The following is a 56,400-nucleotide window of genomic DNA, read 5'->3' as shown; positions in this document are numbered from 1 at the left end:
ATCACCGGAACGACAGGCGAGACTGGTATAACAGGAGAAACCGGTATAACGGGTACGACAGGAGAAACGGGTACAACAGGTACAACTGGCACAACGGGAATCACCGGAGCGACGGGACGTACGGGAACCACTGGTACAACTGGCACGACGGGAATCACCGGCACGACAGGAACAACGGGTGAAACAGGTACCACGGGTACAACAGGAGAAACCGGTATCACCGGAACGACAGGCGATACAGGAACAACAGGTGAAACAGGTATAACGGGTACGACTGGTGAGACGGGAACAACAGGTGAAACAGGTACGACAGGTACAACTGGAACTACTGGAACGACGGGAATCACCGGAGCAACAGGACGTACAGGAACTACTGGAACGACGGGAACAACGGGACGTACGGGAACCACTGGTACAACTGGCACGACGGGAATCACCGGCACGACAGGAACAACGGGTGAGACTGGGGCAACGGGTCCATGTTGCACTGGTGCGACCGGAGCAACAGGCGCAACGGGTACTACTGGCGAAACTGGAACGACGGGTACGACCGGAACAACCGGCATAACTGGTGCGACTGGTGCTGCAGGTATAAATGCCGTTTCTGGATCATTATTTATTTATAATACATCAATGCAAACTGTCTCGAACGGCGGATATGTTACATTCGATACGGCAGCTATTATTACCAATCCACCTTTTGCGTTTGCGACGGGAACAGATAGTATTACCATAAATGAATCGGGACGTTATTTGGTGCAATATTCTGTGAGTGTAGGTGCTACCAGTCAAGTTTGTGATTGTGGTATACCTAATGCATGGTATATGGAGTACGCTGGTACTGCAATTCCAGGAAGTGCATATGTTGATGGGACTCCACTTATCGGGTCGTATACCTCTTATATGATTAATGCATCATTTATGTTTGATGTTGAATCTTCAGGCAGTGCATTAAAATTAAAGGATTTAGGCGGCGGGCACACACTGAATGCGGCTGTTGCAGGCAGCATTTCGTATGCCAACGCTTCGTTGATTATAACAAAAATTGGTTGATCTAATTTTTTTCAAACTACAGAGTGCTTTCAATGAGTGCTCTGTAGTTTGAAAAACTATTGTTATCAAGAGTCTGTCTAAAAAATAAATCTTACTGCTGACGATGGTCTGGTGTCATTACCTAGAAGATTGCGCTGGTATTTTATATATCACGTTAAAATATTATGCATATTTTTTTGTGGTGTAACGTTGGTTGGTAATTTTATTATAATTAATAGTAAAGTTCCTAATAAACACAGCAATGCGCTATAGCCAAAGCCAGCTTGGGGTGAAACATAGGTCCATACATAACCAACAGTAATATTAGAGGTAAGACTGCCAATGCTCGTAGCAATGGCCAATGTGCCATATCCGGTACCTCGTTTGTCGGCAGGCAGTAAATCAGCGGCAATGCTTCGCTCTGTTGCATCAGTGGCTGCCATGGAAACTCCTGCCAATAAAAATAGTGCAGCAATGAATATCATATTGGTTGTGTTTAACATGAAGCCCAGTGATGTGAGTGCTGTTAGTCCATAGCCACTAATGAGAACCGTTTTTTTACTAACATGGTCTGCAAGATAACCAATCGGATACGCACACGCGGCATAGATTACATTGTGTAGTGTGTAAAAAATGATTGCTAAAGTGCCGGCAGCCACAAGGCCTTGTGTTGGGGTTAACAATTGCGTGATGCGCATGATGAGTAGTGAGTGTGTAAAATTTCCTAAGCCAAAAATAAGTACGGCAATTAAAAATTGTTTAAACTGTGTTGGGAGTGTTTGGATGCTGCTTATAATTGGCATCTGCAACGAGTGTAAATGTGGCGATTCTTCTACGAATACTATTACTGTTATCACGGCAAGAATGCCGGGGATGAGTGCGATGAGAAATATACAACGTAATGCAACAAGATTAATGAAAACTAATGCGAGTAATGGCCCCAAGATTGCACCAACAGTATCCATGGCACGATGAAAGCCAAACATTCTTCCATAAAATTGTGGTGGTGTTGATTCTACTAAAAGTGCATCGCGGGATGGTTCTCGGATGCCTTTACCAAAGCGTCCAACGAGCCGACCGACAAGCACATGATACCATTGTGTTGCGACTACAAATACGGCAACACCCATTGATGTTAAAGAATAGCCAATGACGGAAAATGGTTTTCGTTTGCCGAGCTTGTCGCTATACCATCCGGAAAAAATTTTTATGAAACTGATTGAAGCTTCTGATAGGCCTTCAATGAGGCCGAGTGTTGCGGCGGATCCGCCAATGGATAATAAAAATGTGGGTAATATTGCGGTCGCCATTTCAGAGCATAAGTCTGCCAGAAGGCTGACAACGCCGAGTGCCATAATATTACGGTTAAGCCATTTGGGTATAAACATAAGCATCCTCTATAATAGTTTGGTTATTATAGAGGATGCTATCATTCTTGTATGGCTAAAACAAACAGTTAAAGCAAGTTAAGGTACTATTACCAATCGTAGGTCATACCAAAGTGTACTTCGCTTGCGCTTTCACTTCTTCGAGGATCGAGTCTGTTCTTGCGTGGATCAAGCTTGAAGCCCCAATCAACTTTAATTGGCATAGGGTTGAGCATGCGAATACCAAAGCCAACCGCGTGACGGTAGCTGAAGTTATTATCATTTACTGGTACATCTATGCAGCAGGCGTACGGATTATCCCAACCTGAACCACCATCGTAGAAGAATACACCCTTCATGTTAAAATCGGGAGTAATAGGGAAGACTAATTCTGCGTTAATGAACATAGCTTTTTTGGCGCCGATAGAATCGCCGGCAAGTTTAGGGCCTATTTGTCCGAATAACCAACCACGGATACTAGCAGGTCCACCTATATTATATAATTCACCATACGGCACTATGTGATTAGAAAATGGTGTTACAAATCCAAAATGTGCATGAAGCTTGAAGACTAAAAGATATTCACCAATGAGTGGTGTGAGCCAGGTACCATCTAAGTCGAATTTATAGAATCCTATGGCACTATCTTTTACCGAGAAAGCGAATCGATTACTTATGCGCCATTTATGACCGCGGCTTGGATGCATTGGATGGTTACGGGTATCTTGCTCAAGGTTGTTAGCAAACCACAGATAGGTGCCAGGTGAAAATTCTTTGTTAAGAATTGTTTGGAAGGCACGTGCTTCTGGAGAGCCAAAAGGTAATGTTGTATGTAGTTCGATAGGAGTATTATTCTCCCTCATCTTTCTAATTTCTTCTTTGCTCAATGATTGGTTTTGATAACGCACATTGTCGACACCAAGACTGAATAACACTTGTGTGTCGTCCATAAATCTGTTGCGCATATAGACACCAGATGTTACTGCGCCACCGGTGAGTCTTTCGTGGATTGGTGAAGCGTTTCTAAAGTCATCATACGTAGGACGTTTGTGATAGATATCCATGGCGCCAGAGATTGGTTTGTCAAAAAGCCATGGTTGTGCAAGATGGAAGTTAAAACTTTGTTGTTCTTTGGCTAAGTTGGTTTCAAGATTCAACAGAATGCCTTTACCAAATAAGTTGGTGTCTGCCAATTCTGCTCCGACTGACATGCCTGAAGTTGGATTGCTTAAATCTGCTCCTGCGCCGCCAAAACCAAGCTTGAAGTGGAAGCGTCCGGTTTTTGTTTCCTTAAGTATTAAATCAAGATCTGCTTGATCGTCGCCTACGCGGATGAGTTTCCAGTTAACGCCATCTCGTTGATCAAAATAACCGAGTGCTTCGACGCGACTTTTTGAGGCATCCATATGCGATTGTGTGAGCAATGCGCCTTCTTCGAGCAACAATCTTCGACGGACAATAGGGTCTCTTGTTTTTTTATTACCCTTAATGGTGATCTTATTTAAAAATACTTTATTACCCAGTTCGGTGTAGAAGGCTAGATTGACCGTTTTTGTTTCTTCATCTGGTTGAATTGATGGATCGATGTGTGTAAAGACATATCCTTGGTTACCCCAAATTAATTCAAGACGCTTCATTGCTTCAACAATTGCTTCTCGTGAATAATGATCGCCTGGACGGATAGGAATTTGCGAAAGCAAATATGCTTCAGGAATCACCTGGTCTTCAGGGGTAGGAATTTTAATTTCATTGATGGTGTATAGATCGCCTTCTTGAATTTCAAAGGTGAGGATGATGTTGCTGTTGACGGGATTCATATCAATATCAATATCAGCAACTTTTGCTTGGAGGTATCCATGATTTTGATAATGCTGTTCAATCATCTGTTTATCAGCTTCTAATCGTTCGGGATGATATGATCCGGCTTTATCCATAAAGCTCAGAACCCAGTCTTCGCGTGTATATAAAATGCCACGCAATTCTTTGCTGGAGATGTTCTTGTTGCCTTTGAAATGTATTTGTTTAACGAGTGATTTGCTATGTTCTGTGATTTTGAATATTGCGGTTGCTTGGTCGCCAGTGATGTCTAAATCAGTGTCGATATCAATACGGTGGTAGCCTTTATCAAGATACAATTTTTTGATGTCTTGGGCATATTTTTTCAACTCGCCTTTATCAATTGCCGGTACATCGGTGAAATTTATTTTTTCTTTAATTTCTTTTTCGGACAGTTGTTTGTTGCCTTCAAAGATAACGTTTTTTAATAATTTTTTTTCTTCAACGACGATATACAGATTTAATGAATCGTCACCGATATTCTCGCCATAGACACTGATGTTTTTGAATCGTTTAAGGCCATCATAAATATTTTTGATGAGAGTGCTTTTTTTACGCGGATCGAATTGTTCCCCTACTTTAAAAGGCACATGGCTAATGATTGCTTCAGCGGTTACGTATTTATTATCAAGAACCGTTATAGCATTTATTTTGCGAGAACCAGTGTCTGATCGTTGAGACTCTAGTTTTGTAGGATCTTCTGTTGACGTTGAATAAATAACAAACGTCGTACACAAAATGCTTGATAAAAGGGCGGTTAAAACATATTTTTTGTATCTTTTATTGCGTAGAGAATTCATTGATAAGCTCCTGGCATGTGTTGCCGTGGCGTTTAAAGGCACTGTTTACTTCATGGATCAATAAGATACTCTTTTTTTTTAAATTGACTAGAGAGCATTGGTTATTTGTTGTAAGATATCAAACAAACAACTACGCATGATTATTATTTTATTCTCTGGAGAGCAATGTTAAAAATTACTAATACATTAACGGGCAAAAAAGAGCTTTTTACACCACTAGAAGGCAATAACGTACGCTTATACGTTTGTGGCATTACGCCGTATGATTATGCGCATGTTGGCCATGGGCGCGTGTACGTTATTTTTGATGTACTGTATCGGTTGTTAAATTTTTTGAATTATAACGTGAAATATTGCAGAAATTTTACCGATATCGATGATAAATTACTCAGTAAAGCGGTTAAAGAGACAGGCAATGAGCAGGATTATAAAGATGTAGCTCAACGTTATATTACTACATTTACGCACGACATGGCACAGTTGAATTGCACTGTCCCAACTTATGAACCTCGTGTAACAGATTCGATTCCGGCTATTATAAAATTTATCAAGGGGCTTGTGGATAATGGTACTGCATACGTGGTTGATGGAGATGTTTATTTTCATATTCCAGCATTTCCAGCGTATGGCATGCTCTCAAAACAAAAATTAGATGAATTAGTAGTTGGTGCACGTGTAGAGGCTAATGATAAAAAGAAAAACCCTCTTGATTTTGCTTTATGGAAAAGTGAAGAAGAGGGTCAATTTTGGCAAAGTCCATGGGGTTGGGGCCGTCCAGGTTGGCACATTGAATGTTCGGCTCTTGCGGCACATTACTTAGGCAAGCACATAGACATTCATGCCGGCGGCATGGATTTGATTTTTACTCATCATGAAAATGAAATAGCACAGTCAGAAGGATTGTTCGGTGCACCATTTGCACGGTATTGGATGCATAATGCATTTGTGCGTATTAATAAAGAAAAGATGTCAAAGTCGTTGGGTAATTTTTTTACCTTACGTGATGTGTTTACTAAGTTTGATCCCATGGTGGTTCGTTTTTATTATTTAAATCATTATTATCGATCACCCCTTGATTTTTCTTTTGATGATATTGAGGCGGTACAAAAAAGTTATCAAAAATTATGCCGTGTATTGCAAGAGTATACTGCGCAAGATGTTGATGCGGCAACAGTTCATGAATCAGTGATTGTCAAAAAAATGCTTGTATTTTTGTGTGACGATTTGAACACTCCCGGCATGCTTGGTGTAGTGTTTGAGAACTTGGGCGAGTTACAACGCACAGCGCACGAAGCATGCAGTGTAAAAGCATTCTTACAAAATGTGTTGGGATTAAGTCTACAACCCTTACCGGTTGAAGAAGCTATTGTTACACCTGAAATTAAACAGCTTTTGGCAGAAAGAGAAACAGCCCGTGTCGCAAAAGATTGGACACGAGCTGATGTAATTCGAGATCAATTAAAAGCACTAGGCTTTGAAGTGCAAGATAAGAAGAAGTGATCGATTACGCGAGTAATGTTTCGATTTTTTCTTGTAACTCTTCTTTGCTCATGTAGCCAGTTTCTTTGCCCTTAACGACATTGTTCTTAATGAAGATGAAAGTTGGTACTGAGGTGACGCCATACTTAATTGAAATTTCTCGGGCTTCATCAACATTGAGTTTGGCAAATTTATAGGTATTGCCTAATTCATTTTCCAATTCTTCAACAACGGGCATCATTTGTTGGCATGGTCCGCACCAGGTGGCATACACGTCAAGAATGACTGGCTTGGTTGATTGAGCAATTTCTTTTTCGAAATTTTCTGGGGTAATAGCAATTGCCATTGTGGCTCCTTTACAATAATTTTTTTAAAATTTTGACTGTTTTTAACAAGTTATTAACTATAGCAGCAACGTAGTAAAAAATCTATTGGCTTTGCTCCGTTCAAAAGTAGTAACTCATTAAGCCTTTGTTATTTTTTCTGAGTGTCCATATTGTTTGTTAGAAGCTTTTTTTTCGGCAGGAGTTTTGCTTTGTTTTGCTTTGTTTTTTTTGTCATTTTCGTTCTCTTCTTTAGAGTATCCGGTAATTTCTAATCTTTTGAATGCAGGCATTTTTATTTCTAATTCTTTAGGACCTGCAGGTGTCTTTTCTGCGCAATAGAGTGTTTTGGTATTTTCTACTAAGTACGAGTCAGTTTTGCCGGCGTTGTCAGTGACTATTATTTTGATGTACCTTCTTGCGATTTTTCCAGGCTTTGTTTGGTAGTTCCATATCCTATTTGGTTCTGGTGCTTCTATTGTTTTTGTTTCAGCAAGGTCAATTTTAAAGACAGCGAATTTTTTTTCGGGATTTTCTGAAAGCATGTATTCTATCATGCCCTTCTTAGAAGGTTCGGGGTTTAAAGTGCTTGCTTGCTCGTTTGGCATTTCAAATACAGGAATTTGTTTAATGAGTCTGTTAAAACTAAGTTGTTCTACTTGATAGATGTTGCCTTCCTGTGTTGTTAATATGCCTTCAAAATTAATTTGATTTCGATTGCGTCCGCCAGTGGATGTTTCTTGCGCCCCAGCTCCAAATATTTGAGTTGGTAGCAACAATAAAAGATATGTTGCCATTATGTTCATTTTTTTCATGAATGCTCCTTTTTATACATGATATAGATATGAATACTGATTAAAGTATATATGCAATAAGCAGTAGTTATGCAAGCATTAAATGTGAGAGGCGTTTGAGCATAAATAAAAAAAGTTGAACAAATGTTGATCTGTTTATATGCTGTCCACATAGTTTACATTAAAAAAAATAAGGAGAGCATATGTATAATGAGAGCTATAGCGCACAAGAGAGCTTATCAAGCTTCATGTATAAGGTGTATGGTTGGATGACTGTTGGACTTGCGGTGACTGCCGGACTTGCTTTTTATCTTGCAAGGACGCCAGGTTATTTAGAGCAATTGATGCTCCACCCCTATCTTTTAATTGGTCTTTTTATTGCGCAGCTTGCTTTAGTCATTGGCTTAAGTGCTTTTGTTTTACGTATGAATTTTGCAACCGCTCTTGGTTGCTTCTTGCTTTACGCGGCGTCAGTTGCGTTAACACTTGCTCCTATTTTTGTTATTTATAGTTTAGGTTCTATCTATCTTACCTTCTTAATTACTGCTGGCATGTTTGGCATTATGTCCATTTATGGCTTTTTTACCAGAGCCGATCTGACTGCCATGGGCAATGTATTATTGATGATGCTTTTACGTTATTAACGGCGTATGACACACAAAAAATTAAACTTATGGCACATCAACTTGGTGATAATGAAGAAGTTAAAAGTAAGATTGCTATTCTTGGCGCGCTGATTTTGTATCTTGATTTTATTAATCTATTCTTGTTGTTATTGCGTTTTACTGGCCGCAGACAAGACTAATTGAACGAAGTAAAAAGTAAGTATTTGAAAAAAAGGAATTATGATGAATAAAAAAGTTCTATTACTCGCGTTTATTGTGTCTTGCGCAGGATTTTCGGTTAATACCGTTGATGCTTATCGTCCAAAAAAATTAACGAAAATTAAGAAAAAAATTGTAGATCTTAATTATGCCATGGATATCGAAGGAGACGTTAACGAACCCCTTGATATAGCAACAACAGAAGAAGATGGAACGGTTACTGAAACAGTAACGCGTGGCGATGATGCCATCGTAATAACTAATGAACAAGAGCCGTTTGATACGAAAGCAAAAAAGAAAGCAACAAGAGAGCTTGTTGAAAAAGGTATTGAGTTCTTGAAAAACAATGAACCAAGTGTAGCGTTCAGTCAATTTACGCATACCAGAGATTTTGTGAAGGGCGAGCTCTACTTATTTGTTTTTGATGACAAGGGTGTTTGCTTGGCGCATGGCCAACAAGGCGACCTTGTATGGAAAAATCTTTACGATCTGCGCGATGTTTTTGGTACGACTGTTGTAAAAGATTTTATTGATAAGGCAAAGAATGGCGGTGGTGAAATTGTCTATCAATGGCGCAATGGCACAAAAGTTTCTTATGTGCAAGAGCTCAAGAAAGATGGAAAGACGTACGTTGTCGGTTCTGGTTATTATCCACATTCCAAAGAAGATGCTACGGTCAATTTTGTAAAAGGTGCTGTTGCATTATTCAATGATTACAAAGCAAAAAAACTTCCAAAGGAAGAAGCATTCAGTACCTTTAGCTATAAATTAGGTAGATTTATTTCAGGTGACTTATACCTCTACGCGCTTGATTTTAAAGGTATTGTTGTGGCGCAAGGCGATCGCCCAGAATTAATTGGCGGTAGCAGTTGGGACTATAAAGACTCTGATGGTAAGTTGATCAACCAAGAAATTATTAAAAGATTACAAGAGACGCCGAATGAAGGCGTTTGGATTACGTATCAATCAAAGCGTGCGACCAAAAAAGCATATGCCGAACGTGTTGTTGATGCCAAAGGAAACAACTATTTTATAGCCTGTGGTTTTTATCCAGATGGCACTCGTGATCAAGCAATTGATTTAGTGAAAAAAGGTTACACTCGAATGAAGACTGCAGGATTGAGTGTAGCGGCCGATGACTTTAATTCACGCGCGAATGATGACTACCGTTACGGCGATTTGTACCTCGTGGTATATGATTTACAAGGGACACTTTTGGCAGATGGATCGGGTTTTGTTAAAGCTAATCATTATGATTATAAAGATGACGATGGCAGATATTATGTACGTGAGTTGATTGAAAAAGCAAAAAAAGGTGGCGGTTGGGTTGATTATAAAACCAAGAATTCATTTGAATCAACGTATGTAGAAATGGTTGATATGGGTACTGGTAAATATGTTATTGGTTGCGGAGTATTTCCTACCTTTAAATTTGAAACAATGTCTCTTTTAGTAAAAAGTGCTGCGAGTCTGCTGCAGAGTAATACAGAAGAAATAGCATTTGCAGAATTTACGCAAGCTAATGGCAAATTTATTCGTGGTGATTTGAACGTATTTGTTTTCGATACCACGGGCCTTTGTTATGCCTACGGCGATACGTATGATTACATTTGGCAAAACCTTAAAGATGCAAAAGATGATGATGGAAAATCATACATTCAACAATTTATAGATACGATACAGCAAGGTGCAAGCACGGTGAAGTATAAAGCAAATGGTGCAACAAAAGTCGCTTATATAGATTCAGTAAAAAAGGGTGAAAAGACCTATATTGTTGGCTCTAGCTACTATAAATAATGTTGCATATATCATAATACGTGTTGCTGATCGGAGTAGGTGAGGCATGAAAGCGGGAGTTTTTTTATACAGGTTGTTTTTGATTGGTATCGTTGTTTCACCTGTATGTAGTGAGGCGTATCAAGCAACAGCATCTTTGTTGAGTAATGTTGATGCCGTAGTGCCTTCTCAGTCATCTTTGCAACAATCAGATATTGATGCTATGGATAAGCAAATTAAGGAAGCAGAAACTGAACTCGTAGAATTAAAAAGACTCTTGGAAACGCTCAAGCCTGGTGCTACAGCTGATTCTGTGGCACCAAGAATGCAACGTATTATTCATCTGAATAGAGGGTTGGCCGATAGCTATAACAAGAAATTAGCATTCTATCGTGAACAAGGTATTCAAGGCACCCCTGAGCTCAACCAAGCTCTAAAAGGCCAAAAAATGGCAGAGCGTGGTGTTCTTTATTACACAAAAAAATTGAAAAAGATTGAGCCTGTTTTGAGTGCTGCCTATCCTGCGCCCGGTGGTCATGGATTGGTCAGTACTCCGGAGCTTGCTGCTGCTAAAGCTCGCCAGGCTATAACGGCAGGTCATGGTGCTCCAGCGAGTGCTTCAGATGATCTTTATAAAACCGAAGCGTTTAAAAGTGCTCATGGTTGGCATGCAACACCACCTCCTCCGCCGGCTGCGCCGGCTGATCATGGTGCGGCAGCGAGCCATGGTGCTCCGCCTGCAGTTAAAGATTCTGTTTTTGAGAGTGAAGCTTTTAAAAGTGCTCATGGTTGGCATGCGTCTGGTGCAGAAAGAACAATCTTTCAATTTACGCCTTTTGGCTATATTCAAACAGAGGCTTCTTACGTCACCAGACAAATAGCGATATTACAAGAATTCCAACCATTTATAGTACCCGTTCAACCAGGTTATGATTCTAATAACCGTGACGTTAATGATCGGTCTCAATTTTTGACGTTTTTACATGCTCACATGGGTTCTCTGATTACGGGACCCAAAGTATTGGATGCGTCATTGACGGGCGATATTTCTTTTGAATTTTATTCTCCATTTCAAAGTAATTATGTTCAAGCAACTGACCCGGGTATCGGTATAAAAACCGCGGGTTTTCTTCTTGTTCACGCTACGATGTATTTAGAGTGGCAAAAAACCATTTTATTGCTTGGGCAAACATGGCATCCAGACCAAGATCCTGAGGTTTCTGTTGCTCGTGATCGCGTTACTATTCTAGGAGCTGTTGCTGATCCAAACAACCGATTGTTTCAAATCCGGGTTACGCAAAAAGTGATACCAGAATTCAAATTAATTATGGCTGTTTTAACCAATATAGATAACAAAGCACGGCAGAATTCTGGAATTTCTCCTGAACAATTTCAGAATCCCACATGGTATAATTTCCATTTTCAAGGTCGTGCACAATTTAAAAAACATATATTTGCTCTTGCTGCTGATATTCAAACAGAACAGCCTCGCCTTTTTGAAGATAACGATTTGAGACTTGATATTGATAAGCTTCTTCCAATAATTCTCGATACCCCGTCGTATGTTCCTCCGATAAGGTCACAAAACACGCAAGTAAGATCGTCAGATAGTCAGGCAAAATCTCACAATGAATCGACAAGGTCCCCAAGTCCAGGTATAACATTTTATTCTAATCGTTTTGGAGCAACCAAGCGAGGAGTTACCAGTTTTTCCATCATGGCATTTGCAAAAGTTGAGTTTGAACGTCTCATAACCAAAGCTAAACTTATTGTAGGTTCAAGTTTATCACATCCACTAGGAGGCTTTGGCATTGTTGATCCTTGCACAAGCGAGGTGGCCAAAATATTGGGTGATCAACCACAAAGACCACTAACTAAAAACATTCTAAGATTTTATGATCCAGCAAGGTTGGTGTCATTGTCCGCAGATTTTTCAACGAATCAAAAATTATCCCCAGGAGTGTATATAGGATTTGTTAAAAATCTTGGCTTTAAGAATAAATTGTGGCCATATGTGGATGATATTACGGTACATGATCCAACTAACCCAAAAGCCTCTGTTAGTATCAAATCGCTCCGTGAGATTGTCATTTTTAAATATGCATCAGATATAGATTATACGGTGACTGTATCACCGCGTATTAAATGGCTTGTTGCTCCAATGACGTTTAGTGCAGAAGTAGAATGTACACAAACATCATTTGGTAATGTGTTTACTAATGAATATGGTGCAGTAAACCATGGGCAGCCAATTAACTCTATTCGATTTATTTTATCGGCGTATTTTAACTTCTAATCTATTTTTAAAGGATGAGTAATGGATGAAAAATATTCTTTAGAAAAATTTGTGCCGCTTATCAAAATGTATGCGGCGGTAATAGTACTGACTATTGCAAAGCAGTTCTTATTTGTTGGACATGATCATCTTGTTACGCATACTCATGATTGGATGAATGACTTTATGGGTATCATGTTTCTCATGGCAGGAACGTTTAAAGTAATGGATCTATGTTGTTTTGCTGATGCATTCGAAAAATATGATCTTGTTGCTCGGCTTTGTAGACCATACGCTTTGGGGTACCCCTTTATTGAATTAGGGCTTGGCGTTGCCTATATGTTTCGTTGGCAGCTTTTGCTGGTCAATTGGACGGTATTAGCCTTAATGCTTGTCAGTTCAGCTGGCGTTGCACATGCATTGTGGAATAAGGTAGATGCCAAATGTGGTTGTATGGGAATAATGGCTGAAATGCCGGTGACGTTTGTAACGTTATTAGAAGATCTTTTAATGGCAGCAATGGCAGTAATGATGCTGTACATGTAACAACATCATTACTGTTTTAGATTTTATTACAATCCATTTTTTTTTCTTATTTGCCTGATCTGTTTCGTTGTTGTTGGTTAGAATATTTTCTCATTGGTTGTGTATGGGGTGCTTTTCCTGAAATCTTTGATTGCAGGGCAGCACTCTTTTTTTGCGTAATATGGGTGGCTGGATACAATTTAACTTCTATTTTTTGCTCAGGCAGTTGGTTAGGGTGGGCTAAAATTATTGCCGCGATTACTAATTCTGCTGCTGCTGGATTCATATAATTCCCTTTTTTATGGTGTGATATGATCAAAAAAACAATATAATTCTTTTTTCTATTCATGTTCAGTGGAAGATATCACATTTTTTTCAGGAGCAATAGGGAAAAGAAAGAAAGTTGTTTTTTTAGATAAGATCAGGGAAAAAATAAGTTTTTAATGGATAAGGTTAAAATCTTTAAAGAAGTTGGCCGCGCCAACCGGAGCTCTGTAAGAGCGAAGGTATTTGAAGCTGATTTTTTAATAATTTTTTAAACATGAATTTCAGTAGCAGTTTGATAGTTCTTTGATTGTGCGTATTTCGAATAAGCCCAGCCTACGTTAAAACTTCGGCGGACAACCTACGCTAGTTCTAGCAATGTTTTTTTATGATTAATGTGAAGTCATCAGAGAAACTGGCCGCGCCAACCGTAGCTCGTAAGAGCGAAGGAAATATGCATAAGACCAATCAAAAAATAAGCCCGTCGTCGCCTTACGGCTATTTCCGTTTTCGCTTTCAGCTGCCTCGGACTATGTCGGGCAGTCTTTTACCCATCTCACATGGCTCGATGGGGCCCGTTTTCGCAATAAAACATTTTAAGTTGATTTTTCTTCTGAAAGTAATGGCGTTAGCCAGACGAAGCCCTGCGTAGGTTATATGAGGCGCTTCTTTAGAAATTCTTTGCCAGATCCGCTTTTCAGGTAAATTTCAAAATTGATAGCTTTCATTTTTTCTTTAAAAGCAAAAAATGAAATGAATTCCCATGGTATATATTTAGAAGTATGAGGAACGCGAGAATCATTATGCACCAATAACCTGTTTCTTAGATCAGAGGTGTAGCCAATATATATTTGCTCAGGAAAAGCGAGAGAGCGAAGCACATAAACATAAAACATAGATCATTTAGCAGTTCGGTAGACTTTTGAATTCTGTGAGTTTCGAATAAGCCCAGCCTACGTTAAAACTTCGGCGGGCAACCTTCGCTTTTGCGATAGATATTAATTTAGTAAAGAAACCTTAAGTACTGGCCGCGCCAACCGTAGCTCTGTAAGAGCGAAGGTATTTGAAGCTGATTTTTTTAAAATTCTTTAAACATAGATTGTTTAGCAGTTCGTAAATCTTGAATCTTTGTGTATTTCGAATAAGCCCAGCCTACGTTAAAACTTCGGCGGGCAACCTTCGCTTTTGCGATAGATATTAATCTAGTAAAGAATCCTTAAGTACTGGCCGCGCCAACCGGAGCTCGTAAGAGCGAAGGTTGGAGGAGAGGGAGGGATTCGAACCCTCGATTCCTTTCGGAATAACGGTTTTCAAGACCGCCGCAATCGACCACTCTGCCACCTCTCCAAAACTGAAATGTACATAAATTCTACTCGTTTTGGTGTAATAACGCAACTTTTAGAAATAATGCTTTTTTTTTGATTATCAATAGATCGTCCCAATCGATTTTTCAATGCCAATTTAATTCAAATTGAAAAAAACTATTGATTTCTATGATTTCTTTGTGTTAGTATGATTTTAAGATGCTGAAGTAAGCATTAAATACCAAGTACGAATGGTTCGTGCTGTGGTGAAGAGTAAAAACCATAACGAAGGAGAATCGTATGAAGAAATTATTATTATCAGTAGTTGCGTTGGTGGCAGTTGTTTCAGCTGTTCAACTTGATGCACGATGCGGTGGCTGTGAAGCACCTTGTACAAAACCAGGTAAATTGACGGTTGTACCAGAAGTAAGAACCTGCGAATGCCCAGTTTGTCCTAAATTGGTACCAGCTGAGTTTAAGCAAGCTTACTTAGCGCCATGCACCGAGAAAAAAGTTGTTAAAGTGAAGAAATCTTGCCGTAGTGGAAACTGTGGTACAACAAGATCTAGAACTTCAAGATCTTCATCAAGAAAAGCGACAACTGCAAACGTTCAAGCTTCAACTGATGTAGACGCTGAGTAATTAAGTTCTCTATTCTTAGAGATAAAAAAAGGCACCAATTTTGGTGCCTTTTTTGTTTGTAGAGCGTAATTGATTTACCGTAGTGTTACTGTACAATTTCACCATCTTTGATGAGTTGTGCATTCTTTTTGCCAACGTAGAACGCAGCGCCAAGCCAAATGCCAATAATACCAAGACTAATGAATGTTCCGTAGACCATAAGTTCTGATAAGTTGTGTTTGAAGAAGCTGTTGATGCTTCCGCCACCAGCTTTTGAAAAACGACCACCAAACATATCAATCCAACCCTTAGATTTGAATTTCGCATCTTTGCTGGTTGGAATGTACATCATTTCTTTCAACGGATTGTTGAGTGCATAGCCAAGAGATTTGACGATCATGAATGCAACAAAGGTAGCCCATAAAAGACTAATACTTGTTGGACCACTGTAAAAGAACATGAGCAATGAGCTAATGGTTAATGCAAAAATCACTGGATAAATTGCCAATGAAATACGTACACCAAAACGTTTGATGATGTAGCTGGTACCAAGAAGAGCAATGAAGAATGATAGAGCATTAGAGCTAACACCAAAAACACCTTCAAAGCGGCTAAAAGCTGCTTCGGAAGCAAATTCTGGCAAGCGTGTAGCTTGTGAATGCATTTGATAGTCGATAATTTGTGAGCATACTTCATAGAAGGTTGAGATGATTAAAATCCCGAGCAAATATGGGCGAGATGCTAATAGCGTAAGACCAGCGGTAAACCCTTCAATGAAGCCTTCTTTTTTCTTTTCAGTTGCGGCAGCTGCTTTGTTACCAACAAGCTCGTCTGCTGGTGTTGTACGCATAAAGTACCAAATCATAGCGACAATGATAAACATAAACGCTGCTGATAAGGAAATAAATGGCCACATAGCGCCAACAGATTCAGTGAAAAGTAAGAGTGCAGATCCACCAATAGCACCGATTTGCATAAAGGTTACAATCAGAGGGAAACCTCTTTTTGCGCCATCGGTGGTACTAATACTGTTGGTGAAGGACCAGAATAACGCAACGACCAAAGATCCAAAGCTTTCAACGGCAAAGTAATTTACCCAGCCTACAGTAGCGAGCAAGTTTTTGCCTAATGCATGAACGCCATAAACTTCTTTAACGAAGATTACGCTTGCAATAGATGCAAAAAGAATTCCGTAGAAAGAGCAAATAATATAAAACAATTGATGTTTTTTAAAGAGATCGATCAGTTTGGAGTACACCAATACGGTGATTAAAACAATGAAGGGGGACCAGAATTTTGCTAATGGTTGGAATAAAGCACCTTGGTGATCTTGCCAGCCAAGTTCTACTGGAAATGCAATTTTAAAGAATATGGTATTTTTTAAAAGTCTGAGCAACCAGTAGGTGCCAATAACAAAAAAGCCGGTGATAGATAAGAGGCCAAATTTACGAATTTCTTCTTTATGTAAATCGGGGAAAAAGTATTTAATAGTAGCGGACATCATAATAATAATGCTTTCGGTAAAAGTGATGAAAAATATGATTCAAATAACTAATTTACGATATAAGGCATTGCTTCACTGGTGTTCCTTTATGAGAGAGATCTGGTGTTAATGACTTCTTCTTTGTTTGCTGAAACATAAAACGCTTGCCTGCTATCTTTACTAGATATCATATGCGCGAGTTTGTTATCAATAAAATGCGCGGCAACATAATCTTGCAGTGCAATTCCTGGCATGATTATACCAGAATTTACTTTTTCTATATAGGTTGGCCGACGTTCTGGTTCTGAATCATAATGCGGGCAACAGCTGCCTTCTAAAAATCCAAGACCTGGTATAATGCCAAGTGGCCATACCGAGTCGGTCACCGCTTGCTCAAACCAGCAAATGGCGCCGGCACTGACGCCAGCAAGTATCGTGCCTTGTTCATAGGCTTGGCGCAATACATTATCGACGCCCCACGCCCGCCACAAGGCCAACATGCTTTTGGTGTTGCCACCACCAACATAAATAATATCTTGGTCGAGTAGATGCTGTTCCCAACCATTTTTTACGCGGCCAAAAAGCGAAAGTGTTGAGGGTTTGGCGCCAAGTGAACCAAAGGTGTCATAGAAACGGATAATATATTCTTTGGATTCTGAACTTGCTTGAGGTAAAAAGCAAATTTTTGGGTTCGCTTTTTTTGTCTGTGCAATGATGTATTGTTCTAGTTTAGGACTGTCTTTTGATAGACCATTGCCACCGATGGCAATTATTTGTTTTTTTGTACTCATATATCTATATCCTAACAGTTTATGCTGCTATAGCAAGGTTTTAGTCTTACTTATTCATACGATTTTTAATCAATTCTTCAATAATACTAGGGTCTGCCAACGTAGATGTATCGCCTAGATTTTCATACTCATTGGCTGCAATTTTTCTCAAATATCGTCTCATTATTTTACCCGAACGAGTTTTAGGCAATCCAGGTGCCCATTGTATAATATCCGGCGAGGCAATAGGTCCGATTATTTTTCTGACCGTTGCAATTAACTCTTTGCGTAGTTCTTCAGATGGTTCAACGCTTGTCTTGAGGGTGACGTAGGCATAAATCCCTTGTCCTTTAATGATGTGGGGATATCCGACTACCGCTGCTTCTGCAACCTTGGTGTTGCTCACGAGTGCACTCTCAATTTCTGCGGTACCGAGCCTGTGTCCCGCCACATTAATAACGTCGTCTACGCGTCCGGTAATCCAATAATAGCCATCTTTATCGCGACGACAGCCATCACCGGTAAAGTATTTGTTAGGGTAGGTTGAAAAATAAGTTTGAACAAATCGCGCGTGGTCTTTATACATAGTGCGCATTTGTCCAGGCCAAGAACTTTCAATACACAAATTGCCCTCACAAGCACCAAATAAGACATTTCCTTGGAGATCCACAATTTCTGGTTTAACGCCAAAAAATGGCAAGCCTGCAGAACCGGGTTTTAAACTCATGGCGCCAGGCAGTGGCGTAATCATAATGCCACCTGTTTCAGTTTGCCACCACGTGTCGACAATAGGACATCGTCCTTGGCCAACAACCCGATGGTACCAAAGCCAGGCCTCGGGATTAATTGGTTCTCCAACAGTGCCTAATAAACGCAGCGACGCTCGAGAGGTTGATGTTACTGGCTCGTCACCTTCACGCATCAGCGCTCGAAGGGCCGTCGGAGCTGTGTAAAAAATAGTCACCTTATGTTTGTCGATTACCTGCCAAAAACGGGATGGCGTTGGATAGGTCGGGGTGCCTTCAAAAATGAGGGTTGTTGCACCATTGGTCAATGGTCCGTATACAATATAGCTATGTCCGGTAATCCAACCGACATCGGCGGTGCACCAATAAATATCACCATCGTGATAGTCAAAAACGAACTGGTGTGTTAATGAAGCATAGACTAAGTAGCCGCCCGTGGTATGCAAGACTCCTTTTGGTTTATTGGTCGATCCTGAGGTGTAGAGAATAAAGAGTGGATCTTCGGCGTCCATTTCCTCAGGTTGGCAGTGGGTTGATGCTTGCAAGGCAGCTTCGTGATAATCCACATCGCGTCCTTCGGTACACGGCAGTTCTTTGCCTGTATGTCGCACAACAAAAACTTTCTTGACGTTGGGGCATTGTCGTAGAGCTTCATCGCTATTGGCTTTGAGTGGGATCAATTTTCCGCCACGTACACCTTCATCCGCAGTAATGAGAAACTCACTATCGCAATCTAAAATTCGTTCGGCCAATGACTGAGCAGAAAATCCACCAAACACAACAGAATGAATGGCGCCAATTCTTGTGCATGCCAACATAGCATACACCGCTTGCGGAATCATAGGCATATAGATGGTGACGCGGTTGCCTTTTTTTACGCCATTTGATTTAAGAACATTGGCAAAACGACACACGTGGTCATACAGTTGTTGATAAGTGATTTCCTCATGCGGTGAGCTTTGATTATCTGATTCCCAAATAAGCGCTACTTGATTGGCGCGTGTGGGTAAATGGCGGTCGATGCAATTTGCACTGACGTTGAGCTTGCCGCCTTCAAACCATCGTATTTGAACATCATCTTTAAAAGAACTGTTTTTTACGGTGGTCCAGGGTTTCATCCAGGAGATACGAGTGGCTTGCTCGGCCCAAAACGTTTCTGGATTTTCGATCGACTGCTGGTACATTTCTCGATATAAATCTTGGTCGCACCATGATTTTTTTTTAAAGTTAGAGAGAACGGGAAATTGGTTAAGCATCGCATCAATCTCCTTATTTTTGGTTATATTTTTTGACTCATTTATTATGCGTAATTTATTTATGAGTGATTAACTATAGTATGAGTTTCTATATTGAGCAAAAAGATTATGTATCGACGCCATTATCTATATGCTGATTATTGCGTGTCATTTCTACATTCTATTTCTTAAGGAATTGTCCATTATTGCCACCAATGGTAATAATTTGTTTCATGTAAACTCCTGATTTGTTAGGATATACCATGGTCATAGCAAGCTATGGCGGAATATTCAATGTTTCTTTGGGGAATGAAAGGGCAATGCAATGCGCGTAACTCGTTTTTTGTGGCAATCAATTTATCCATTCAGATTCTATTTGATTGGGCCTATCTTAGTAATGACTTTATATGCGATTGATGGATCGCTCAGGCCTTATCTAATAAAGCTTATGACCAATATAACAGCTACGTCTTCAGGTGCTGCTGCCGTAGCGCAGTTATGGCCGATAGCTTTTTTCTTTATCGGGTTGCAATTTTTGGTTCCCATAGCGTGGAGATTTCATGATTGGTGTGCTTTGAAGTACGAGCCGGCTTTAAAAAATCATATTGCCAAATCAATGCTCGACCATATTACACAGTATGATTATCGTTTTTTTCAGAGTCATTTTGCGGGTGGTCTTGCTGCAAAAATTAGTGATTTAGCAAGCTATACACCAAAAATTATTTCAACAATTATCACGAGCTACTTTACCAATATGCTTGCCTTAATTGTTGCCATGTACATGTTATGGCAGGTGCATATTTGGTTTGCTATCGCTATTTTTGTTTGGTCAATTTTCATTGTGGGAATGTCGATTGGCACAATAAATCGATTTGGCTACTTGGCTAATAATAGTGCTGAAGCAGTAGTAAAAATTGTTGGGCATATTGTAGATGTGATTGGCAATATATTAACAGTAAAATTATTTGCGGCTAAAAAACGTGAATTAAAGGCTTTGGATGTTGTGCAAGGTGAGTATCTTGAAGCAGCAACGACGCGCCGATGGTTTTTGCTAAAATTTTATTCTGTCCAAGGGATTAGTTTTGCCTTATATCAAACGATTTGCTTGCTGCTTCTTATTCGTTTGTATGGTCAGGGAAGTGTAACGCCCGGTGACTTTGCTTTAATTTTGTCTATTAATATGTGGATTATTGATAGTTTGTGGCATATGTCAGAAAACGTACGCACGGTTAACGAACAATGGGGCGCAGTAGACCAGGCACTCAAAACTTTTTATGTACCGCTTGAAATTCAGGATAAACCCAATGCTACATCTTTAGGGGTGAGCAAAGGTGAAATTGTTTTTGATGCCGTGCAATTTCATTATAAAGATGCTGAAGTTTTGTTTCAGGATAAATCGATTACCATACGCCCGGGACAAAAAGTTGGTCTTGTGGGTTATTCTGGCAGCGGCAAATCAACATTCATTAATCTTATTTTGAGGTTGTTTGATGTGACTTCTGGTCGAATTCTTATCGATGGACAAGATATTAAAGATGTGACGCAAGAGTCTTTGCATTTGAATATTGGCATGATTCCGCAAGAGCCGGGTTTGTTCCACCGAACACTCATGGAAAACATTCGTTACGGAAAAGCCGATGCGACTGACGAGCAAGTAATCGAAGCTGCAAAAAAAGCTCATGTGCATGAATTTGCTATTCAGCAGCCATTAGGGTACAACGCACCAGTTGGTGAACGTGGTGCCAAAATTTCTGGTGGACAGCGCCAACGTATTGCTATTGCGCGAGCCATACTCAAAAATGCGCCAATCTTAATGTTGGATGAAGCAACATCCCAGCTTGATTCAATTACCGAACGCAAGATTCAGGAATCATTGTGGAATCTTATGCAAGGAAAAACTACTATTGTGGTTGCTCATCGTCTTTCAACGTTATTGCACATGGATCGTATTTTAGTATTCGATCAAGGGGCAATCGTTGGAGATGCCTCGCATAAAGAATTGCTTGCGCAGGGCGGAATGTACAAAAAATTGTGGGATGCGCAGTTAGATGGCTTTCTGCCTCAAGATTAAGAATGAAATAGTATCCAGGTCGATTTTTTTTGTTATACTGTTTCCTTTATTATTTATGGGACACTCTATTCAACAAAGGATCTGCTATGAAAAAATATGTTATTACATTCTTTTCTTTCTCATTAATGTTATTCGCTCTTGTGACATTTGCGGCGCCTCAAGATATTCATTGTTCATGCACCGTGAATCAAAAAGAGTTTGCTGAATTTATTTCGCAAGAAAAACTTGATGCAAGAGTTCAAGATCTTGGTCGCGCTATTAGAATTGACTATGCTGATAGAAGCCCCATTTTTATTGGTGTGTTGAATGGATCGTTTATGTTTTTTGCTGATCTTGTGCGTGCGGCTGGCGTTGATTGCGAAATCGATTTCATTCAAATTTCTAGTTATGGCGATCACACAAAATCATCGGGAACTGTGCGCATGTCAAAAGATGTGAGCCGCTCAATTGCAGTGCGCGATATTATTATTGTGGAAGATATTATTGACTCTGGTTTATCGATGGATTTTATCATTAAGCATATCACTGCTTTAAATCCAGCATCTATTAAAATTGCTACGTTACTCTATAAAAAAGATGCCATTAAAATTCATGTGCCGGTGGATTATATTGGCTTTGAAATTGCTTCTGACTTTGTGGTCGGCTACGGCTTAGACTATGCCCAAAAAGGCCGCCATCTTGGGGCTATTTATAAAGCGTTATAGAGTTATGAGGAAGGACCTCTTTGGTGGCGTTGGCGCAATATGTCTCGTGACGGTTGGTTCTAAAGCACCCAATGGCCAGAGGTTGCACTAAATCAATTTTTCTATTGAAGTGTGTGATTCGAATAGTTTATTGTATTGGAAAAGTTTAATAACCATACTATTAATGTGAGAACCAATGCTTAAACTAGATCAGTTGCGTAACTTTCTTTCCAAAACTGCTGTGGAAGATGTAATTATTTTTATAGTGGTTTTGATTATTCTTACACTCATTACAAGAGTAATTAGAGGTTTTTCTGCTTTATTAACAAGAAAATTTCCTACCAAAAGAATGGCTATTTTATTGTGGGTGCCATTTCTTAATTTTATGATTTATTGTCTGGGATTTTTCATAACGATTGTTATTGTGTTTGAACCAACCCAAGAAGTGTATTTAGGCTTTTTAATAAGCATGGGAGTTGCTATTGGCTTGGGTGCCAAGGAGCTCTTTCAATCTTTGATTGCTGGATTGGTTTTGCTCATAGATAAACCATTTCAAGTTGGAGATCGTATCGCCTTTCAAGATACGTATGGCGATATCATGAGTATAGGATTAGTATCAGTAAAATTGTTAACTCTCAATGAAGATGTTGTTACGATTCCTAATTATCGCTTTTTAAATGACGTTGTGAGTTCAAGCAGCGCAGGAGAGCTTGGGATGATGGCTACTGTTGATATTTATGTTCGTCCAGAATCAGACTTGTTTAAAGTGAAAGAAATACTTGAAAATATTGCCAGAGAAAGTGTTTATGTTAACACTGAACAAAAGATTTTTGTTGTAGCAAAAGAGGTTCTAGGTATTGCGGGTATTGTTTCTATTGCAATGAAAACAAAATGTATTATTAAAGATTCAAAAACTGAACGGATTTTCCAAACTAAGTTTCTTATCGATGTTAATCATGAGCTTAAGAAAGCAAATATTAAATAGATTGTGCAATTAAAATATTGCATATTGGGCTTATGTTAACTTTTCGATATCAATATCCAAAATTGGGCACTGTTGCCAATTGGCTTCATCAAAGTGCCACCATTCAAAGCGCATAGACAAAAAACCATGTTTAATCATGATGCCTTGAAGGAGCTGGCGGTTCTTAATGGCTTGCCTTGGTAGCTTCATATAATTCGTATGAGCTCTTTCACTAAAATCATCAAATCCAGTGGGCATAAGTAATTCTTTGCCTTTCTTGGTGACTAACGTAACATCAACGGCGCAACCTCTGTTGTGCCGAGATCCTTTGGCTGGATTTTCGACATAGCGACTATCATGTATTAAATTCCACATGATTCTTTGTGCCGAAAGTGGGCGATAGCCATCCCATATTTTTAGACCAAGTCCTTTTTTTTCAAGTTCTTTTTGAACGGCATCAAGTTTGTGTGCAACCGATGTGCGTAAAAAACAGCGAGCGCTGGTGTAAATTTTCTTCTTGGTAAAATTATTTTCGCTAGCATAGCGCATATCAAGCACAATATTTTTATTAATTGTAGAGATGTCCACCAGATCATGTGGATTGCGTGCTTGAATATTTGAACACAGTATTGCTAGGCCAATGATGCGATAATGTTTTATTGAGTTTTTCATCATGATAATTTTTTTAATGGCCAGCCAATGCAGTAGAGGATTCTTCCCAAACTATTGGTTGTTTTGCAATAGTGCTATCTTTCATGAGCGTGAGGCGTACATTAACATCAGCTCCAGGGTATTGTTTGTGGTTTGCACCGAATGCGCAAAATCCGGTCAGTAGAGTTTTTCTGCTTGCCGTTGGAGACATATTGGGACCACTGCCATGAAAAACACGGGGATGCATGAAGAGTAAATCTCCTGGATGAGCATCTATCCAAACGATATCCTCTTCTAATCCTTGATCTTCTGGATAATTATTCTTATCAATCCACAATCCACCATTTTCTTGTGTCATGTGATCAAGGGCGATAATGCAGATGGCATAGCTGCCATTACCTAAAATATCGGTCCAATGAGGATCAAATGTTTTGCGGAATTGAATGTCGCGATGCCTTGGAAAAGCAATACCATCACCTGGCATTTTAGGATGAAGTTGACAGATGATGTGTTCTAAATCTGTAGTATTTAATAATTCAAAATAGGTGCGAATCATTTTTTCAGACCGCATAGTGTCGAGTACTGCCGGCTGCATGCCGCCTACGCCATTTATGCGAGCAATTGATAGTGATTCAGGGGACTTTCGTTTAAAGATAATGCGTGATCCATCAATGTGAACTGTTTGTTCACGTTCGGACAAAGATTGATCGTTAGATTGTTGGATTTCCTTGATGGTCCGCTCAATGGTTGCTTCAACATGATGTCGTAATTGATCAACTTCCTCTTTGGTGAAACATTGCCTTTTTACAATGTACCCTTGTAGGTGAAAAAGATTAATTTCTTGATTGGTTAAAAAGCCTTGTGTTTCTCCAGCTTCTAGCGCTGAAACAGAAACAAGAAAAAACATCAGAATTGTTGAAGGAATTGTTTTTAGTTTCATTGTCTATCTCCTTAGATATGATTGTATCTTATTTCTTGAAGATAGAATATCTAAGGATAAATTTCTAGAGTTGTGTAAAAGCGAAGATTTATAGGAGACGTTTTTTTAAAAATTCTTTGCCGGATCCGCTTTTTAGATAAATTTCAAAATTGATAGCTTTCATCTTCTCTTTAAAAGCAAAAAATGAGATAAATTCCCATGGTGTATATTTTGAAGTATGAGGAACTTGAGAATTATTATGCATCAATAATCTGTTGCTAAGATTAGATGTATAGCCAATATATATCTGTTCAGGGCAGGCAAGAGAGCGGAGTACATAAACATAAAACATAGATTATTTAGCAGTTTGGTAGTTCTTTGATTGTGCGTATTTCGAATAAGCCCAGCCTACGTTAAAACTTCGGCGGGCAACCTTCGCTTTTGCGATAGATATTAATCTAGTAAAGAAACCTTAAGTACTGGCCGCGCCAACCGGAGCTTTGTAAAAGCGTAGGTTGGTGCGCCTAAAAGGAGTTGAACCTTTAACCTTCAGATCCGTAGTCTGACGCTCTATCCAGTTGAGCTATAGGCGCAAATTTCTATTTTTGATTTGCTAAGTAATATGTCAAGTTAGAATGGGCTAAGATATTTTTTAAAATATGACTTCATCATTTGAAATGAATGGCCTGCCATACGAAGCTCCTTAAAGAGCGAAGTATGGAGAGAGAGGGATTTGAACCCTCGCGTCCGGAATTACCCAGACTCTTGCTTAGCAGGCAAGCGCTATAGACCACTCAGCCATCTCTCCAAAAAACTGTATTTCAAACACCTTAGTTACTCAAAAGGATAAAATATTTGATATTTTATGCAAGTAATGCAGTATAATTTTTTATTATTGTTGCATGCGAGGGGGCTATTTTACAATGATTCTTTGGTATCAATAGCATCATTGGATCATTGTTGTGGTGATAAAATATGGAAAATTATGTCATTGATTATAGAAATTAAGGTTATGCCCAGTTCTGGTCGATTATCATGGGTTTTAGACAAAACAGGCCGTTTGAAGTGTTTTCTTAAAAGTCCTGCCGAGCAAGGAAAAGCTAATAAAGAGCTGGTAAAGTTTACTGCCAAGACGCTTGGCATTGCCCAAGATCGGGTAACAATTATGAGCGGCGAGATTAGTCGGAACAAACGTCTTAAGATTGATCTTGATGTTACCCTCGACCAACTGATAGGGTTGTTGGGAATTGAGCGACAAAAGAGTATGTTTGATGAGTAAGCAATTAACCCCCCACACGGCCTTTAAGTCGTGGTTTTCTGGGGATAAAAAAAGGAGCTGAAGTATGCCTTATTTTACCTGGCAGGGTATCGATATTATTGGTCAGATACACAAAGGCAAACTTTTTGCTCGATCAAAGGAAGAATTGGACACCCTGCTGTTTAAGCAGGAGATTGCTTTGCTTTCCTGCTCGCCTGTCAAACAATGGTCTTTATTTTCACGTTCGGTTAAGGTTTCTCTTAAAATTCAGCTTTTCAAGCAACTTTCAGAATTATTAAGCGCTGGGGTATTATTGCCCGATGCCTTGCTCATTATATCATCACAAACTGAGCATGCGCGCTTTCAGGAAGTTATTGATAGCATTACGCAAAAGGTGCATGAGGGTAGTTCGTTGAGTCAGTCTTTGAGTTGTTATCCACGGGTGTTTGACCAAGTCATGGTGCAAATGGTCCACGTTGGAGAGGAGTCAGGCCGTTTGGTGGCTGCGCTCACCATGTTGAGCGACTATTTGCAGATGGGGCATGATTTTAGAAGGCGTTTGAGATCTGCAGCTATGGTTCCTATGTTTACTTTCAGCTTTTTTTGTTTTGTGGCGTTGTTGATTATTATGGTAATCATGCCGCGGTTTATTGGCATGTTTCAATCGGTCAAGCAAGAATTACCCTATGTGACACAGGTGATGATTAGTATGAGCTCGTTTTTGCGCAGTCGATATATGATGCTTTTGGTAGGCGCTGGATTTTTGGTTGGCTTTGTCATGCGTTTATACGCTCAAACGGCACGAGGCTCTTGGCAGTGGGATCGTTTTTTATTAACCGTGCCATGGGTAGGTTTTTTGATTAAGCAGAGCTCGTTGGCCTATTTTTTGCATGCGTTGGCAATGCTATTGAATGGTGGCATGCAGTTGGTGCCCGCCTTGGCGCTTGCACAACAAACAATAAGTAATAAGGTTATCCATTATTATATCGGCATTATTGAACGCGAAGTTGAAGCTGGTAGTTCGTTAAGCCAAGCAATGTTGCATGATCCGGCACAATTATTTGGACCGGATAGCATAGCGATTGTTCGTGTTGGCGAAGAATCGGGTCGTTTGAGCACGTTGCTCTCTCGCGCTGCGGTTGCGTATCAAGATCGCGTTAAACGTTCATTGAAGATTATTACGGCTATGATTAACCCATTATTAATGATTGTTCTTGGGTTGCTCATTACCTTTTTGATATTTTCTGTGTACTTGCCGGTGTTTCATCTATCGGATATTTTATAATTTATTGATATTTTCTGTAATTCTAGTACCTTATTATCAGCAAATTGATATGCCGGAGTGGCGAAATTGGTAGACGCACGGGATTCAAAATCCCGCGGTGTTCGCACTGTGTCGGTTCGAGTCCGACCTCCGGCACCAGTCTTCGCTAGGTTCTTCTCGCTTCCCTCGTAGAGCTAGCTACTTCTGGCTCCGCCAGTTTTTTGAAGGAAGAAGTTCATTAAAAAAGGCGACTGCGTCCGACGAAGCCAAAGGCGAAGACGGAAGACTGCCCGAAATAGCCGTAGGCGACGACGGGCTTATTTTTTTGATATTAGCTTTATTCATTTATCAAGGCCAACCAAACCTGAAGCGAGATTTAAAAAAAGGATCTATCTCAATGTTTGATGCTCAATGTCTTTTTTGTAAAATCATAGCCAAACTAATCCCAGCAAAAATCATTCTAGAAAATAATGATGTCATGGTCATTCAGGATATAGCTCCAAAGGCACCAGTTCATTATCTTATCCTCCCCAAAATTCATGTTAAAGATGTTAAATCCCTTGATGAAAATAATAGTGCCGTTGTTGTGCCTATGATGCTCATGGCACAAGAACTTTCGAGTCATTTGTCAGGTTCTGGCGCTTTCCGTTTAATTATTAATAATGGCGCCGATGCAGGACAAAGTGTGTTCCATATGCATTTTCATTTTTTATCCGGCAAAAAAATGCTTGATTTCTAGAACTAAACACCATCACCTTTTTATTGATCTTGTTCCTCGATTTGTATTATTCTACTCTTGGTAGTTGAGTACGTATTTATTGTATGTTGTCCCTATTTCTTTAGTGGCTCGCATACAATTTTTTTTTAGAAAAAAGGGGAATACATGAACATGAAGCATGGTATAGTTATTACTGTTGTACTAGCATTGTTTAATGGTTGCAACGGCATGGATAAAGGCAGTGAAGAAAGCAACTTAGCGGCTAATATTAAAACCGAGATTGAAAAAGTTACTATGTACACGGCTCATGCGCACTCTATTGCACGTGAAATTTCAAAAAATTTAAATGATTTTTTAGCATTGGACAGTAATTCTGAAGAAGTTTTTAAAGAAAAAGTTGGTTCACTTACAGATGCTGCTAAAGCGGTACGGGACGCTCGAGCGTTGACTCGAGCGATTTCTGACGCAGCTGAGGATTATTCAAACAAATTTGCAGGGCAAACAAGTCAAGACTTGAGCGAACTTATTCAAAAAATTGGACAAGAGGTCGATACAGCAGGTGACGTGGTTGATACTCTCCAGCAGGAAATAGATACGATTGCCGATGTGGTATCGCTTCCTGATCTTACTGAAAAAAATTAAGATATCTTTGTTTTGTGGGGGCTTCAACCTTTATGTGTAGCCCCTGTATACTTTGGGTTAGGTTGTGTGGACAAAGATTCTGATTGTAGTGATCTCATTCTACAGTAGCTCAATAGTCGTGACATCATGTGGTGGCCAGGAGGCCTCATCGGCCTATCTATTTTGGTAAAGATCTCTTTATTCATTCTAAATGTATTATTTGGCGTGTTGGCTGTTAAGGGTGCTTTGTTTGCCAGGCATTATCTGAAACCTGTCATAATCTCTTTTTATATAGTAATTACAATAGAAATTATGCATCGTTTTTAATTGACATAATCAGCGTATTGGATATATTAGAAGATATTTATTAATTTTTGTAATCGAGGTTATGAGGTTACTTTTTCTTTACATTTTTGAGGTTATTTCTATGAGGCGTTTATTCAACATATTTTTTGTATTGTTCTGTTTTGCCACCGTTTCTTTATTTGGCGATGTCTATAGAGTACAGGCCAGAAGTTCTTGGGGTAGCACCCTCTATTTCGATTTTGATTCATACGATATACGTAATAATTCTGGTTACAAAAAATATTTTATTAAGCATGCCGTTAAGTATATTAACGATGAAAATCTTAATTCAGATGGCTTGCGCACCTTAGTTGGGCATTATTCTGAGGCTCTATCTCCTATCGTGCAGGGCGTGGTTGACCACATCACCACTGCTACTATTTCTGAAAACGTAATTAATAACGTATACGATTGTTTACATTGCTCGTTGACTGACGAACATCGAAAAGCAATTAAAGAAGCAGCAAAAAAGAGATGGACGCCATTAGTTACGGATGTTGCACAAGTACTAACGACCGATACCGATTTTCCTAAAATTGATTGTTTGCTTGAGTATGATTTGAACAATCATCAAAATACCCAGACTGAGCATCACTTTTGTCATAATATGGCACGCATTTTCACCTTGATCCGCAAATATAGTGAAAAACATATGGATCCATATGTTAAATTTATGCTTGGTAATGCGTTTAAAAAAGAGATTGAAGAGTGCCATAAGGGTAATTATGTTTTTTGGCATGGCAGACAATGGTCGTGGGACTTCAAGTCAGATATGTATAAAAGGCTCTATAATCTGACGGTTACTGGCAATAAACGTATTGGCAGAGATTATGTTCCTTTGCGCTTTGGTGACAGTGAAGGTGATGGTTTTTGCTTGAATTATGCCTTGTTTGGTAATGCTAACGACGAAACATCGGGAACGTTGTCATATGTACTGCGCAACCATGATTATAGTTGGGGAAAAGCAAACTACTATACCCCTGAATGGATGTTCGCTCGGTTAAATATTGCGCAAAGACTTTATGCAAAATATGCTGCTGAATTTGAGCGTTTAGAACAATTACATAAAGAAGCCAACAGTAATGGTTATGGAAGCCTCTTGCTTATTTCTGTGTCTAAAGATGATATTCATCATATTTATCCGGCATGGCGTGGCAGTATGGGGCGTAGTAAAAAAGATATAAGAGTTGATGGATTTTATACCTATGATGTTCCAGCTATTGTTAATGCATTGCGTACCAAACCTACATCGATTCAAGATAATGAGTCTGATTTGATAGAGTTTGGCATGTGCTTGACCAATGATTATGCACTTGATCATCAAAAGGGACCGCGCATATTTAGTTTTAATGCGGCCGATCAAAATAAAATGAACCAATATTGCCAAGCGTGTGATGCTTTATTTGCTCGTATTGCTCGCGATATAAGAATGGGAAGATAAGTTTATTAGTGAGGTTATAAAAAATTCTATAATGAGAGGTTATAGATTTTATTGGTGAGGTTAAAATCGAGGTTATTTTTACTCATGTGAGTGGAGGTTTTATTATGTGTTCTATTACTCAATCTTTGTCATGTTTGTGGTCAAAAATTAGACAAAAAATGAGCACCATGCGTAATGCGTTGGTAGTCGGGATTATTCTCGCTACTGTTCTGCGGGGTACTCTTAATGCCGATCTTTCTCGTCAAACGGTAGAAAGAATTCTGTCATGCCTCCATGATCAGTCTCGTACCACAACACAAACTATCTCCCATTATCGCGATAATATTGAAAAAGTTATTGCTATGTTGCAGGAGCATGATAAAGCTCAATTGCCAGAAATCAAGACATTGTTGGTAGATTTACATAACAAGGAAGTTGAAGAAACGGCTCAAGGCAATTACGTTTTCTATCATGGTAGAAAGTGGGCCTGGGATTTCTTGGCTGATATGTATAAACACCTACATAATCTTTGTGCGCAAGCAAATAATAACATGAGAGATTATGTACCATTACGTTTTGATGGAACTCAGGGTGGAGCGTTCTGTATGAATTATGCCATATTTGGTAATTCAACTAAATATTCTGATGGCTACGGTTCTTCAAGTATTTCTTATTTATTGAGAAATCACGATTACAGCTACGGGGCTTATGATCAATTTACCATGCAATCAATGTTTGCACGGTTTAATCTTCAGAGTTTATACTTACGCTATAGCCAAGAGCTTGAAGCGCTTAAACAGCTTCATGCATCAATAAATCCCCATGAGTTTGGTAGCTTATTAATGCTTGTGGTAGCAGAGAAAGATTTAGGTCATATATATCCTGCGCAACGCATGACAAAAGGCATGCAAGCCTTGCCGGTTCAGATTAATGGTTCTGCGGTTACTGATATGAAAAAGATTGTAACAACCTTGAAAAATAATCCGGCATTACTCGATGAAGGTAAAGCGGACAATATTCAAGTTGCTATGCATGTAACTTATGACTATCTACTTGATATAAAAAATGGTCCTCGTATGTATGCGTTTAATGCCATAGTTCCTGAGCAGTGGCAACGTTATACAAAGACTCGCGATAGATTGTTTGCCAGAATTCGTGCCGACTTAGCTCGAGCGTAAGGGTGAGGCGCATGATGTATAACAAAGTTAATCATATGATTTTAAAGACACTATTGCTTGTTTCATGTGCTAGCGGTTTGTATGCCATGCATCCGGCATCCATGTGGCAGAAGTTGGCCCAAGGTCAATCGATGTCTCGCTATGAGTTGATCGAAAGCTTCATTAACGATTGTCGTATGTATGCCAACGAAAATAAGGCCATCCCGCGTCACGAAACGAATAATAAAACGGTACGTGTGGCAACCTATAACGTGCATGCATGGAAAGATTCTCATAACAACAAGAATTTTGATGGTATGATGCGGGTTATTCAGGATATTAATGCTGATATTCTTGTGCTACAAGAAGTGTCTGTTTTTAATCAGTCCATCATGCAAAAAGCCTTTGAAAATCTGGGTTATATCTGTAATGAATCATTGTTTGCTCAAGCAGCGAATCACTATGGGTGTCCTTTTGGTAATATGATTGTTTCAAAATATCCCTTAGTGCAAGAGCCGGTCAAAAAAACCTTTGAGGCAGACAAAAAACTTATTGGTGAGCGCCGTTGCTATGTTAAGACCGAAATCGATCTTCCGCACCAAAAAAAGGTGACCATCTATGGCACTCATCTTGATGTGTATGATGAAACTGAAAAGTTACGAACCAAAGAAATTCAAGAGCTTGTCGACACCATTGCTCAACAAAGCGGGCCGTGCATTATTGCTGCTGATTGTAATGCGGTACGCGCGTGCGACTATCAGTATACGGTTGGGAATAACAAATGTGTCTGGGATTTACTCAACGATATGAATAAAAAAAGACTGAGAATTGATACTCCGGTTCAGGCATTAAAGGCCCTGGAAAGCAACTATTTTAAGGATTGCTTTACCAAAAACAATCAACAAGGTCCAAAATGTACCGTATGGAGCGGTACGGTAGTAGACTTTATGTGGCTTAATAAGCAATGGAACTTGCCAATTGCTGGGTGCTACACCTATTACAGTGCAGCAAGTGACCATATGCCAGTCATTATGGATTTCAACATTGTCTGATTTCAACGAGCATTTCCTTCTTTCTATTTTTTTGTACTAAATAAATCTCTATTCGGCCAATGTTTTTTGACAAAAATCAAAAAAATATTACAATATGTAATTTGATTTGATAGAGTGAAAGGGAATGGTTAGTTAAAAAAAAGGGGAAGGTTATGAAGAAATTACTAATGTCAGGATTTTTGTTTTGTTGTTTATTCGTGCATAGTCAATATAGCGCAATGCAGGTGTGGGATTTTTTAAAGACCAAAGCGCAAGCTCAACAAGCAGTAGAGCCTGTTAAAAAAACAGTACAGGCTGTCGTAAAAAAACAAACCGTTAATACTGCTATAGATGTGGGTACTGCAATGACTCATCGGCATGGTGGCATGAAAAGCGATTTTCATGCAGCGCTTGACCAGTTAAAAGCAAGCAAAGATTTTAGCGAAATTATGATACAGCGTATTGTTGAGCTGCTCGATGCAGAACTTATGTTGGTGCATTGCCTTTTGAATGGACATATGGGTGAGATGGTTGATGATGCCTTGGTAGCAAGAAATGATATGTTAAGCAGAAGTACTCCATCAATGATGTATATGTACGATAAAATTCTTAATTTAGTGACCTACAATGAACAGGTAAATGGAGAGTTGTACAGAAATCGTACCAGAAACAATAGAGTACACGCACATTCGTTAAACTGGCGCGATAAAAGAGAATTCTTGATGACCATGTACGAGAAATTGGAACATTATAGTGGCATGATGCGTGCAATGCAGTGTGATATTTCAATTGGCGATGCGGCACCAATCAAAAAGCGTTTTGGTCATCATGCTCGCCATGATCGATCTGTAAGTTTTTCTCCTTTAATCAGATAAAAACGATAATGATATGCTTTTAACGGGCCACCAGAATTTGGTGGCCTTTTTTGTTGCAATCAAAAAAATTGTTTGTTATGGTCTCTTTTTAGAAGCACTACTTGAGTGTATAAAAAAAGAGAAGAGTTTTCTTAACATATCAGAGTTGTAATGAATAGAAGAAGCACTATCGTTATCAGTTCATTCATATTATTATTCAATTATCAATCACATGGAGTTGTAGTTGGCTCAGAAACAGCTGTTTCAATTCAGCCAGCGTATACCTTTCCTTCCGCTGATTTCGATAATACCATGTTGGGATTTGCTTGGTTTAAAAATGGTTTTACTCTCGAAGATTCTCTGACAACATGTACCTTTGATGCAGTTTATCCTGTATCTGGCGATGTTAATTTAAATGGCGGTACGCTGTTTTTAAATCAAGATTTATTGTTCAGGAATATTACAACTCTCTCAGGGCTAGGCACGATCATTGGGAATAATCATCTTATTGATTTCTGTTCGAGCATAACTGGTTTTCCAACTAACACACAAACCATGTGTGATGCTATTATTTTTATCAATGGTGATATTACTGTTGATAGTGCTATTACCTTCCAAGGAAACTGTCGATTATTTGGTGATGGGCATTCTATCAAATTGGGTGAATCGGGGGCTTTGGTTGTTGATAGTGGATCGACATTAGAAATAAGTAATGCTTTTGTGAGCGATGTTAGTGGGAACAATGTTCGTTGTTTTGATGATTCTGCAAGCATTATTCTTGATGATGTTATATTTGATCAGCATGCAAGTTTTACGTTTGAGAGTGGATCGTTAAAATTTGTAAATTCAGTAACCATGTTGGGTACGGGTACCTTTTTTTATGAAAGTTCTCAAACGAGTACGATTGAAGAAGATTCTCGGTTGATCATATCAGAAGGTATGCACTTTTGGCTTGGCAGAAAAGAGCTGAATGGCGTTGAACCTTTGGCTTTTTCAGAGCATAATTCTGCATTAAAGCTTGAGAGCTGTAGCTTGATTGTAACCTCAAGTGGTCTCAATTTCACCAAAGGGCAGCTCGAGATAGGGCATGATGTTGTTTTAGATATTCATTCTAGTACAACAACCTATGGACTTACTTTGGGTAGTGGAGCAGCTGACGATGATTTTACTTTTAAATTTTCTTCTGCGGCAACAGTTTTATTTAAGTCTGGATGTATTATTTATGCAAATAGCAGGCCAGATTTATTAGTGTCAGATTCGCCAACGGTACATTTGATTAGATCGCAAGCATCACGCATGTATATGGCCAGGAGTGTAGTCATTCCATCTATGGTAGTTCAGCTTTTGACAGCATTAACACCATCTATCGAAGTGGCAAGCCCTTATACGGTAAGTTATGATAATGTTGTCGTTATGTTTCCAGGAGGTCAATTTACCATCGTTTGTGACCGTTATGACCAAACGACATTTTATTTAGATGGTGATGGCGATAATATTTTTTTAACTAAAGGTACATTCCCCTTAAAATTAGTTGTTTCGGGTCTCAATAATTATGTTCTTGGTAATGGTAATTTGGCTGGTTTGGTTACGTTGCAAGATAGTTCTACAAATCTTTCTATGAATATGGTAGGACTTATCTTAAGTTCTGTGGCTATGAATGGTGGGAAAATTACCCTAGCCGGTAATTTGTCGCTTGGTAATAGTGTTTTGTTGACAGGAACGGGGACAGTAGATTTAACTTCTTATGAACTTACGCTTGGCTCCCGTGATATGACGTGGACCAGCACTATTGCTTGGCAGGGCACAAATGGGGCGATAGATTTGCATGGTAAGCTTTCATTGATGAGCACGTGGACCATTAATGGTGATGTCTCTGTTCATGGCAATGGCAATATTTTAGAATTTGGCAGTACGGGACAAATAGTTGTTGCCGATGGCGCACATCTTACCTTTAAGGATATTTGGCTTACTACGATGTCTTCGTCAAATCTTGTCTGTTTGGGGGACGCAAGTTGTATTACCTTGGATGATGTAACATGGATTCAAGATAGTGATTTTACCTTTAGCACCGGCAGTATGAAGATTGTTAACACCGTCGATATGTCTGGGCCTTACACATTCATGTATGATAGTGCACAAACAAGTACAATTACTCAAAAGTCAGAATTATACATTAATAATGGATTAACGTTACTTGTTGGAAAAAAATCTGATGATGCGTTGGTCGAACCTTTTGAATTTATTGATTTATCATCTGTTTTAAAAATCGAAAATGGTGGATTACATATTAATTCACATGGTATTAGTTTTACTAAAGGGACCGTGGCGTGCGTTCGTGATGTGGATATTGATATTAATTCTACATCTACAGCAAATGGTATGACGCTTGGTGATGGGACTGCTGAAAATGATATGGTCTTTGAATTTTATCCTGGTGCTGCAGTACTGTTTTCTGGTGGACATCTTACGTATGATATTACTTCTGGTCAGGGGATTAAGTCGCATTCCAATTCTATTAATATGATTCGCTCAGATGAAAGTTATTTCTGGTTAAAGCAAAACCTATTGTTAAAAGATCTTACTATTCATACTGGTCAGTTAGCGCTATTGGTAGTAGAAGACGGCAAGACGCTATCGTATAGCAATTTAACCACTATTCTTGATCAGGGTACGTTTGATCTCACCGCTATACGGTATAATGAATATATGAGTTTGCTTGCAGGCGGCATGTCGATTTATATGACCAAAGGTGTGCTACCGCTCTATACTTTGGTTGCCTCTACTGGAAATACCATACGTGGTAATGGTAACGTAGGTGGCATGGTTATATGGCAAGATAGTAGCGCAGGACTTTACTGGGACGTGAGTGGCGCTATGCTCAACAACATGCTCATGAATGGCGGAACGCTTACATTAAATTCGGATATTGTTTTTTCTAGTGGCATGCAGATTTTAGATTATGGTACCGTCAAATTAGGTAGCTATAATTTCAAAATGGGGACTGGCGAATTAACCTATGCTGCTCCTTTATATTGGGATGGCACCGATGGCGTGATTACATTAAATTCAAATGTGACCCTATCAAGTACGTGGACATTTAGTGGTTCGTGTATTCTTGATGGTAGAGGCTACGTTCTTGACTTGAGTGACGGAACTATTGTTGTGGAGGAAGGGTCAACATTACACATAAGAAATACAGTCCTTAAAAATATTGCAGGAACCAATATCAGTTGTCTTGATAATGCAGGGTCTATTGTTCTTGATGGTACGACATGGATACAGAATGGTGATTACACGTTTACTACTGGGTCAATGAAATGGGAAAACATAGTTCGAATGAAAGGTGCTAAAAACTTTGCGTATCAAACAACTCAAACGAGTACCGTGATGGACTATGCAACATTGATATTAGACCAGGGGGTTACGTTTAGTTACGATACGTCTGCAAATAATTTGCTAGCATTTGCTGATGCAACATCACGTCTTGCGCTCAACAGTGCAACCCTCTATGCTGCGGGATCAGGGTTACAATTAACCAAAGGCCTTATTACTATTGATGGCAACTGTAATCTTAATTCAGACGCTTCTGATGCATTTGGTAATCCTGGAATTACCTTAGGCAATGGTACTGGTTCAGATGATTGCACATGTATTGTTTCTCGTGGATCACAGTTGCAATGTGCGCAAGGTTATTTGAATTATAACAACGTTAATGCATCTTCTTTACAGATGGCAAATGGCTCATCGGAAATTGTAATAAATGATGGAGCAACGCTGCGTCTTTATACATCATTGCCGTCAGATCCTGGCACCGTTCAATTTGGTGCAGGAATCTTGGGGCTGGCTTCTGGAGCAGAAGTTCAGGGAACAATGAATGTATCAATTAGTATTGAATACGTAACGTTATAATTTTAAAAAAATAATCATACTTTAAACACATATTATACAGAGGAATGATAGTAATGAAGAGATTACTTATTGCGATTATTGGGGTGTTTTCATGTTTGCATTATGAAATGCATGCAGATGTTGTAGGATCGGATTCTGTTGTTTCAGTTTTACCTCATTATGCTTTTTCAGCATCTCCTGCGGTGGCAAACCGCATAGCGAGTTTTGGATGGGCACAAAATGGATTTTCATTAGAAAATTCAACAACATCGGTACTTTTTGATAGTATCTACCCAGTTTCTGGAACTATTACATTAAATAATGGAACGTTAAATCTTAATCGCGATCTCATTTTTAACAATCCGACAACATTCACTAACTTTGGTACGATTGTCGGTAATAATCATATTCTCTCATTAAGCCAAAGCATTGTTTCTATTCCTGCCAATGCGCCTACGTTTCAAGATACAAAAATAGTTTTGCATAATGATGTCAAACTTACCGGTAAGACGTATTTTAATGGTACGTGCTCAATTGAGGGTAATGGTTACACATTAACCTTAGGAAATGCTGCTTCAATTATACTGAACGGCCAATTACTTATGCACAACGTGATGCTCGATGGTGTGGCGGGTAATAATGTTAAATGTAAGAATGATAGCTCATTATTTATTTTTGATGACGTAACGTGGATTCAAACTGATGATTTCAGTATGGTAGTTGGTGCATTTCAATGTAGAAATTGTGTTACCTTCAAAGGCCCGCATCTATTTGCATACCAAACATTAAAAACAAGTTTAATAAAAGCGAATGCAACATTACTGTTGGATCATGGATTCACTTTTAGTTATGATCCGGTTCGATTAGCCTCAAAAACGTTGTTGGCATTTGCAGATTCTACTGCATCACTTGTGTTAAATAGCGCAACATTGTGTGCGACAACAACAGGATTAAATCTTACTAAGGGTTCGTTATTTGTGGCAGGTGACAGCTCTTTATGTTCAGACGTGATAACTAATGGAACAACCATTATTGATAATGGCATCACCTTTGGCGATGGGCAAGAAGCAAACGATTTCTCTTGCACCGTAGCTACTGGCGCGCGGTTGTCAGTTACTGATGGCTCAGTGAACTATAAAAATGTATTGAGTTCATCATGGAATATGCAGAATAGCTTATCCATGCTTAATATGGGAGTTGGCACAATATTGCGGTTGTTTGCAACGCTAGATTTGGGTTATGGTCAAACATTGTGTGATGATAATGTCACTATTGCGCGTGTATCGACCGCTCAAATTCTTGGTAACGTATCGGCGGTTAATAATCTCTTTTTTGAGCAAATGTAATAATTTTTGATTATAGAATAAGGATAGGTAATGAAGCAGAATTATATAATGAATATAAGTACGCTAGTTTTTGTTTTTTGTTTTTCTTTGCCATTGGCTGCGGTCGTTATCAGTTCTAATAGCTCAGTCTCCTTGCAGCCAGCTATTACCTTTCCTGCAGCAGATACGGATAATATGATGCTTGGGTTTGCATGGTTTAAAAACGGTTTTACGTTGGAAGATGCAACAACTACCTGTTCATTTGATAGTGTATATCCGGTTTCGGGTACCGTGAATCTTAATGGCGGCACCTTGATATTAGATCAAGATTTGATTTTTCATGATATTACGACGCTGCAGAGTCTAGGTACAGTGATTGGCAACGGTCATTTTATGAATTTTTGTAACAGTGTTGTTGGTTTCCCTTCTACGACTAATACGTTTCAGGATGTGAATCTTTTTATTAATAATGATTTCACGATAACTAGTTCGTTGTTATTTCAAGGCAACTGCATTTTTAATGGCAATGGAAATTCCTTGGTAATAGGCGAGAATGGTTACATTGTAGTTGCGCCTGGTTCCACTTTACAAATCGAAAACGTTACGCTACAAAATGTCGCTGGTACGAATATACAATGCGCTGATGATACGGCGAGTATTGTTTTTGAAGAAGTGTCTGTAGTGCAGAGTGGCGATTATACATTTTCTTTTGGCAGTATGTTATTTTTGAATACCGTTGATTGGATTGGGTCATATACTTTTGTGTATGAAAGTTCTCAAACCAGCACCATAGCATCACAATCTGAATTATCTTTGTCACAAGGGCTTTTATTTTTCATAGGTAGACATGAAAATAATGCGGCTGTAGATCCTTTAGTATTTGTTGATTCATCATCAATACTTGGACTTGAAAATTGTATATTTAAAGTCAATGAATATGGCATGCAGGTTACTACTGGTCAGATTGAAGTAAGGCGTGATGTTGTCATAGACATCACTTCAACGACTACTGATTCAGCTCTTGTTCTTGGTGATGGCATTACAGAACATGATATATTCTTTGAATTGTTTCCTGCCAGCACCATTACATTTTTACGCGGTATGTTGGTGTTTGATGTGACGTCGCTTAATATTTTGGAGTCGAGGGCAAGCTCAGCAACGGTTATCCGATCAGCGGAGAGTATTTTTACCATACTACAGAGTATAGTATTAAGTAATGTCACTATTAAAGAAGAATTGGGCGCTGTAACCAATGTTGCACCAGGACAAACTTTATTGTTTAACAATGTCACGATGCAGCTGCCAACAGGTTCTGTGGTTCTGAATGGTTATAATTTGGATGCGTACACTAATTTACTAAATGGTAACCAGAGCTTGTTCATGGTATCAGGTTCGCTACCCTTGGCCACTCTTGTCGGCAACTCGGGCAATCTCATTGGTGGAAACGGTAGTATTGGTGGACCAATCATATTACAGGATAGTGATGCACAATTGACATGGGCGTTAAATGGTCCATTGTTATACGATATGACGATGAACGGTGGCTCAATTATTTTAGCGTCTGATTTGACCTGCGGTAGCAATGTGCAACTTACTGGTCCCTATACTATCCATTTAGGTCACAATCTGTTTAGTCTGGGACAAATAGATTTAACGGCGAGCGATCCTATTTATTTTGATGGTGCTCATGACGGCATTAATCTTTATTCAAATGTTATTTTGGATACCACATGGACGTTCAGCGGGCAATGTGTTCTGGATGCTAATGGGCATACCTTGGATTTAGATACCGGTACTATTGTTGTAGAAAATGGTTCGTCCTTGACGATCAGCAATGTCATATTAAAGAACGTTTCTGGAACCAACATCCAATGTCTTGATAATGCGGGTGTGATTACTCTCGATAATGTTGATTGGCAACAAAGTGGCGATTTCACTTTTGGTAATGGTGCGTTGCGATTCAGTAATGCAGTGCTTCTGCAAGGCGATGCTGTATTTGCCTATCAATCGGTGCAAACGAGTACGCTTCTTGCGCAAGCTACGTTAACGTTGGATTCAGGATTTACCTTCAGTTATGATTCAGGAACATCACCTGATCTGCTTGTATGTGTAAATAATTCATCGAAGATTGTATTAAATAATGCGGCTACATTGCATGCAACAACCCAAGGGTTGAATCTAACCAATGGTTCTATGATAATTCAGGGTAATGGTTATTTTGCTTCCGAAATACAGGGTTCAACTGATAACGGTATTACGTTTGGTAATTGTTATTCAGCGCATGATTTTGTAGTGACTATTGGCGGTAATGCTGTACTTGAAGTTACGCAAGGCTCATTAAATTATAAGAATGTGAGTAACTTGTCGTTCATTATGCAAAGCACGATTTCATCAATACAAATGGATGATGGCACTTCATTGAACCTGTATCAGAATCTGTATGGGCAAGGATCTACTTTATTTGTTGATAATAATGTTTTGGGACAGTCACCAGATGTTAATTTTGAAATGAGTACTACTCAGCATGGTTTATTAACTAACGTGACGTTACCGTATTGTTCATAGTGGTTGAAGGGTGTATCAGCAAGTGTTAATTATTGTATGAATAATAATTACCCTTAGGCTTCTAGAGCCTAGAAAAAAAAGTAGTATTGATTTGTCCCAGCATCATTGCTAAGATCGCTTTAATTATGAGGCTAGCAATAATATAATATTGTTAGCCTCATAATTTTTTGAGAATTAATAGTCTTGGTATAAGCTTTTTTTCTCGGTGATCATTCAATTTTTTTCTTATGAAATAAGGATACTGATGAAGCACAGATTATTTCTTATTTTTCTTTGTATCTTCCTGAGTAGTGCCAATACTATGCGTGGGGTTACCACTGGTTCGAATACTGTTTTGAGTGTTCAAACGTTGATTACGTATACAGGGACGGGTAACATAATACTTGGTGGAGCACTTATGAATGCCGGCTTTACCATGTCTTCAGGCGTAACATTGTCATGGGGTAGTTATTTTCCTGTTTTAGGACCGGTTACTATGGGAACCGGTACTATGACGTTGGCGCGAGATTTTTTAATGGGTGGCAGTTGGTTTAATTCTCCTGTTACCTTAGATGCCACGTTGAATATTAAAGGAACTACCATTCTTGATGGTGGTGGTAACGTTATTACGTTCGGGCCTTCAGGAATCATCGCCGTCGCTGCAGGTGCAACGGTAATTATTAAAAATACTACGCTGAAAGGCCTAATGACAGGTGATATTACTATGGGTTCTACTGCTTCTAATCTGACATTGCAAGATGTTACCTTGATTCAAAGCGGACCGTTAACGCTGTCTACCGGCAACTTAAATATTGTTAATGATGTGCTCATGACGGGAAGTAATATTTTTACCTACTCATCAGCAAATGCGTTGTCTATTAACTCATTGTCTATGCTAGAATTTGATTTAGGTATGACGTTTAGTTATGCATCTGCTACTAATAGTTTACTTACTTTTTCTAGTTCTTCTTCGGAGTTATTTTTAAACGGGGCAAGCTTGTTTGTGGGCTCAGCTGGATTGAACTTAACAACGGGTACGCTGGTTGTTGCCAACACTAGTTACCTTTCGACGTCAAGTTCAATTTCTTTTGGTAATAGTGTTAGCGCTAATGATCTTCAAGTGAATATTTTACCTAGTGCACAGCTACAAGTCTCTAATGGTATTTTGAATTATAACAACATTAACGCATCATCGTTACAGATGGGCAGCATAACTTCGAGTATATATATGGCGGATGGGACGACATTGAATTTGTTTCAGTCTCTTAATAATGGTAGTAGTTTTGTTTATTTTGGTAACGCAACATTGGGAACACAGGGTTTAGCTTCGCTTACTGGATCAGCGGCTGTTGTGGGAGCATTGAATTATACGACTTTTTAACATAACAGTTGTATATAACTATACGAGAATATATGAAGTATGGAATCAACTACATTATTGTTTTGCTTATATTGAGCAGTTATTTGACGGTGTATTCTCTCATTGTTGGATCTAATGCTGCAGTGTCTGTAGCAAATTTAACAGTTTTTCCTGCAGTAGCGAATAATCAGATGCTTGGATTTACTGCATTTCCTAATGGCATTACTTTAGCTAATGCTTCGACTACGTGTCTTTATAATGCACTTTTTCCTATTGGTGGACCAATCACCATGAATGGTGGTTTGTTAAATTTGGCCAAAGATTTATCTATTACGGGCACTAATACGTATCTAGCAAATGCCGGGAGTTTTAATGGCAATACTAATGCTATAATTTTGCCTCAGCAAGTTACTACGTTTACTACAAGTGGTGCAATAGTTATTGGTAATGCTGATTTGGTTTTTAATTCCAACGTTACCCTAAACGGATTGCTTACTTTTACTAATAGTTGTGTGGTAGAAGGTGGAGGTTATATTCTAGATGTGACCGCTGGTGGTATAGCTGTTGGTAGGAATTCATCAGCTGTTTTATTGAAAAACATGATACTTAAAAATGCTTCCGGAAATAGGTTCTATTGTATCGATAACACTGGCACATTTTCGTTAGAAAATGTTACGTGGGTACTTGATGCTAATTATAGTTTTACGCAAGGAACGTTGCAGATTTTTGATGAAGTAAAAATTACGGGTCTTAATCGAATTTTTGCTTATGCAAGCACTCAAACGATGGTGATTAATTCGAACTCAACACTTTTTTTTGATACCACTATGACGTTTAGTTATGCTGCTACTGCTAATAATGTAGTATTATTCGATGATAATACGGCCTTTTTACATTTATATGAAACAACCTTATTTGTTAGTAATGCCGGATTGAACTTAACAAAAGGCTCGCTTGTAATCGATGGACAATGCTCGGTAATTAGTACTGCAACATCTGCCGCGCAAGGAATTTCTTTTGGGGATAATATATTGCCAGCAAATAATTTGATGACGATGGTGCTCGCTGAATCAGGTTTAAATATTAAGTCAGGTTTTTTGGTGTATCAAAATGTTTAATAAAATAAAAAACATAGCAGTAATTTTTTTGTTGTTATATGGCATCCGGACTCGGGCTCTTATAGTTGGCTCTTTGGTTGCGCCATTACGTCAAGGAACGGTGACCTTTCCTACCGGTGCTTCCAATAATCAAATGCTTGGGTTTACTGATTTTGAAGGTGGATTTACCCTAACTGATGCAGTAACAACGCTTTCATTTAATGCCTATTTTCCAGTTTCATATTTAATGAATATGCGTGGGGGCATTGTGAATTTAGTTTCTGATATGAACTTGACTAATTCATTTACATCATTTGTTTCTACGGGAACCATCAATGGGAGTGGATTTTCGATAACGACACCGTATACAGAACAATTTCCATTTATTATGGCTATGGATACGCCAAATGTTACGCCATATGATAATCACTATTTGTTAACTACCACGAATTTTTCGGTAGATTCATCAGTTGGCGACGCATATACTGTTGTTGCTCTTGCTCAAACAACGCCCGGTATATATATACTACAGTTTAATCAATCTACCTTTGCTATTACGCAACTTGCAACAGCAAATACGCCGGGTAGTTGTACGTCTGCTCGATGGCATCCAACATTATTGTATCTTGCAGTTGCAAATGCGACGACTGGGTCGGGTTCTGTGCAGACTTATTTATTCACGCCTCCAAGTACCTTGACATTGCAGGGGACAATAACTTCCGGCACTAATGCATTTGCCGTTTCGTGGCATCCATCGGGAAATTATTTGGCGGCTGGTTTTAGCAATGGTATAAAAGTGTATTCGTTTAATAGTACTACTGGAGCATTGACGTTATTATCATCTGATGTTCAGACTCAATCTGTTTTATATAATGCATTATCATGGTCGTCGGATGGAAAATATGTTGTTGCTGGCTATACGACGACGGCGGCATTTAATGAGCTGCGTGTTGATTCTTTTAATGGTGCAACGCTTACTCCTGTTGCTTCATATAGAATTGGTTCTTCGGTAAATGCTTGTGAATGGTCACCTATAGCGGATTTTATATCAGTGGGCTTGGTGGGGACAGCAAATACGTTGCGCATGTTCAGTTTTAACCGATCGACTAATACATTAACCGATTTAACGACTGCTTATGTAGGACAAACCAATGGAGTATATGGTACGAGTTGGTCGCCTGATGGTCAATCAATTGTAATTGTGCTGAATTTAACCACCACTCAAACATTGCAGATTTATAATTTTAATCCCTATGCATTGGTTCAATCGTTAGTAAGTGCGAATGTTCTTGCGCCCAACGGTCTTTTTTCAATACGATGGTCTCGAAATGGTATGTATGTGATTACCGGAGATTTGGAAATAGAGGGAAACTATGTTTCTTATTATACGGCATCTGTGCCTTATTATTTAATTAATCTTAAAATCATAATGAATTCAAATATGGTTATGTATGGTATGCCGACTTTTCAGGGGAACTGCATTATTGATGGTAATGGTTATACGTTGGATGTATCGCATCTTCAAAATTTTACTATTAGCAGTGGAGCAACGCTGCAATTAAAGGATATGAATCTTTACGGTGTTTCGGGGACTCGGGTGCAATGTACTGATTCAACGGGAGTTTTGCAATTACGTGATATGACGTTGACGCAAACTGGAAATTATACATTTGCTAATGGAGCATTTACTATTCAGGGAGATGTGCTATTCACAGGCACATCAAACTTTATTTATAGCAGTAGTAAAACAAGTACTATTAATTCTAATGCCACGCTTACGTTTGATAATTTTATGACGTTCAGTTATGCACCATCGGTAGCAAGCAATAGTTTACTTGCTATGACAGATAATACATCGAGCCTCAATCTTCTTAATACTTCATTGTTTGTTTCAACAGCAGGATTACGGTTAACCAGAGGGAATTTAATGATAGAAGGGTTATGTGGAGTCAGTAGTGCTGCAACAAATAGTTCGCAAGGAATTTTTCTTGGAGATGGCGTTTCATCGGCAAACAATTTAACCACAATGGTATTAGAAGAGTCTGGGCTAAAGCTTCAGTCAGGATTTTTGGTGTATCAAAATGTATAACATAATAAAAAAATTGGTAATGAGTTTTGGATGTTTATTTTTTTGGCACTCCCATGCCATTATTGTTGGTTCTACTACCGCAGTTTCTGTTCAAGCTGCAACCACATTTCCTTCTGGCGATAACACTAATACCATGCTTGGATTTGCGCAGTTTAATGGTGGTTTTGTATTAACTGACACCGGCACTCGATGTCTTTATAATACTTATTTTCCTATTGCGGGTATTTTAAATATGCGTGGAGGATTATTAAATCTTGCTGTTGATATGAATATAAAAAATGTTACATCATTTGCTTCTACTGGTACATTTAATGGGAATAATTTCCCAATCGTGACACCGAAAGTTCCTCTCGCATCGTCTCCCTTTATTATTCCTATGAATACACCGAACGTAACAGTATTCAATAGTCGCTTTGCCCAACCTGCCGGTCTTTTAAATAATAGCTCCGTGGATTGGTCAGCGGGAGATCAATATTGTGCAGTAGCAAATCAAGTTGCTCCTATAGTATCTATCTTGCAATTTAATCAGTCTACCTATGCCATCACACAGGTGGCTACTGCAAATCCATCGGGACTGGGTCAAGCTGTTCGTTGGCATCCAACGCTACTTTATTTAGCTGTCTCAACGAACTCAACCGCTGCTAATTCGGCATTGATTTATCAATTTACGCCACCTTCAACGCTGACTCAGTTATCAGGAGTTACTACAAGTTTTGCCTCTTATGCCAATGCGTGGCATCCATCGGGTAATTATGTCGCCTTTGGGTTTAGTAATGGCGTGATTGTATATTCAGTGAACCAATCTACGGGGGCTTTAACGCAAATATCATCAGCTTTGCCTGGGCGTGTCAGTAATAATGCATTAAGTTGGTCATCGGATGGTAAGTATCTTGTTGCAGGCTATACAACATCAAGCACTAATCAATTGATAGTATATTCTTTTAATGGTTCAACTATTACTCAGGTTGCTACTAATACTCCGGGGGTCAACGTTACTGGTGCAGAATGGAATTCAGTTGCAGATTTTATTGCTGTTGGTTTGGCTAGTGGTGCAAATACCGTAAGTGTGTTTCAATTTAATAGATCTACTAATACTTTAACGCGTTTGACTAATTCTCTAGTGGGACAAACGAATCTGGTTAATGGTATGAGTTGGTCACCAGACGGACAATCGCTTTTAGCTTGTTTTGCTACTGCCGGAGTGACGCCATTTCAAATTTATAATTTTAATCCGTATTCATTTGTATTGTCTTTGGTGAGCGCTCCAAATAAGGTAAGTGGTAACGGGGTACTTGCCGTTAGATGGTCTGATGGTGGCTTGTACGCAATGGTTGGTGAAGCTAATACTACGTTTACTTCTTTTTACACGGTATCAGTTCCCTACTCTATGATTAATTTTAAGATGGTTATGAATTCAGATGTAGTTATGTATGGTCTTCCGATATTTCGAGGTAATTGCATGATATATGGCAATGGATATACATTAGATATATCAAAATCTCAGAGTTTTACTATTGGTTCAGGCGCAACGTTATTATTAAAAGATGTTAATGTATACGGTGTTTCGGGTAATGGTCTAACGACTGATGGGACTCCTGCAAATAGGCCTAACTTCGCTGATTCAACGGGAGTTTTGAAATTGGAAGATATGATTTGGACTCAAACAGGAGATTACACATTAGTGAATGGCGCATTTACTATTCAAGGGGATGTGTTGTTTACCGGAACATCAAACTTTATTTATAGTAGTGGTAAAACAAGCATTATTAATGCAAATTCACAATTGATGTTTGATAATAGTACAACATTTAGTTATGCTCCGCCCATAAGTTCCCAAAACTTACTGCAAATGATCGATCAAACATCGCAGCTCTATTTTAATAATACATCGTTGTTTGTGTCTTCTGTCGGGTGCCAATTAACAAATGGGAGTTGGTTCATTAACGGCCAATGTAATATTACCAGTTTTGGAACATCCCAGTTGAATGGCCTTAGAATTGGTGATGGTATATCTTCTGTTAATAATCTTACCTTAAAAATATTACCAGAATCAGGTCTCGCTATACAGTCTGGATTTTGTGCTTATCAAAATATATAAAAAAATAAGAGCTTAGTTTTTTTATTTGCTATGCAAAAAAAATTTTGTTACGTTGCGGACCAGAAGATTCAATTAATGTTTTATGAGGCGTTTTTTTAGATACGATCATTCAAATTTTTTTGTTATGAAATAAGGATACTGATGAAGCACAGATTATATCTTATTTTTCTTTTCATGATCATGATTAGTGCCAACAATATGGATGGTGTGATAACCGGTTCAGCTACCGCTTTGAGTGTTCAGACGTTGATTACGTATGCAGGCGCTAATTCAATACTTGGCGGAGCAGTTATGACCGCCGGTTTTACTATGGCAGCAGGTGTAACGGTGGCATGGTCTAGTTACTTTCCTGTTCTAGGGCCGGTAACGTTGGGCACCGGAACAATAACGCTAGGCCGAGACTTTCTAATGGGTGGTGGTTCAACATTTGTGAATGGTGGGACCTTTACCTGTGCAGGATTTTCGGTAGTGTGTCCGCAACAATCAACGACGTTTACCCTAGGTGGCGCAAATGCGTATACGATAAATGGTGGATCATTACGGTTTAATTCTCCTGTTACCTTAAATGCCACGTTGAATCTTCAAGGAACTACCATTCTTGATGGTGGCGGCAATGTTATTACGTTTGGATCTTCAGGAGTGATAGCAGTTTCTGCTGGCGCAACCGTGATTATTAAAAATGCTACGCTGAAAGGCCTAATGGCAGGTGACATTACTATGGGTTCTGCTGCTTCTAACCTGACGTTGCAGGATGTTACTTGGATTCAAAGCGGACCGTTAACGCTGTCTACCGGTAACTTAAATATTGTTAATGATGTGCTCATGACGGGAAGTAATATTTTTACTTACTCATCAGCGAATGCGTTGTCTATCAACTCATTGTCTACGCTAGAATTTGATTTGGGTATGACGTTTAGTTATGCATCTGCTACCAATAGTCTACTTACTTTTTCTAGTTCCTCTTCGGAGCTATTTTTAAATGGTGCAAGTCTGTTTGCGGCCTCTGCCGGCTTGAATTTGACAACGGGTACACTGCTTGTTGCCAACACTAGTTACCTTTCGACGTCAAGTTCAATTTCTTTGGGTAATACTGTTAGCGCTAATGATCTTCAAGTAAATATTTTACCTGCAGCACAGCTACAAGTTTCTAATGGTACTTTGAATTATAATAATGTTAACGCAGCATCGTTTCAAATGGGTAGCACGGGTTCCAATATATATATGGGAAATGGGACAATATTGAATTTATTTCAAACGTTGAATCTTGGAACGGGGAATCTATTTTTTGCTAGTAGTACCACACTTGGACGTGCGAGTGGTATACAGATCTTAGGGTCGGTAAATATACTAGGTGATCTTGCCTATGCGAGCTTGTAACGAGTAAATTTTAAGTAATTGGTGAGTAATGAAGCATGCGATAATAGTTGGCATCGTAATAAGTAGCCTAGGAGCATTGTATGTGGGCTCATTATACAGCGTTGTCATTGGTTCAAATACGGTACCTTCGGTTCAGGGATTGGCCAGTTTTCCTGCTGTTGATGTTGACAATGAAATGCGCGGATTTGCGGCATTTTCTGGTGGATTTACTCTAGCAACTGCTGCAACGAGCTGTATTTTTAATTCTCTTTATCCCGTTATAGGAAACATGACTATGAACGGGGGAATTTTAAATTTAAGTAGAAAGTTAGTATTGGGCAATACAGCAGTGTTTGCTAATGGTGGTCGTATCAACGGAAATAATTATTCATTGTTGTTGCCCAATAAAATTTCGACATTTAGCTTTCCAGCCGCAGTAATGACGTTTGTTGATATTGCTGTTCAAATGAATTCTGATGTTGCATTGCAAGCTCTTATGACATTTACCGGTGTATCGGTGATTGATGGCCAAGGATATACGCTTGATTGCTCTAGTGGATCATTGGCTGTTGGTAATGGTTCAAGTCTAGCACTCAGGAATCTTACGTTAACGGGATTGTCTGCGGGCAAGATGTATTGTACTGATTCTTTGGGAACCTTTTCATTTGATAATGTGACCTGTGTCTTGAGTAATAATTATACGTTTACGCAAGGCAAATTGGACATACTCGGTGATCTTATGTGTACGGGGCCCTATGTTTTTTGTTATCAAAGCACCAGAACTTCAACTATTTATTCACAGGCATCCCTTGCTTTCGATGCTGGTATGACTTTTAGTTATAATGCTTCGGTGTCTGGTAGTTTGCTTGCAATGGCTGATGCAACAGCATCGTTAGCATTATATGAAACAACTTTATATTCTACGGTGCCAGGACTAAATTTAACCAAGGGGCAATTAGTAGTAGAAGGTTCATGCCCTGTTATGAGCACTGCTTCATCAAGCGGCAATGGTATTAAATTGGGCGATGGAAGTTCTGCAAGTAATAATCTTACTATTTCTATATTGGAAGAATCAGGATTAAACCTATTATCTGGCTTTATGGTGTATCAAAATGTATAAGTTCAAAAAATATGGCTATAGTTTTTTTGTAGTTCTTTTCATGGTGCATTGCCCTCTATATCCTGTTGTTGTCGGATCGAACTCTGCTGTTTCCGTGCAGGCTGCAGTAACGTTTCCTTATACTGATAACAATAATACTATTCTTGGTTTTGCTTCCTGTCCAAATGGTTTTACTTTGGACGGAGCATCAACGACCTGTACCTATAATGCGTATTATCCAGTTGCGGGAAGAATTACCTTGAATGGTGGTTCATTTTTTTTAAGTAAAGATTTGGCTTTCAAGCCATCACTGCTTGCTACAACAGGAACCATTGATGGTAATTCTTTAGGAATGCAATTTACTACAACAGCCTCATTGCAATGGGCTGCTGCTCCATTAAACCAATTATATATACTGGCGTCGGCGGTTTTGCCCAGCGCTGTCTATAGTGTTAATTGGGCCTATGATAGTGGCTTTGTTGCAACAGGCGATAACACGGGTAATTTACGGGTTTTTAGTTTTGATGGCCGAAATTTAGTACAAAGAGCTACAGTAAATTTAACGAACGTGAGAATAAATGGTGTGAGTTGGCATCCTTCAGATTATTATATTGCAGCGGTTAGAAACTCTGGTACTAATCAAGAGCTGTATGTATATCGTTACAATGTTGGCCCTGCAACATTAACGCAGACAACGGCTATTGAGCTAGGTTTTGATGCTTTCGCGGTTAGTTGGCATCCAACGGGTAATTTTTTGGCTATTGGTAATGCAGATACTGCAAACGAAATCAGAGTTTATTCAGCTGCTGCGGGTGTGCTTACTGCATTAACCACTTTTAACATTGCTCCCAATGCCAACGTTTCTAATGATGCTTTGTCTTTTAGTCCAACGGGTACCTATTTGGCCGCGGGTGTGGCAAGTAATGCGGGCAGTGAATTGTATGTTTATACGTTCAATGGAACAACGTTGGCCATTAATGCACAAGCTGAAGTGGGCGTTACTGTTTCGTGCCTTGATTATTCTCATACAAATTCTGTGATTGCCGTTGGATTGATTAGTGGAACTCAATGTTTGCGTGTATATCAACATGACCCTGGAGCGGGAACATTAACTGAATTGACTTCTGCGCGAGTTGGAGAAACAGTGACGGTTAATTCAGTCCATTGGAGCCCCGATGGCACGCAACTTGTTATGGGACGCAATACTGGTACTGGAACAGAATTTAGGTTATATGCTTATGACAGTACCGCTGCAACATTAACACAATTATATGGAGAAAATTCTACATCAGTTGTAAGAACCGTAGCATGGTCGCCTAATGCAAAGTATGTTGCTCGTGGGGATGATGCCTTTAATCTCCGTATCTATAATAGAGTGAGTCCCGCATTAGATTATTTTGTTTTTAATAATATTAAGATGGCTCTTAGTAGTAACACTACATTAAAGAACATGGCACGATTCAAAGGTGTTTGTGCGCTTGATGGCAAAGGAATAACCTTAGATTTGAGTGCTAGTTTTACCGCAACCAACGGCAATGCAATTTTAGTTGATGCAGGATCTTCGTTGTTGTTACAAAATATGACGATTTCAGGTGTTTCAGCTAATAAAATGGCTTGTTTAGATAATCTTGGGACGTTGTCTTTAGAGAATGTTACTTGGATTCAAACTGACAGTACGGTTTTTTCGCTAGGACGTTTGTATATTTCGGGTGAATTGCGTGTTACTGGTACAACGGTCTTTGCTTACACATCAAATCAGCAAAGTACTATCGGTTCTAACTCTATGTTGTACTTTGATTCAGGGATGACCTTTAGCTACAATCCATCATCGTCGGCAAATAATTTATTGGCATTTGCCGATAGAACTTCTTTATTACATTTATATGAAACAACACTGCAAACAACAACGACTGCGCTACAACTTACTAAAGGAACGTTAGTGATAGATGGTGTGTGTCCTGTAGTCAGTGGAGCCCAGAATGTAGGGCAAGCGATAAGTTTTGGTGATGGCGTTTCAGCGAATAATAATCTAACGATAAGAGTGTTGCCTGAATCAGGATTGAATGTAGTTTCGGGAATTGTGAGATATAACAATATATAAAAGAGCAGATCACCGTATGAAGCACGTGTCGTTGTTTAAAAAATATTTTTTTAGTTTCGCTATTTGTTTCTTTCAAGGAGCATTGAGCATTGTTATTGGTTCGTTTACGGTACCATCTACACAAAGTTTTGTTACATTTCCATCAGCGGATGCTGATAATGAGATGCGTGGCTTTGCTTCGTTCGATGGAGGGTTTGCTCTTGCTAATAATAGAACAAGTTGCTTGTTTACGTCGCTATGTCCAGTTTCAAGAACGATTGATTTGCGTTTAGGTAAATTGGCTCTTAATACCGATTTATATTTAGGAGATACGGTAAATTTTATTTCAACAGGGACCTTTATAGGTAATAACAATTTTATTTATACTCCTGCGATTAATGAGCCCCTTGTTATTAATGCAGCACAAACGTTGTCTTTAACGGCATCGGTTTTGGTTGGGTTACCGGTTAACTCAATTGACTGGAATTTTTCAGATCAATATGTTGCTGCAGCGACAAATTTTTCGGCTTCTGCACCGGAACTGTACACTTATTCTTTTAATGGTGGCCCTTTGTTGAGTCAGGTTGCATCAACGACGTTTAATTTTAGTGCTTTGGCAGTACGCTTTCATCCGACGTTAAATTATTTGCAGACATCTATTGCAAGTGATATTGCTACTAATGATACTTTTGCCTATCGATTCAATACGTCGCCTAATTATTTGGTTCAAACCGGTGGCGATGTATTAAGTGGTTCTGGCTATGCCGTCGCATGGAATCCTCGGGGGAGTTGGGTTGCGGCAAGTAGTGACACATCCCAGTATCCTGACCAAGCACAGTTGCGTATTTTTAATTTTAATTCTGGAACAGGCGCTCTTAGCTTATTAACCACTGGTACGTTGACGCCTATTCGTAATGTGCAGCCTAACGCTATGAATTGGGATAGTACTGGACAGTATTTGGTTATAGGGGTGAATGCTAATGCAACGGTTGGGGCTAATGAGTTGTTGTTATACTATTTTAATGATACTACCTTGACGTCGACTAATGGTGTTGATCTTGGACGTACAGTAACAGCAGTTGATTATTCGCCCAGCGGGACTTTTATTGCAGCAGGATTATCGGCAGGAACTGAAAGTTTGAGAATTTATAGGCATACCATTTCTAATGGCACCTTGGTTGAGGAGCCTTCTGCGCGCGTTGGTGAAACGGTGACGGTAAATTCTGTCGATTGGCACCCTACAGGCAATTAATGAAGTTCGTTGGTCTCGTAGTGGTACTTATTTGGCCGTTGCGGATGCGAATCTTACGGTATCGATTTATCGGTTGATTGATGTTCCACTTGTGTTGAATAACGTCAAGTTAACCATGAATGGAGATTTAACGCTTGCGCTACCGGTAGAAACATACGGCTTTGTGGAAATTGATGGTCAGGAGTATACGTTGGATCTTAGTTTGAGCCCAACAGTTTCTGTTTTTCCTGGATCAACCTTGGTACTAAAAAATATGATGGTTACTGGTATTTCTGGGTCTAAAATAAATAATGTTGATAATACTGGTCAGGTCCAGTTACAAAATACAACGTGGGTGCAATCAGGTGATTATCAATTTGTAAGAGGCTCATTACAAATTAATAATAAGGTATTAATGACTGGCGCTTCAAATTTTGTATATCAAACGAGTCAAATAAGTACGATTACGAGTAATGCGCAGTTGATGTTTGATAGTGGCATGACTTTCAGCTATGCCCCATCAAGCGCGTCCAACAACTTGCTCAACTTTCAAGATTCAACAGCTGAGTTGTATTTATATCAGACAACATTGCGTACTAGTACAATAGGTTTACAACTGACCAAAGGAATGGTGACAGTTGATGGGATCTGTAATGTAGTAAGTAATGCTGTTACACAAGCACAAGGAGTAAGGTTTGGCGATGGTGTTTTGTCTGCAAACAATATTAATTTGATGATATTACCAGAATCAGGGCTCAATCTAGTGTCAGGATTTTTAGTTTATAATAACGTGTGATAAGCATGCATAGATATACTTTGTCTCGGTCCTATTGCATAAGTTTAAAATGAGTGGAAAAAATCTTTGGGACTTTGTAGTGAAAGTACTGACTGGATCGCGATTTCATGTAAATTCGGGTTTTTTAGTTTACAATAACATGAAAAAAAAGGTAAGACTTATAGATAGAAAAAGTTACTAGTATATGAGCTAGATAATTAAAGAGAGTAGTATATGAAGCATTATAAAATATCGTCTTATTTATTCTTAAACGTGCTATTGTCTGTTGTTACAGTACAATGTGGTACGATAAATTTTAGGGGTAATAGCTCTTTTGTGCGTGTTGCACCAGGGGCTTCTTTTGTAGTTAATCAACCAGTGTCTTCTATGGGCGGTAAGCTCATGCAAGATATTGGCGGAACTATTTCTGGTTCTAACATCACGTTTATTGATGGCTTGTTGCAAAATGATGGCAACAGCATGCTCCTGAACGCAGTACTTGCTCCTGACGGTGTTCGTACGGGTACCTTGACATTAAACGGTGGCACTCGTTATATAAAAGATACGCGTGGTGTTATTAATCAAACGGTGAATATCTCAGGTGCAGGAGCTCGTGTTGAGGGGGCAGCTTTATTAACCGGCCCTATTACGTTACAAGATATTAATACTACGGCTACTTTTGCTTTGCAGAATTCATTAGGAACTAATATTGCATTCACGAATGGAGCAATTTTAAATTTAGATAATACGCTGCAATTTGCTGATAACTTTTCTTATATAGGAACGGGGACTATTAATTTTAATGGCCATAACATAGAGCTTGGTGGAGGAGCTTTGAGTTTGACCGGTACTTTTGTCCTCGATGCTAATCTTACATTGAACGGTCCAGTGACGCTTGTAGGGAATACCAATTTTAACAATGGTGATACCATTCAGGGTAATGGTAATGTGTTGACCTTGGCGGCTGGGGCAACAATAAGCATTAACAATAATGCAACAGTTTTTATGACCGACGTTATGCTTAAAGGCCTTGGAACAGGTGGAGGAAGCATAGTTTTTGGTAATAATAATTCGACACTGATTTTAAGTTACACAGAATTTGACTTGGTTGGTAATGTTACACAAACGCAAGGTAAAATAACAGTCAATGGTCCATCGACATGGACAACCAGAGGTTCTACGTATACGTTTGGTGGCACTTCGTTATTGACGGTAGATGCGGTGACGTTATGGAAAGATCAAGCTGGTGCAGCGACGTTGGGTACTATAGCATTTGCTGCTCCTGGCAATCTATCTCTTATTAACGAAGGTAGAATCTGTCAAAAAATATGTGGCGATTCAATAGCAACAAGTACAGGATCTTTACAATCACAAATTGATGCTTGTTGTTCATCATTAAGAACAAGTACGGGCTTCTTGCAGTCGCAAGTTGATGCTGCTAACACCTGTTGTACGGTCTTAAAAACAAGCACCGGTTTCCTGCAATCACAGGTTGATTTATTGCTTAATATTGATAATCAATTGAAGACAAGTACAGGCTTCTTGCAATCTCAAGTTGATGCAGCTAATAACTGTTGTACGGTGCTCAAGACAAGCACGGGCTTCTTGCAGTCACAGGTTGATAACGTAAGAAGTACCTTGAGAACAAGTACCGGATTCCTACAATCACAAATTGATGTAGCCAATAGCACACTTCGTACAAGTACCGGGTTCTTGCAGTCTCAAATTGATGCAGCCAACAACTGTTGTACGGTCTTAAAGACAAGCACGGGCTTCTTGCAATCGCAGATTGATAGTGCAAACAGCACACTTCGTACAAGTACTGGATTCTTGCAGTCATCTATCGATGCGTGTTGTTCATCACTCAGAACAAGCACCGGATTCCTACAATCACAAATTGATGTAGCCAATAGCACACTTCGTACAAGTACCGGGTTCTTGCAGTCTCAAATTGATGCAGCCAACAACTGTTGTACGGTACTCAAGACAAGCACGGGCTTCTTGCAATCGCAAATTGATAGTGCAAACAGCACACTTCGTACAAGCAC

42 protein-coding genes, 4 tRNA genes and 1 pseudogene are annotated in these 56,400 nt (G+C 39.1%); 32 read left to right on the top strand and 15 right to left on the bottom strand.

All coding sequences use genetic code 11. The annotated features are described in order from the left end of the window. Window positions 1-1,053, top strand: a 1,053-nt coding sequence (locus NTX86_00370; protein ID MCX5921772.1) for a collagen-like protein, incomplete at its 5' end; no start/stop codon positions are given. A 149-nt stretch (window positions 1,054-1,202) separates the two neighbouring features. Here NTX86_00370 and NTX86_00365 read toward each other — a convergent pair. Further along, window positions 1,203-2,420 carry an MFS transporter gene (locus NTX86_00365; protein MCX5921771.1) on the bottom strand — a complete coding sequence of 406 codons (1,218 nt, stop codon included), beginning with the start codon at window positions 2,418-2,420 and terminating at the stop codon, window positions 1,203-1,205. 89 nt (window positions 2,421-2,509) lie between these two features. After that, the gene (gene bamA / locus NTX86_00360) at window positions 2,510-5,035 is read right to left on the bottom strand and encodes an outer membrane protein assembly factor BamA (GenBank protein MCX5921770.1); all 2,526 of its coding nucleotides are present in this window, start codon (window positions 5,033-5,035) and stop codon (window positions 2,510-2,512) included. A 165-nt stretch (window positions 5,036-5,200) separates the two neighbouring features. Here bamA and cysS point away from each other — a divergent pair, with 165 nt between their 5' ends. Then, a complete protein-coding gene (gene cysS, locus NTX86_00355) occupies window positions 5,201-6,535 on the top strand; it encodes a cysteine--tRNA ligase (GenBank protein ID MCX5921769.1) in 1,335 nt (444 codons plus the stop codon). A 4-nt stretch (window positions 6,536-6,539) separates the two neighbouring features. On the opposite strand, the gene trxA is transcribed toward cysS, so the two are convergent. Together trxA and NTX86_00345 are read right to left on the bottom strand one after the other, a co-directional pair. Continuing rightward, window positions 6,540-6,860, bottom strand: a complete 321-nt coding sequence (trxA, locus tag NTX86_00350) for a thioredoxin (GenBank protein MCX5921768.1) — start codon at window positions 6,858-6,860, stop codon at window positions 6,540-6,542. Between the two features lie 117 nt (window positions 6,861-6,977). Beyond that, on the bottom strand, window positions 6,978-7,652 hold the full coding sequence (locus NTX86_00345) for a hypothetical protein (protein ID MCX5921767.1): 675 nt from the start codon (window positions 7,650-7,652) through the stop codon (window positions 6,978-6,980). 182 nt (window positions 7,653-7,834) lie between these two features. Between NTX86_00345 and NTX86_00340 the strand changes: the two are divergent. The 4 genes and pseudogenes from NTX86_00340 (at window position 7,835) to NTX86_00325 (ending at window position 13,052) form a co-directional block, all read left to right on the top strand. After that, window positions 7,835-8,436, top strand: a pseudogene (locus NTX86_00340) (Bax inhibitor-1/YccA family protein). A 43-nt stretch (window positions 8,437-8,479) separates the two neighbouring features. Next, the gene (locus NTX86_00335; protein MCX5921766.1) at window positions 8,480-10,252 is read left to right on the top strand and encodes a cache domain-containing protein; all 1,773 of its coding nucleotides are present in this window, start codon (window positions 8,480-8,482) and stop codon (window positions 10,250-10,252) included. A 46-nt stretch (window positions 10,253-10,298) separates the two neighbouring features. Beyond that, window positions 10,299-12,527 (top strand): hypothetical protein, encoded by a 2,229-nt coding sequence (locus tag NTX86_00330; protein MCX5921765.1) that lies wholly within the window; start codon window positions 10,299-10,301, stop codon window positions 12,525-12,527. A gap of 21 nt (window positions 12,528-12,548) precedes the next feature. Next, entirely contained in the window at window positions 12,549-13,052 is a 504-nt protein-coding gene (locus NTX86_00325; protein ID MCX5921764.1) for a hypothetical protein, read from the top strand. Between the two features lie 46 nt (window positions 13,053-13,098). Here NTX86_00325 and NTX86_00320 read toward each other — a convergent pair whose 3' ends face one another. The 3 genes from NTX86_00320 to NTX86_00310 all read right to left on the bottom strand — a co-directional run bounded on the left by NTX86_00320 (window position 13,099) and on the right by NTX86_00310 (window position 14,642). Then, window positions 13,099-13,317 (bottom strand): hypothetical protein, encoded by a 219-nt coding sequence (locus NTX86_00320; GenBank protein ID MCX5921763.1) that lies wholly within the window; start codon window positions 13,315-13,317, stop codon window positions 13,099-13,101. A 631-nt stretch (window positions 13,318-13,948) separates the two neighbouring features. Next, complete coding sequence (locus NTX86_00315; protein MCX5921762.1) at window positions 13,949-14,191, bottom strand: GIY-YIG nuclease family protein; 243 nt, start codon at window positions 14,189-14,191, stop codon at window positions 13,949-13,951. A gap of 363 nt (window positions 14,192-14,554) precedes the next feature. Next, window positions 14,555-14,642 (bottom strand) — tRNA-Ser (locus NTX86_00310). Window positions 14,643-14,899: 257 nt separating this feature from the next. On the opposite strand from NTX86_00310, the gene NTX86_00305 reads away from it, so the two are divergent. Beyond that, entirely contained in the window at window positions 14,900-15,241 is a 342-nt protein-coding gene (locus tag NTX86_00305) for a hypothetical protein (protein MCX5921761.1), read from the top strand. 85 nt (window positions 15,242-15,326) lie between these two features. Here NTX86_00305 and NTX86_00300 read toward each other — a convergent pair whose 3' ends face one another. The 3 genes from NTX86_00300 to acs form a co-directional block, all read right to left on the bottom strand. Continuing rightward, window positions 15,327-16,724 carry a hypothetical protein gene (locus NTX86_00300; protein MCX5921760.1) on the bottom strand — a complete coding sequence of 466 codons (1,398 nt, stop codon included), beginning with the start codon at window positions 16,722-16,724 and terminating at the stop codon, window positions 15,327-15,329. Between the two features lie 86 nt (window positions 16,725-16,810). Beyond that, window positions 16,811-17,494, bottom strand: a complete 684-nt coding sequence (locus NTX86_00295; protein MCX5921759.1) for a peptidase E — start codon at window positions 17,492-17,494, stop codon at window positions 16,811-16,813. Between the two features lie 46 nt (window positions 17,495-17,540). After that, window positions 17,541-19,475, bottom strand: a complete 1,935-nt coding sequence (acs, locus tag NTX86_00290) for an acetate--CoA ligase (protein ID MCX5921758.1) — start codon at window positions 19,473-19,475, stop codon at window positions 17,541-17,543. A gap of 304 nt (window positions 19,476-19,779) precedes the next feature. On the opposite strand from acs, the gene NTX86_00285 reads away from it, so the two are divergent. The 3 genes from NTX86_00285 to NTX86_00275 all read left to right on the top strand — a co-directional run bounded on the left by NTX86_00285 (window position 19,780) and on the right by NTX86_00275 (window position 23,193). Further along, window positions 19,780-21,525 (top strand): ABC transporter ATP-binding protein, encoded by a 1,746-nt coding sequence (locus NTX86_00285; GenBank protein ID MCX5921757.1) that lies wholly within the window; start codon window positions 19,780-19,782, stop codon window positions 21,523-21,525. 86 nt (window positions 21,526-21,611) lie between these two features. Next, window positions 21,612-22,229, top strand: a complete 618-nt coding sequence (hpt, locus tag NTX86_00280; protein ID MCX5921756.1) for a hypoxanthine phosphoribosyltransferase — start codon at window positions 21,612-21,614, stop codon at window positions 22,227-22,229. A 175-nt stretch (window positions 22,230-22,404) separates the two neighbouring features. After that, complete coding sequence (locus NTX86_00275) at window positions 22,405-23,193, top strand: mechanosensitive ion channel (GenBank protein MCX5921755.1); 789 nt, start codon at window positions 22,405-22,407, stop codon at window positions 23,191-23,193. Window positions 23,194-23,223: 30 nt separating this feature from the next. Here the strand turns inward: NTX86_00275 and ddpX are convergent, their stop codons facing one another. The 5 genes from ddpX to NTX86_00250 form a co-directional block, all read right to left on the bottom strand. Next, window positions 23,224-23,847 carry a D-alanyl-D-alanine dipeptidase gene (gene ddpX / locus NTX86_00270; protein ID MCX5921754.1) on the bottom strand — a complete coding sequence of 208 codons (624 nt, stop codon included), beginning with the start codon at window positions 23,845-23,847 and terminating at the stop codon, window positions 23,224-23,226. Window positions 23,848-23,857: 10 nt separating this feature from the next. After that, complete coding sequence (locus tag NTX86_00265) at window positions 23,858-24,763, bottom strand: phytanoyl-CoA dioxygenase family protein (protein MCX5921753.1); 906 nt, start codon at window positions 24,761-24,763, stop codon at window positions 23,858-23,860. An 88-nt stretch (window positions 24,764-24,851) separates the two neighbouring features. Next, window positions 24,852-25,094 (bottom strand): GIY-YIG nuclease family protein, encoded by a 243-nt coding sequence (locus NTX86_00260; GenBank protein MCX5921752.1) that lies wholly within the window; start codon window positions 25,092-25,094, stop codon window positions 24,852-24,854. 164 nt (window positions 25,095-25,258) lie between these two features. Next, window positions 25,259-25,335 (bottom strand) — tRNA-Arg (locus NTX86_00255). Window positions 25,336-25,460: 125 nt separating this feature from the next. Then, window positions 25,461-25,550 (bottom strand) — tRNA-Ser (locus NTX86_00250). A gap of 177 nt (window positions 25,551-25,727) precedes the next feature. Here NTX86_00250 and NTX86_00245 point away from each other — a divergent pair. From NTX86_00245 to NTX86_00140, 22 genes are all read left to right on the top strand, one after another. Beyond that, window positions 25,728-26,021, top strand: coding sequence for a DUF167 domain-containing protein (locus tag NTX86_00245; GenBank protein MCX5921751.1), 294 nt, complete (start codon window positions 25,728-25,730; stop codon window positions 26,019-26,021). A 64-nt stretch (window positions 26,022-26,085) separates the two neighbouring features. After that, the gene (locus NTX86_00240; protein ID MCX5921750.1) at window positions 26,086-27,285 is read left to right on the top strand and encodes a type II secretion system F family protein; all 1,200 of its coding nucleotides are present in this window, start codon (window positions 26,086-26,088) and stop codon (window positions 27,283-27,285) included. 51 nt (window positions 27,286-27,336) lie between these two features. Further along, window positions 27,337-27,423, top strand: a tRNA-Leu gene (locus NTX86_00235). Beyond that, window positions 27,383-28,003 carry an HIT domain-containing protein gene (locus NTX86_00230; GenBank protein MCX5921749.1) on the top strand — a complete coding sequence of 207 codons (621 nt, stop codon included), beginning with the start codon at window positions 27,383-27,385 and terminating at the stop codon, window positions 28,001-28,003. Before NTX86_00235 ends, NTX86_00230 begins: the two co-directional genes overlap by 41 nt. 150 nt (window positions 28,004-28,153) lie before the next feature. Beyond that, window positions 28,154-28,624 (top strand): hypothetical protein, encoded by a 471-nt coding sequence (locus tag NTX86_00225; protein MCX5921748.1) that lies wholly within the window; start codon window positions 28,154-28,156, stop codon window positions 28,622-28,624. Between the two features lie 406 nt (window positions 28,625-29,030). Continuing rightward, window positions 29,031-30,389 carry a hypothetical protein gene (locus tag NTX86_00220; GenBank protein MCX5921747.1) on the top strand — a complete coding sequence of 453 codons (1,359 nt, stop codon included), beginning with the start codon at window positions 29,031-29,033 and terminating at the stop codon, window positions 30,387-30,389. A gap of 104 nt (window positions 30,390-30,493) precedes the next feature. Beyond that, complete coding sequence (locus NTX86_00215) at window positions 30,494-31,546, top strand: hypothetical protein (GenBank protein MCX5921746.1); 1,053 nt, start codon at window positions 30,494-30,496, stop codon at window positions 31,544-31,546. 11 nt (window positions 31,547-31,557) lie between these two features. Next, window positions 31,558-32,577 carry an endonuclease/exonuclease/phosphatase family protein gene (locus tag NTX86_00210; GenBank protein MCX5921745.1) on the top strand — a complete coding sequence of 340 codons (1,020 nt, stop codon included), beginning with the start codon at window positions 31,558-31,560 and terminating at the stop codon, window positions 32,575-32,577. A 152-nt stretch (window positions 32,578-32,729) separates the two neighbouring features. Beyond that, a complete protein-coding gene (locus tag NTX86_00205; GenBank protein ID MCX5921744.1) occupies window positions 32,730-33,431 on the top strand; it encodes a hypothetical protein in 702 nt (233 codons plus the stop codon). A gap of 150 nt (window positions 33,432-33,581) precedes the next feature. Then, on the top strand, window positions 33,582-37,319 hold the full coding sequence (locus NTX86_00200; GenBank protein MCX5921743.1) for a hypothetical protein: 3,738 nt from the start codon (window positions 33,582-33,584) through the stop codon (window positions 37,317-37,319). A gap of 53 nt (window positions 37,320-37,372) precedes the next feature. Beyond that, complete coding sequence (locus NTX86_00195) at window positions 37,373-38,644, top strand: hypothetical protein (GenBank protein ID MCX5921742.1); 1,272 nt, start codon at window positions 37,373-37,375, stop codon at window positions 38,642-38,644. Window positions 38,645-38,674: 30 nt separating this feature from the next. Then, a complete protein-coding gene (locus tag NTX86_00190; GenBank protein MCX5921741.1) occupies window positions 38,675-41,188 on the top strand; it encodes a hypothetical protein in 2,514 nt (837 codons plus the stop codon). A 244-nt stretch (window positions 41,189-41,432) separates the two neighbouring features. Next, complete coding sequence (locus NTX86_00185) at window positions 41,433-42,548, top strand: hypothetical protein (protein ID MCX5921740.1); 1,116 nt, start codon at window positions 41,433-41,435, stop codon at window positions 42,546-42,548. Between the two features lie 32 nt (window positions 42,549-42,580). Then, entirely contained in the window at window positions 42,581-43,645 is a 1,065-nt protein-coding gene (locus tag NTX86_00180) for a hypothetical protein (GenBank protein MCX5921739.1), read from the top strand. Next, window positions 43,638-45,713, top strand: coding sequence for a hypothetical protein (locus tag NTX86_00175; GenBank protein ID MCX5921738.1), 2,076 nt, complete (start codon window positions 43,638-43,640; stop codon window positions 45,711-45,713). The genes NTX86_00180 and NTX86_00175 overlap by 8 nt, the downstream gene beginning before the upstream one ends. After that, window positions 45,706-47,811: a beta-propeller fold lactonase family protein gene (locus NTX86_00170; protein MCX5921737.1), complete on the top strand. Its 2,106-nt coding sequence runs from the start codon at window positions 45,706-45,708 to the stop codon at window positions 47,809-47,811. Before NTX86_00175 ends, NTX86_00170 begins: the two co-directional genes overlap by 8 nt. 141 nt (window positions 47,812-47,952) lie before the next feature. Further along, a complete protein-coding gene (locus NTX86_00165; protein MCX5921736.1) occupies window positions 47,953-49,188 on the top strand; it encodes a hypothetical protein in 1,236 nt (411 codons plus the stop codon). A gap of 28 nt (window positions 49,189-49,216) precedes the next feature. Beyond that, the gene (locus NTX86_00160) at window positions 49,217-50,287 is read left to right on the top strand and encodes a hypothetical protein (protein MCX5921735.1); all 1,071 of its coding nucleotides are present in this window, start codon (window positions 49,217-49,219) and stop codon (window positions 50,285-50,287) included. Continuing rightward, window positions 50,280-52,367 carry a hypothetical protein gene (locus NTX86_00155; GenBank protein ID MCX5921734.1) on the top strand — a complete coding sequence of 696 codons (2,088 nt, stop codon included), beginning with the start codon at window positions 50,280-50,282 and terminating at the stop codon, window positions 52,365-52,367. Before NTX86_00160 ends, NTX86_00155 begins: the two co-directional genes overlap by 8 nt. 16 nt (window positions 52,368-52,383) lie before the next feature. Then, window positions 52,384-53,598: a hypothetical protein gene (locus NTX86_00150; GenBank protein ID MCX5921733.1), complete on the top strand. Its 1,215-nt coding sequence runs from the start codon at window positions 52,384-52,386 to the stop codon at window positions 53,596-53,598. A 31-nt stretch (window positions 53,599-53,629) separates the two neighbouring features. Next, window positions 53,630-54,373: a hypothetical protein gene (locus tag NTX86_00145; protein ID MCX5921732.1), complete on the top strand. Its 744-nt coding sequence runs from the start codon at window positions 53,630-53,632 to the stop codon at window positions 54,371-54,373. Window positions 54,374-54,586: 213 nt separating this feature from the next. Further along, on the top strand, window positions 54,587-56,400 hold a 1,814-nt coding region (locus NTX86_00140; GenBank protein MCX5921731.1), incomplete at its 3' end, for a hypothetical protein.

Source organism: Candidatus Dependentiae bacterium, assembly GCA_026389015.1.
Lineage (GTDB): Bacteria > Babelota > Babeliae > Babelales > Vermiphilaceae > JAPLIR01.
This window is presented reverse-complemented; position numbering and strand designations above follow the sequence as displayed.

Coding starts and splice junctions, on each gene's coding strand:
- NTX86_00365 (MCX5921771.1), bottom strand. CDS start 2,420: ATGTTTATACCCAAATGGCTTAACCGTAATATTATGGCACTCGGCGTT.
- bamA (MCX5921770.1), bottom strand. CDS start 5,035: ATGAATTCTCTACGCAATAAAAGATACAAAAAATATGTTTTAACCGCC.
- cysS (MCX5921769.1), top strand. CDS start 5,201: ATGTTAAAAATTACTAATACATTAACGGGCAAAAAAGAGCTTTTTACA.
- trxA (MCX5921768.1), bottom strand. CDS start 6,860: ATGGCAATTGCTATTACCCCAGAAAATTTCGAAAAAGAAATTGCTCAA.
- NTX86_00345 (MCX5921767.1), bottom strand. CDS start 7,652: ATGAAAAAAATGAACATAATGGCAACATATCTTTTATTGTTGCTACCA.
- NTX86_00335 (MCX5921766.1), top strand. CDS start 8,480: ATGAATAAAAAAGTTCTATTACTCGCGTTTATTGTGTCTTGCGCAGGA.
- NTX86_00330 (MCX5921765.1), top strand. CDS start 10,299: ATGAAAGCGGGAGTTTTTTTATACAGGTTGTTTTTGATTGGTATCGTT.
- NTX86_00325 (MCX5921764.1), top strand. CDS start 12,549: ATGGATGAAAAATATTCTTTAGAAAAATTTGTGCCGCTTATCAAAATG.
- NTX86_00320 (MCX5921763.1), bottom strand. CDS start 13,317: ATGAATCCAGCAGCAGCAGAATTAGTAATCGCGGCAATAATTTTAGCC.
- NTX86_00315 (MCX5921762.1), bottom strand. CDS start 14,191: ATGTTTTATGTTTATGTGCTTCGCTCTCTCGCTTTTCCTGAGCAAATA.
- NTX86_00305 (MCX5921761.1), top strand. CDS start 14,900: ATGAAGAAATTATTATTATCAGTAGTTGCGTTGGTGGCAGTTGTTTCA.
- NTX86_00300 (MCX5921760.1), bottom strand. CDS start 16,724: ATGATGTCCGCTACTATTAAATACTTTTTCCCCGATTTACATAAAGAA.
- NTX86_00295 (MCX5921759.1), bottom strand. CDS start 17,494: ATGAGTACAAAAAAACAAATAATTGCCATCGGTGGCAATGGTCTATCA.
- acs (MCX5921758.1), bottom strand. CDS start 19,475: ATGCTTAACCAATTTCCCGTTCTCTCTAACTTTAAAAAAAAATCATGG.
- NTX86_00285 (MCX5921757.1), top strand. CDS start 19,780: ATGCGCGTAACTCGTTTTTTGTGGCAATCAATTTATCCATTCAGATTC.
- hpt (MCX5921756.1), top strand. CDS start 21,612: ATGAAAAAATATGTTATTACATTCTTTTCTTTCTCATTAATGTTATTC.
- NTX86_00275 (MCX5921755.1), top strand. CDS start 22,405: ATGCTTAAACTAGATCAGTTGCGTAACTTTCTTTCCAAAACTGCTGTG.
- ddpX (MCX5921754.1), bottom strand. CDS start 23,847: ATGATGAAAAACTCAATAAAACATTATCGCATCATTGGCCTAGCAATA.
- NTX86_00265 (MCX5921753.1), bottom strand. CDS start 24,763: ATGAAACTAAAAACAATTCCTTCAACAATTCTGATGTTTTTTCTTGTT.
- NTX86_00260 (MCX5921752.1), bottom strand. CDS start 25,094: ATGTTTTATGTTTATGTACTCCGCTCTCTTGCCTGCCCTGAACAGATA.
- NTX86_00245 (MCX5921751.1), top strand. CDS start 25,728: ATGTCATTGATTATAGAAATTAAGGTTATGCCCAGTTCTGGTCGATTA.
- NTX86_00240 (MCX5921750.1), top strand. CDS start 26,086: ATGCCTTATTTTACCTGGCAGGGTATCGATATTATTGGTCAGATACAC.
- NTX86_00225 (MCX5921748.1), top strand. CDS start 28,154: ATGAAGCATGGTATAGTTATTACTGTTGTACTAGCATTGTTTAATGGT.
- NTX86_00220 (MCX5921747.1), top strand. CDS start 29,031: ATGAGGCGTTTATTCAACATATTTTTTGTATTGTTCTGTTTTGCCACC.
- NTX86_00215 (MCX5921746.1), top strand. CDS start 30,494: ATGTGTTCTATTACTCAATCTTTGTCATGTTTGTGGTCAAAAATTAGA.
- NTX86_00210 (MCX5921745.1), top strand. CDS start 31,558: ATGATGTATAACAAAGTTAATCATATGATTTTAAAGACACTATTGCTT.
- NTX86_00205 (MCX5921744.1), top strand. CDS start 32,730: ATGAAGAAATTACTAATGTCAGGATTTTTGTTTTGTTGTTTATTCGTG.
- NTX86_00200 (MCX5921743.1), top strand. CDS start 33,582: ATGAATAGAAGAAGCACTATCGTTATCAGTTCATTCATATTATTATTC.
- NTX86_00195 (MCX5921742.1), top strand. CDS start 37,373: ATGAAGAGATTACTTATTGCGATTATTGGGGTGTTTTCATGTTTGCAT.
- NTX86_00190 (MCX5921741.1), top strand. CDS start 38,675: ATGAAGCAGAATTATATAATGAATATAAGTACGCTAGTTTTTGTTTTT.
- NTX86_00185 (MCX5921740.1), top strand. CDS start 41,433: ATGAAGCACAGATTATTTCTTATTTTTCTTTGTATCTTCCTGAGTAGT.
- NTX86_00180 (MCX5921739.1), top strand. CDS start 42,581: ATGAAGTATGGAATCAACTACATTATTGTTTTGCTTATATTGAGCAGT.
- NTX86_00175 (MCX5921738.1), top strand. CDS start 43,638: ATGTTTAATAAAATAAAAAACATAGCAGTAATTTTTTTGTTGTTATAT.
- NTX86_00170 (MCX5921737.1), top strand. CDS start 45,706: ATGTATAACATAATAAAAAAATTGGTAATGAGTTTTGGATGTTTATTT.
- NTX86_00165 (MCX5921736.1), top strand. CDS start 47,953: ATGAAGCACAGATTATATCTTATTTTTCTTTTCATGATCATGATTAGT.
- NTX86_00160 (MCX5921735.1), top strand. CDS start 49,217: ATGAAGCATGCGATAATAGTTGGCATCGTAATAAGTAGCCTAGGAGCA.
- NTX86_00155 (MCX5921734.1), top strand. CDS start 50,280: ATGTATAAGTTCAAAAAATATGGCTATAGTTTTTTTGTAGTTCTTTTC.
- NTX86_00150 (MCX5921733.1), top strand. CDS start 52,384: ATGAAGCACGTGTCGTTGTTTAAAAAATATTTTTTTAGTTTCGCTATT.